The sequence below is a fragment of the Granulicella sp. L60 genome (assembly GCF_009765825.1).
GTDB lineage: Bacteria > Acidobacteriota > Terriglobia > Terriglobales > Acidobacteriaceae > Edaphobacter.
In genome coordinates, this window is sequence record NZ_LMUR01000015.1 from 57,216 (window position 1) to 114,554 (window position 57,339).

51 protein-coding genes and 4 pseudogenes (1 of these 55 cut by a window edge) are annotated in these 57,339 nt (G+C 55.9%); 30 read left to right on the plus strand and 25 right to left on the minus strand.

The features are described 5' to 3' along the window. Positions 1-721: 721 nt before the first annotated feature. Complete coding sequence (locus tag GSQ82_RS07430; protein WP_254061490.1) at positions 722-2,356, plus strand: ABC transporter substrate-binding protein; 1,635 nt, start codon at positions 722-724, stop codon at positions 2,354-2,356. 7 nt (positions 2,357-2,363) lie between these two features. On the opposite strand, the gene GSQ82_RS07435 is transcribed toward GSQ82_RS07430, so the two are convergent. Both GSQ82_RS07435 and GSQ82_RS07440 read right to left on the minus strand, forming a co-directional pair. Further along, positions 2,364-2,996, minus strand: coding sequence for a PEP-CTERM sorting domain-containing protein (locus GSQ82_RS07435; RefSeq protein ID WP_158791668.1), 633 nt, complete (start codon positions 2,994-2,996; stop codon positions 2,364-2,366). A gap of 272 nt (positions 2,997-3,268) precedes the next feature. Further along, entirely contained in the window at positions 3,269-3,859 is a 591-nt protein-coding gene (locus tag GSQ82_RS07440) for a chorismate mutase (RefSeq protein ID WP_158791669.1), read from the minus strand. 209 nt (positions 3,860-4,068) lie between these two features. Here GSQ82_RS07440 and GSQ82_RS07445 point away from each other — a divergent pair, with 209 nt between their 5' ends. From GSQ82_RS07445 to GSQ82_RS07465, 5 genes are all read left to right on the plus strand, one after another. After that, positions 4,069-5,136: a Dyp-type peroxidase gene (locus tag GSQ82_RS07445; protein ID WP_158791670.1), complete on the plus strand. Its 1,068-nt coding sequence runs from the start codon at positions 4,069-4,071 to the stop codon at positions 5,134-5,136. Further along, complete coding sequence (locus tag GSQ82_RS07450) at positions 5,129-5,932, plus strand: family 1 encapsulin nanocompartment shell protein (protein ID WP_158791671.1); 804 nt, start codon at positions 5,129-5,131, stop codon at positions 5,930-5,932. The genes GSQ82_RS07445 and GSQ82_RS07450 overlap by 8 nt, the downstream gene beginning before the upstream one ends. 244 nt (positions 5,933-6,176) lie before the next feature. Then, the gene (locus GSQ82_RS07455) at positions 6,177-7,631 is read left to right on the plus strand and encodes an NAD(P)/FAD-dependent oxidoreductase (protein WP_158791672.1); all 1,455 of its coding nucleotides are present in this window, start codon (positions 6,177-6,179) and stop codon (positions 7,629-7,631) included. A 96-nt stretch (positions 7,632-7,727) separates the two neighbouring features. Next, positions 7,728-8,612: a class II fructose-bisphosphate aldolase gene (locus GSQ82_RS07460; RefSeq protein WP_158791673.1), complete on the plus strand. Its 885-nt coding sequence runs from the start codon at positions 7,728-7,730 to the stop codon at positions 8,610-8,612. Continuing rightward, a complete protein-coding gene (locus GSQ82_RS07465) occupies positions 8,609-9,901 on the plus strand; it encodes an MFS transporter (RefSeq protein ID WP_158791674.1) in 1,293 nt (430 codons plus the stop codon). The genes GSQ82_RS07460 and GSQ82_RS07465 overlap by 4 nt, the downstream gene beginning before the upstream one ends. Before the next feature lie 49 nt (positions 9,902-9,950). Here the strand turns inward: GSQ82_RS07465 and GSQ82_RS07470 are convergent, their stop codons facing one another. The 8 genes from GSQ82_RS07470 to GSQ82_RS07505 all read right to left on the minus strand — a co-directional run bounded on the left by GSQ82_RS07470 (position 9,951) and on the right by GSQ82_RS07505 (position 22,711). Next, positions 9,951-12,098 (minus strand): sigma 54-interacting transcriptional regulator, encoded by a 2,148-nt coding sequence (locus GSQ82_RS07470; RefSeq protein WP_158791675.1) that lies wholly within the window; start codon positions 12,096-12,098, stop codon positions 9,951-9,953. 205 nt (positions 12,099-12,303) lie between these two features. Next, positions 12,304-13,833 (minus strand): GTPase HflX, encoded by a 1,530-nt coding sequence (gene hflX / locus GSQ82_RS07475; RefSeq protein WP_158791676.1) that lies wholly within the window; start codon positions 13,831-13,833, stop codon positions 12,304-12,306. 147 nt (positions 13,834-13,980) lie between these two features. Then, positions 13,981-15,246: an MFS transporter gene (locus tag GSQ82_RS07480; RefSeq protein ID WP_158791677.1), complete on the minus strand. Its 1,266-nt coding sequence runs from the start codon at positions 15,244-15,246 to the stop codon at positions 13,981-13,983. A gap of 243 nt (positions 15,247-15,489) precedes the next feature. Continuing rightward, a complete protein-coding gene (gene katG, locus GSQ82_RS07485; RefSeq protein WP_158791678.1) occupies positions 15,490-17,724 on the minus strand; it encodes a catalase/peroxidase HPI in 2,235 nt (744 codons plus the stop codon). A gap of 173 nt (positions 17,725-17,897) precedes the next feature. Then, positions 17,898-18,344 (minus strand): Fur family transcriptional regulator, encoded by a 447-nt coding sequence (locus GSQ82_RS07490; RefSeq protein WP_158791679.1) that lies wholly within the window; start codon positions 18,342-18,344, stop codon positions 17,898-17,900. A gap of 178 nt (positions 18,345-18,522) precedes the next feature. Then, positions 18,523-19,950: a TolC family protein gene (locus tag GSQ82_RS07495; RefSeq protein ID WP_158791680.1), complete on the minus strand. Its 1,428-nt coding sequence runs from the start codon at positions 19,948-19,950 to the stop codon at positions 18,523-18,525. 4 nt (positions 19,951-19,954) lie between these two features. Beyond that, the gene (locus tag GSQ82_RS07500) at positions 19,955-21,571 is read right to left on the minus strand and encodes an MFS transporter (protein WP_158791681.1); all 1,617 of its coding nucleotides are present in this window, start codon (positions 21,569-21,571) and stop codon (positions 19,955-19,957) included. 9 nt (positions 21,572-21,580) lie between these two features. Continuing rightward, entirely contained in the window at positions 21,581-22,711 is a 1,131-nt protein-coding gene (locus GSQ82_RS07505; protein ID WP_158791682.1) for an HlyD family secretion protein, read from the minus strand. Positions 22,712-23,155: 444 nt separating this feature from the next. Here GSQ82_RS07505 and GSQ82_RS07510 point away from each other — a divergent pair, with 444 nt between their 5' ends. From GSQ82_RS07510 to GSQ82_RS07540, 8 genes are all read left to right on the plus strand, one after another. Next, the gene (locus GSQ82_RS07510) at positions 23,156-23,641 is read left to right on the plus strand and encodes a hypothetical protein (RefSeq protein ID WP_158791683.1); all 486 of its coding nucleotides are present in this window, start codon (positions 23,156-23,158) and stop codon (positions 23,639-23,641) included. Between the two features lie 341 nt (positions 23,642-23,982). Continuing rightward, positions 23,983-27,546: a carboxypeptidase-like regulatory domain-containing protein gene (locus tag GSQ82_RS07515; protein ID WP_158791684.1), complete on the plus strand. Its 3,564-nt coding sequence runs from the start codon at positions 23,983-23,985 to the stop codon at positions 27,544-27,546. Between the two features lie 857 nt (positions 27,547-28,403). Next, positions 28,404-31,568, plus strand: coding sequence for an efflux RND transporter permease subunit (locus GSQ82_RS07520; RefSeq protein ID WP_158791685.1), 3,165 nt, complete (start codon positions 28,404-28,406; stop codon positions 31,566-31,568). An 11-nt stretch (positions 31,569-31,579) separates the two neighbouring features. Beyond that, positions 31,580-31,993, plus strand: coding sequence for a FixH family protein (locus GSQ82_RS07525; RefSeq protein WP_158791686.1), 414 nt, complete (start codon positions 31,580-31,582; stop codon positions 31,991-31,993). 5 nt (positions 31,994-31,998) lie between these two features. After that, entirely contained in the window at positions 31,999-33,342 is a 1,344-nt protein-coding gene (locus GSQ82_RS07530; protein ID WP_158791687.1) for a TolC family protein, read from the plus strand. Between the two features lie 164 nt (positions 33,343-33,506). After that, positions 33,507-34,658: an efflux RND transporter periplasmic adaptor subunit gene (locus GSQ82_RS07535; protein WP_158791688.1), complete on the plus strand. Its 1,152-nt coding sequence runs from the start codon at positions 33,507-33,509 to the stop codon at positions 34,656-34,658. Between the two features lie 432 nt (positions 34,659-35,090). After that, positions 35,091-35,267, plus strand: a complete 177-nt coding sequence (locus GSQ82_RS24705; protein ID WP_216847039.1) for a hypothetical protein — start codon at positions 35,091-35,093, stop codon at positions 35,265-35,267. A gap of 21 nt (positions 35,268-35,288) precedes the next feature. After that, on the plus strand, positions 35,289-35,636 hold the full coding sequence (locus GSQ82_RS07540) for a hypothetical protein (RefSeq protein ID WP_158791689.1): 348 nt from the start codon (positions 35,289-35,291) through the stop codon (positions 35,634-35,636). Between the two features lie 184 nt (positions 35,637-35,820). Here the strand turns inward: GSQ82_RS07540 and GSQ82_RS07545 are convergent, their stop codons facing one another. Further along, complete coding sequence (locus GSQ82_RS07545; protein ID WP_254061492.1) at positions 35,821-37,365, minus strand: hypothetical protein; 1,545 nt, start codon at positions 37,363-37,365, stop codon at positions 35,821-35,823. A gap of 316 nt (positions 37,366-37,681) precedes the next feature. Between GSQ82_RS07545 and GSQ82_RS07550 the strand changes: the two genes are divergently transcribed. Together GSQ82_RS07550 and GSQ82_RS07555 are read left to right on the plus strand one after the other, a co-directional pair. Further along, positions 37,682-38,305 (plus strand): FMN-dependent NADH-azoreductase, encoded by a 624-nt coding sequence (locus GSQ82_RS07550; RefSeq protein WP_158791691.1) that lies wholly within the window; start codon positions 37,682-37,684, stop codon positions 38,303-38,305. A 146-nt stretch (positions 38,306-38,451) separates the two neighbouring features. Then, on the plus strand, positions 38,452-40,368 hold the full coding sequence (locus GSQ82_RS07555) for a CocE/NonD family hydrolase (protein ID WP_158791692.1): 1,917 nt from the start codon (positions 38,452-38,454) through the stop codon (positions 40,366-40,368). A 127-nt stretch (positions 40,369-40,495) separates the two neighbouring features. On the opposite strand, the gene GSQ82_RS07560 is transcribed toward GSQ82_RS07555, so the two are convergent. From GSQ82_RS07560 to GSQ82_RS25635, 3 genes and pseudogenes are all read right to left on the minus strand, one after another. Then, positions 40,496-40,930, minus strand: a complete 435-nt coding sequence (locus GSQ82_RS07560) for an RbsD/FucU family protein (RefSeq protein WP_158791693.1) — start codon at positions 40,928-40,930, stop codon at positions 40,496-40,498. 24 nt (positions 40,931-40,954) lie between these two features. Then, the gene (locus GSQ82_RS07565; protein ID WP_158791694.1) at positions 40,955-41,110 is read right to left on the minus strand and encodes a hypothetical protein; all 156 of its coding nucleotides are present in this window, start codon (positions 41,108-41,110) and stop codon (positions 40,955-40,957) included. A gap of 103 nt (positions 41,111-41,213) precedes the next feature. After that, positions 41,214-41,772, minus strand: a pseudogene (locus tag GSQ82_RS25635) (inositol monophosphatase). Positions 41,773-41,868: 96 nt separating this feature from the next. Between GSQ82_RS25635 and GSQ82_RS25640 the strand changes: the two are divergent. Continuing rightward, positions 41,869-42,126, plus strand: coding sequence for a helix-turn-helix domain-containing protein (locus GSQ82_RS25640; RefSeq protein WP_371417179.1), 258 nt, complete (start codon positions 41,869-41,871; stop codon positions 42,124-42,126). A gap of 25 nt (positions 42,127-42,151) precedes the next feature. Here the strand turns inward: GSQ82_RS25640 and GSQ82_RS07585 are convergent, their stop codons facing one another. The 6 genes from GSQ82_RS07585 to arsM all read right to left on the minus strand — a co-directional run bounded on the left by GSQ82_RS07585 (position 42,152) and on the right by arsM (position 46,379). After that, positions 42,152-43,027: an alpha/beta fold hydrolase gene (locus tag GSQ82_RS07585; protein ID WP_216847040.1), complete on the minus strand. Its 876-nt coding sequence runs from the start codon at positions 43,025-43,027 to the stop codon at positions 42,152-42,154. 1 nt (position 43,028) lies between these two features. Next, positions 43,029-43,784, minus strand: a complete 756-nt coding sequence (locus GSQ82_RS07590) for a nucleotidyl transferase AbiEii/AbiGii toxin family protein (RefSeq protein WP_158791698.1) — start codon at positions 43,782-43,784, stop codon at positions 43,029-43,031. Then, positions 43,748-44,365 carry a type IV toxin-antitoxin system AbiEi family antitoxin domain-containing protein gene (locus GSQ82_RS07595; RefSeq protein ID WP_158791699.1) on the minus strand — a complete coding sequence of 206 codons (618 nt, stop codon included), beginning with the start codon at positions 44,363-44,365 and terminating at the stop codon, positions 43,748-43,750. Before GSQ82_RS07595 ends, GSQ82_RS07590 begins: the two co-directional genes overlap by 37 nt. Positions 44,366-44,447: 82 nt before the next feature. Then, on the minus strand, positions 44,448-44,765 hold the full coding sequence (locus GSQ82_RS07600; RefSeq protein WP_158791700.1) for a single-stranded DNA-binding protein: 318 nt from the start codon (positions 44,763-44,765) through the stop codon (positions 44,448-44,450). A gap of 313 nt (positions 44,766-45,078) precedes the next feature. Next, complete coding sequence (locus GSQ82_RS07605; RefSeq protein ID WP_158791701.1) at positions 45,079-45,480, minus strand: arsenate reductase ArsC; 402 nt, start codon at positions 45,478-45,480, stop codon at positions 45,079-45,081. Positions 45,481-45,488: 8 nt separating this feature from the next. Beyond that, the gene (arsM, locus tag GSQ82_RS07610) at positions 45,489-46,379 is read right to left on the minus strand and encodes an arsenite methyltransferase (RefSeq protein ID WP_158791702.1); all 891 of its coding nucleotides are present in this window, start codon (positions 46,377-46,379) and stop codon (positions 45,489-45,491) included. A gap of 76 nt (positions 46,380-46,455) precedes the next feature. Here arsM and GSQ82_RS07615 point away from each other — a divergent pair, with 76 nt between their 5' ends. From GSQ82_RS07615 to GSQ82_RS07635, 7 genes and pseudogenes are all read left to right on the plus strand, one after another. After that, positions 46,456-46,872 (plus strand): helix-turn-helix transcriptional regulator, encoded by a 417-nt coding sequence (locus tag GSQ82_RS07615; protein WP_158791703.1) that lies wholly within the window; start codon positions 46,456-46,458, stop codon positions 46,870-46,872. Then, on the plus strand, positions 46,872-47,984 hold the full coding sequence (arsB, locus tag GSQ82_RS07620; RefSeq protein ID WP_158791704.1) for an ACR3 family arsenite efflux transporter: 1,113 nt from the start codon (positions 46,872-46,874) through the stop codon (positions 47,982-47,984). Before GSQ82_RS07615 ends, arsB begins: the two co-directional genes overlap by 1 nt. A 157-nt stretch (positions 47,985-48,141) precedes the next feature. Further along, a complete protein-coding gene (locus GSQ82_RS25000; RefSeq protein ID WP_254061493.1) occupies positions 48,142-48,672 on the plus strand; it encodes a hypothetical protein in 531 nt (176 codons plus the stop codon). Next, positions 48,633-48,890, plus strand: a pseudogene (locus tag GSQ82_RS25645) (C4-dicarboxylate ABC transporter); the annotation flags it as partial. The gene GSQ82_RS25000 and the pseudogene GSQ82_RS25645, both read left to right, overlap by 40 nt. Next, positions 48,877-49,308 carry a hypothetical protein gene (locus GSQ82_RS25650; RefSeq protein WP_371417189.1) on the plus strand — a complete coding sequence of 144 codons (432 nt, stop codon included), beginning with the start codon at positions 48,877-48,879 and terminating at the stop codon, positions 49,306-49,308. The pseudogene GSQ82_RS25645 and the gene GSQ82_RS25650, both read left to right, overlap by 14 nt. A 32-nt stretch (positions 49,309-49,340) precedes the next feature. Continuing rightward, a complete protein-coding gene (locus GSQ82_RS07630; protein ID WP_158791705.1) occupies positions 49,341-49,829 on the plus strand; it encodes a ferritin-like domain-containing protein in 489 nt (162 codons plus the stop codon). Beyond that, positions 49,826-50,911, plus strand: a complete 1,086-nt coding sequence (locus tag GSQ82_RS07635; protein WP_158791706.1) for a sulfite oxidase — start codon at positions 49,826-49,828, stop codon at positions 50,909-50,911. The genes GSQ82_RS07630 and GSQ82_RS07635 overlap by 4 nt, the downstream gene beginning before the upstream one ends. Before the next feature lie 213 nt (positions 50,912-51,124). Here the strand turns inward: GSQ82_RS07635 and GSQ82_RS07640 are convergent, their stop codons facing one another. Next, the gene (locus GSQ82_RS07640) at positions 51,125-51,343 is read right to left on the minus strand and encodes a hypothetical protein (protein WP_158791707.1); all 219 of its coding nucleotides are present in this window, start codon (positions 51,341-51,343) and stop codon (positions 51,125-51,127) included. A gap of 14 nt (positions 51,344-51,357) precedes the next feature. Here GSQ82_RS07640 and GSQ82_RS07645 point away from each other — a divergent pair, with 14 nt between their 5' ends. The 4 genes from GSQ82_RS07645 to GSQ82_RS07660 all read left to right on the plus strand — a co-directional run bounded on the left by GSQ82_RS07645 (position 51,358) and on the right by GSQ82_RS07660 (position 52,959). Continuing rightward, the gene (locus GSQ82_RS07645) at positions 51,358-51,936 is read left to right on the plus strand and encodes a hypothetical protein (protein ID WP_158791708.1); all 579 of its coding nucleotides are present in this window, start codon (positions 51,358-51,360) and stop codon (positions 51,934-51,936) included. Positions 51,937-52,253: 317 nt separating this feature from the next. Then, complete coding sequence (locus tag GSQ82_RS07650) at positions 52,254-52,439, plus strand: hypothetical protein (protein ID WP_158791709.1); 186 nt, start codon at positions 52,254-52,256, stop codon at positions 52,437-52,439. A 36-nt stretch (positions 52,440-52,475) separates the two neighbouring features. Then, on the plus strand, positions 52,476-52,655 hold the full coding sequence (locus GSQ82_RS07655; protein ID WP_158791710.1) for a hypothetical protein: 180 nt from the start codon (positions 52,476-52,478) through the stop codon (positions 52,653-52,655). A gap of 55 nt (positions 52,656-52,710) precedes the next feature. After that, positions 52,711-52,959, plus strand: a complete 249-nt coding sequence (locus GSQ82_RS07660; protein ID WP_158791711.1) for an AlpA family transcriptional regulator — start codon at positions 52,711-52,713, stop codon at positions 52,957-52,959. Here GSQ82_RS07660 and GSQ82_RS07665 read toward each other — a convergent pair. Both GSQ82_RS07665 and GSQ82_RS07670 read right to left on the minus strand, forming a co-directional pair. Further along, the gene (locus tag GSQ82_RS07665; protein ID WP_158791712.1) at positions 52,930-54,177 is read right to left on the minus strand and encodes an integrase arm-type DNA-binding domain-containing protein; all 1,248 of its coding nucleotides are present in this window, start codon (positions 54,175-54,177) and stop codon (positions 52,930-52,932) included. The two genes, GSQ82_RS07660 and GSQ82_RS07665, sit on opposite strands and share 30 nt — an antisense overlap. Positions 54,178-54,792: 615 nt before the next feature. Further along, positions 54,793-55,278, minus strand: a pseudogene (locus GSQ82_RS07670) (HAD-IC family P-type ATPase); the annotation flags it as partial. 117 nt (positions 55,279-55,395) lie between these two features. Here GSQ82_RS07670 and GSQ82_RS07675 point away from each other — a divergent pair. Further along, positions 55,396-55,650 carry a hypothetical protein gene (locus GSQ82_RS07675; protein ID WP_158791713.1) on the plus strand — a complete coding sequence of 85 codons (255 nt, stop codon included), beginning with the start codon at positions 55,396-55,398 and terminating at the stop codon, positions 55,648-55,650. Positions 55,651-55,658: 8 nt separating this feature from the next. On the opposite strand, the gene GSQ82_RS24530 is transcribed toward GSQ82_RS07675, so the two are convergent. Both GSQ82_RS24530 and GSQ82_RS25005 read right to left on the minus strand, forming a co-directional pair. Continuing rightward, positions 55,659-56,249, minus strand: coding sequence for an IS5 family transposase (locus GSQ82_RS24530; protein ID WP_371417180.1), 591 nt, complete (start codon positions 56,247-56,249; stop codon positions 55,659-55,661). Continuing rightward, positions 56,237-56,470: pseudogene (locus tag GSQ82_RS25005) on the minus strand (transposase); the annotation flags it as partial. The gene GSQ82_RS24530 and the pseudogene GSQ82_RS25005, both read right to left, overlap by 13 nt. A gap of 119 nt (positions 56,471-56,589) precedes the next feature. On the opposite strand from GSQ82_RS25005, the gene GSQ82_RS07690 reads away from it, so the two are divergent. Next, positions 56,590-57,339, plus strand: the 5' portion of a protein-coding gene (locus GSQ82_RS07690) for a hypothetical protein (RefSeq protein ID WP_158791716.1). The gene runs 24 nt beyond the window's last position; the window shows 750 of its 774 coding nt (coding positions 1-750); it begins with the start codon at positions 56,590-56,592; its stop codon lies off the right edge, out of view.

A 57,339-nucleotide genomic window follows, 5' to 3' on the forward strand; every position in this document is an offset into this window, starting at 1 on the left:
AGCGGCGTTTTTACAGGGGTTTTTGCGAAGATCGTGGTGAAAGTTGTGGTGAGTTGCTGGTGAGTTTTGGTAGTTAGCGTGGTGGGTGTGGTGAGTTCGCGGTCGCTTTTTTCGCTGCGAAAGGTACGCCAGGTTTTTGAAGTTTATTTTTGGGTGGGATTCTGTTTGACGGATTCGATCTGTGGGATCGGAGAGGAATGCATACCCCAGGGGCTAAAGCATCCTTTTTCGGCAGGACTGGTAGAGGCCCAAGGGTGAAGCCTTGGGTTACCTCAGAAGCAAAGGCGCAGATTCGCCAGACGTCTAAAGCCCTGTTTTCGCGAGGCGTGATGGAGGCTTGAGGCTAAAGGCCTGGGTTATCTCAAAAGTAAAAACCTTGAAGACCTAGCTAAAGATTTAGAGACCAAGACTGAAGGCTTGGGTTACCTCAGAAGCAAAGGCGCAGATTCGCCAGACGTCTAACGCCCTGTTTTCGCGGGGCGTGATGAAGGCTTGAGGCTAAAGCCTTGGGTTATCTCAATAGCCAAAAAACCTTGAAGCCTAGCTAAAGATTTAGAGACCTGAGGCTGAAGGCTTGGGTTACCTCAGAAGCAAAGGCGCAGATTCGCCAGACGTCTAACGCCATGTTTTCGCGAGGCGTGATGAAGGCTTGAGGCTAAAGGCTTGGGTTATCTCAACAGCAAAGGCTTAGGGAACGTTCGGTGGATAAGACGATGCATTGGTGGATTTGCGGGCGGCGGTAGGATGGAGGGATGGCGGTGCGATCCTGATTCGAAGTGAGATTCTGACTCGAAGGTTTCTTTGGGTGGTGGTGGTCTGTGGGTTGGGTCTGGCTGCGGGGTGTCGCGGGCGGACGGATGATCCTGCGACGGTCGTGATGGTGATTGAGAGTAGTCCGAATAACCTGGACCTGCGGCAAGGGACGGATGCGCAGTCGGAGCGGGTGGGTGGGCTGATCTTCGATGCGCTGGTGAAGAAGGATGAACACTATGAGATGCAACCTTGGCTGGCTACGAGCTGGGAGCAGCCGGATGCGCTGACGTGGGTGTTTCATCTGCGGGATGGGGTGAGGTTTCATGATGGGCGGCCCCTGGAGGCGGAGGATGTGGTCTACACGATTGAAAGTCTGATCGACAGTTCGGTTGGGGGTTTGGTTTCGGCGAAGAGTGGGAGCTTTGCGTCGGTGGCGCGGGCGGAGGCGAGGGACCGGTTGACGGTGGTGATGCATTTGAAGAGGCCGGATGCGGGGCTGCTGTTCAACCTGAGCGATGGGCTGTTTGGGGTGGTGCCGCGTGGGTCGGGGAGAGAGTTTGGGCTGCATCCGGTGGGGTCGGGGCCGTTTCGGTTTGTGAGCGCGGTGCAGGATAAGGACGTGGTGGTGGAGCGGAACCATGCGTACTGGGCGGGGACGCCGGAGGTGCCGGCGGGTGCGCGGAGGATCGAGCGGGTACGGTTCGAGGTGGCGCCGGATGCGATTACGAGTGCGCTGGAGTTGCAGAAGGGTTCGGCCGATGTTGCGAGCAATGTGGTGACGATGGATATGGTGCATGCGCTGGAGCGTGCTCCGAATCTGAAGGTGGAGTCGGGGCCGGGGTCGCCGGTGGATTATGTGACCTTCAATGTTACAGATCCGATATTGAGGGATAGGCGGGTGCGGCAGGCGATTGCGTGTGCGATCGACCGGGAGGCGATTGTGAATGCGCTATGGCGCGGACAGGCGAGGCTGGCGAGTACGCTGCTGCCTGCGGGGCACTGGGCTGCGGCGGCGGACGGTCAGCTGGCACAGTATCCGCACGACGTGGCACGGGCGCAGAGGCTGCTGGAGGAGGCTGGCTTCCCTGCCAGCAAGGATGGGGTGAGGCTGCGGCTGACGATGAAGACCAGCACGGTGGAGACGACGCGGCTGATGGCGGCGGTGCTGCAGCAGCAGTTGCGGGAGGCAGGGATTCGACTGGAGATTCGGTCGGCGGAGTTTGGAACGTTCTATGCGGATGTAACCAAGGGTGCGTTTCAGATGTATGCGCTGCGGTGGATTGGGAGTAACGAAGACCCGGATATCTTTCGGTATGCGTATGGGTCGGGGAGTTTTCCTCCGAAGGGTGGGAATAGGGGGCGGTACTCGAATGCGCGGGTGGATGCGTTGCTGGCGGAGGCTTCGGCGTCTTCCGACCGTGGGGTGAGGACGAGGGACTATGTGGAGGTGCAGCAGATTCTGGCGGAGGAGTTGCCGGGGATTCCGCTGTGGTTTCAGAACAACGAGGTGGTGCATACGCGGCGGGTTGGTGGGATTCGGCCGAGCGGGGCTGGGAGCTTTGATTTTCTGCGGAGTGCGTGGGTGATGCCGGAGCAGAGGTAGTTCTGCTTTAGGGGCGGACGACTCTGCTCCTTACTACGCCTGTCAGTCCGGCGATGCCAAGGCTGAGGAGGGCGAACGTAGAGGGTTCGGGGGTGATGGCGGTGCCGTCGATTTGGGTGGAGAAGGTGCCGCCGACCTGCTGCCAGAACTCCGAGCCGCAGCTAATGGTTGGATCGCACATCCATGCCGAACCGAAGTTCCCGTCGGCGGTGTCGGAGGCTGAGCTGTGAAGCCATGACACATTTCCGGAAGCTTCGAGGTAATAGGTACCGGCTGCCAGTTGAAGGTCGAGATCACTAAAGGTATAGAGCGTGGGTGAGGCGCTGGTGAGAACGGCGGATCCTATATTGTCGTCGGCTACATCCCCAAGCTGACTGACGAGGCTTAGGCCAAAGCCGCCGCTAGGAAGAGTAATGCCATCAAAGATGACGGATTGCATGGTCACGTCGATCTGGTCGATGGTCGCAGCGCTGGTGAGGGTGAACTGCTGAGCGATTATCTGGCAGTCTGAGAAGCTGGGGCAGAGACTGGGACCACTTTGCGTGGAGCTCATATTTGTTCCGAGCAGGATGGAGTCTGCGCGGGCTGCGGTGGAGGCGGCGAGAAGGACGGCGATGGCGAGCAGATGTTTGGATAGCATGATTAGCCCCACGGTAAAGCTCTGTTGAGCGATCGGACGTGCCCACGCTCTTTATAAGCAATTTGTCTGCCTACTGTACAGGGGTTTAAGTCTTTTGTCTTCGAGCGATTCGTTGATGGTCGCGCAGGGATGATGCAAGACGTTGGAGCTAAAGGACGTGTCGATTGCAACTTTAAATGAGCTTCGATAAGACGGGTGAGCGTGATGGCGTCTGCCAGGCTCCAGCTTTGGAGCCTGGCGCAACGCATGTCGTGCCTTCTCTCTCTAACCGACTAAGGCTTGCGGGACGGTGAATCAGCGCAGCTTTCGCTCAGCGCGCGATCCAGTGCGATCTCGGTGAGCTTCGATGTCTCTTTGCGATGGTCTGCAAGATACTTTCCGACTGCATCCGCCATTGCGACCTGGCAGTTCGCACTGGACCGCATCTCCGTGGTGTCGGCCAGCTCTGCAATAAGTTGCGTCTGCACCTGATCGAGCTCGGGCCGAATGACACCGACGAGGTCGATGTGGGCGTGGGCGGGGGCGCTGCCGCTCCTTCTCCAGTCGGCTAACAGAGAGTATTGAACGACCTTGTTCGCCTCGATCTGCGCCTTGAAGAATTTGGTGGCCAAGGCCGAATCGATGCCCCTGGCTTCACCCGCCTTCACTGAGCCGAGGATGACCTGTGCCTCGCGTGGCGCGTCTTCGACGGCAGCGCCGCTGTCCCATTTAGAGAGAGCGACCTGTTGTGCGATGGCAAGCCTGCGAGCCGAGGTAGTGACAAGAGGGTCAAGCTGACTGACTCCGGTTTGTGCCGCCGCTCCTCCGATAGACACGATCAGTAAGAGAAATACCATTGCTGAACTGATCTGAAATTTACGCATTGTCTACAACCTTTCTATATTCACTTTACCTGTATGGATGGCGAACGAAGGCTTCCTCAACTGGCCTTTCCAGAGAATTGAATGTCGGTGATAACTTAAACTCTGGATAGATGTTTCTTTCTTGATATGGAGCTGCGGCACATGACGAGGGTTGGACTGGCAGGGATCGATTGCGTGAAGCAGAACGGTAGACGATCGAGGCGGCTTGGATGACGATGGTTAGCAAGATTGACGAAGGGCCTCTTCCGCAGCAGGTGCTTGGGCCGCTGACGCGCGCGGCTATCTTTCTTGTCGTCACGGTGAAGCCGGATGCCGAGAGTTATGCAGCCGTGCGCTCGTTCTGCGGAGATATCGCGGGACTGATTCGTGCGGTGGAGTTCCGCGATATCGATGCCGGGCTCACGTGTATTTTGGGATTTGGATCGGATGCGTGGGGGCGGCTGTTCGGCGATCCGCGACCGGCTGAGCTGCATCCGTTTCGGGAGTTTCGTGCGGGCAACCGTCATGCGATGGCGACGCCTGGCGATGTGCTGTTTCACATTCGAGCGGGGCGGATGGATATATGTTTCGAGTTAGCCACGCAGATTATGGAACGCATTGGCGATGCGGTGACGGTCGCCGACGAGGTTCAGGGTTTTCGATACTTTGAGGATCGCGACCTGATCGGATTCGTGGACGGCACGGAGAATCCGAGAGGCGGTGTGGCTCTTGAGGCTGCGCTGGTGGGCGACGAGGACGCTTCGTTTGCGGGTGGAAGCTATGTGATGGTGCAGAAGTATCTGCATGATATGAAGGCGTGGAATGCTCTTTCGACGGAGGCACAGGAGCGCATTATTGGGCGCAAGAAACTGTCGGATATTGAGCTGGATGATGCGGTGAAACCGGCCTCGGCTCATAGTGCGCTAACGGTGATTGTTGAAGATGGGAAAGAGGTAAAGATCCTGCGGGACAACATGCCGTTTGGGCAGCCTGGACGCGGGGAGTTTGGCACCTACTTTATTGGCTACTGCCGTACGCCGCGCATTACAGAGCTAATGCTTGAGAATATGTTTGTGGGTCGGCCGCCGGGAAACTATGACCGGTTGCTGGATTTTAGTAAGGCGGTTACGGGTGGTTTGTTCTTTGCGCCTTCGGCAACTTTTCTGGACGGTGTAGGTGAGGAAGAGCCTACGGCGGCGATCGCTGCGCCTTCTGTGGCGGCGGAGATGGATTCTACAGCGCCAAATCGAGACACATCACTTGGGATAGGATCCCTTAGAGGAGAACGAAATGAATAATCTTCATCGGGAGTTGGCACCAATCTCTGACGCTGCGTGGGCGCAGATCGAGGAGGAGACGACGCGGACGCTCAAGCGCTATCTTGCCGGGCGGCGCGTTGTGGATGTGCCGACACCAAGCGGAGCTGGGTTGCCCGCGGTGGGCACGGGACATCTGGTCTCGATTGAGCCGCCAGCGGGGGATATTATCGCGAGGCAGCGTGAGGTGAAACCGCTTGTGGAGCTGCGGGTGCCGTTCGAGCTGACGCGGGAGGCGATCGACGATGTGGAGCGTGGCTCGGACGACTCGGATTGGCAACCGGCCAAGGATGCGGCGAAGACAATCGCATTTGCCGAAGATCGGGCTATCTTCAATGGGTATCCGGCGGCGAATATTCAGGGTATCCGTGAGGCCACGAGCAATCCGATCATGACGCTGCCGGGCGATGTGAAGTGCTATCCCGACGCGATTGCTAAGGCGTTGAGTCAGCTTCGTCTTGTTGGCGTGAACGGGCCTTACTCGGTACTGCTTGGAGCGAAGGCTTATACGGAGCTTGCGGATACACGCGATCACGGATATCCGGTTCTGGAACACGTGAAACGCATCGTCGACGGCAATATCATCTGGGCTCCGGCAATTGAGGGCGCGTTTGTGATGAGCACGCGAGGGGGCGACTTCGAGCTCAACATCGGACAGGATGTCTCCATCGGCTATCTCAGTCACACGGACACGGTCGTTAGGCTCTATCTTCAGGAGACGTTCACGTTTCGGCCACTGACGAGCGAGGCATCCGTCGTTCTCACTGCTTCCGTTTAGAACCTGCCTCTTTGACCTGCGGCTGTGGCTCCGCAATGTCGCTCTGAGCGACGTGCGTGATTGCGACAGTCGCAGCGTCTAAATTCCGTCAGTGTCGGATTGTAGTCGCGGGTTCGTCACGCAAGATGTGATGTGCGCGGCCGGTTCGATTTCATAAATGACTGTGATGACAGCGCTTAGAACGTAGACTGTGTAGCGCAGCAAAGTTCTGGACGATGGCGCATCGATTGCATTTCGTGCAGGCATGAACATAAACGAAAGCAAGAGACTTCCATCGGATCATGCAACCCTGACTCCCCCTGCGCTGGAAGATTACGACCTGGTCATCCTTGGCGACGGCACAGGAGCGACTCTTGCCGCGTGGACATTTGCCAGTCAAGGACAGCGCGTTGCGGTGATTGAGCGGAAGTACATAGGCGGTTCATGCCCCAACATTGCCTGTCTCCCAAGTAAGAACATTATCCAGAGTGCGAGGGTAGCGTCCTACTTTCGTCGAGGCGCAGAGTTCGGCTCTGTTGCAGATGGCTTTCGCATCCACATGCCTGCGGTGCGATCCCGAAAGCGCACGATGGTAGCGGACTTGAACGATATGTATCTCGATCACTTCAAGCAGACCGGAGCGGAGTTCGTTCTTGGGTCGGGGCGCTTCGTAGGACCGAAGACTCTGGAGGTCGCTCTTGCAGATGGGACGACTCGGAGGCTCCGCGGAACCAATGTAATCATCAGCACGGGTACGCGGGCCGCGTTGGAGCCGACTCCCGGCCTGTCCGATGCGCAACCACTGACGCACATCGAGGCACTCGAACTGGATGAGGTCCCCGGACACCTTATTGTGATCGGTGGCGGCTATGTGGGGCTGGAACTATCGCAGGTGATGCGCCGGTTCGGCAGCAAGGTTACCGTGATCGATCGAAATGACCGTTTATTGCATTTAGAAGACGATGACGTGACGAGCGGCCTCGCCACTTTGTTCAGCGACGAGGGCATCGACACGGTCTTGAATGCGCGTGTGAGACGGATCTCTGGAAGGTCAGGCGATTCAGTGACCATTGTTGTCGAGCAAGACGGAAGAGAAAAGACTCTGGTGGGCACGCATCTGCTTGTAGCGGCGGGCCGACGTCCGAACACGGAAAACATAGGGTTGGAGCTGGCCGGAGTGGAACTGAATAATCGCGGCTACATCAAGGTAAATGAGCGTCTCGAGACGACCGCGGCAGGCGTTTGGGCCATCGGCGAGGTGGCGGGCAGTCCTCAGTTCACGCATGTCAGCGTCGACGACTTCCGCGTTGTGCGTGACAACATGACAGGGGGAAATCACGTTACGACAGGCAGGCAGATCCCCTACACGCTTTTCACAGACCCGGAGCTTGCACGCATCGGTCTGACGGAGAAAGAAGCCAGTGCGCGAAGGATTGGCTATCGCTTGTTCAAAGTTCCTATGGGACATGTACTGCGAGCGCAGACTCTCTCCGAGACACGCGGGTTTTTGAAGGCGCTTGTAGGAGTAGACGACGATCTGATTCTTGGCTTTACAGCCTTTGCTGTCGATGCAGGAGAGATCATGGCTTCGGTGCAGACGGCGATGATGGCCGGACTGCCTTTTACCGCACTCCGCGATGCGATATGGGCCCACCCGACTCTTGTCGAAGGGCTCAGCCCATTATTCTCGTCTGTGCCTTCGCTATCGACAGCGTCTTGATGCGCAAAGCGGTGATCGTATTAAGCACGAGCAAGACTTGTGCAATCGATACGATCGGATTCAACCAGGGATGTATCAACAGGCTAAGGGGGACAAATGTATCAGCTTAGAGGGCTATTAGAAGAAGCGCAGAGCAACGGCGTGGCCATCGGTCACTTCAACATCTCCGATTGGATCTTACTAAAAGCTGTGTTCGCGTCTGCCCAGGAGTTGAAGGTTCCGGTCATCGTCGGCGCATCGGAGGGCGAGCGCGAATTTCTCGGCGTGGCTCAAGTTGCGGCTCTGGTGAAGAGCCTGCGCGAGGAACGGGACTTTCCTATCTTTCTCAACGCCGATCATACGCACTCTCTGGAGAGTGCCATCACAGCGGCCAAAGCCGGATTCGATTCAATCGTGTATGACTTATCCGCATTGCCGTTCGAGGAGAACATTAAGCAGACTAAGCAGGCAGTGGAGGCACTGAAATCAATTAATCCGCTGATCATCGTGGAAGGGGAGATCGGAAATATCGGAACGGGGTCTGAGATTCATGAGTCAGTCCCTGACAGTTCGAAGGAGCTGACCACACCGGAGGAGGCAAGGCAGTTTGTAGAAAGTACCGGGATTGATGTTCTCGCTCCAGCGGTTGGTAATAGTCATGGAATGCTTCAGGCCATGGTGCAAGGAGATGCGAAAAAGCGGCTCAACCTGGCGCGTATCCAGGAGATTAAGAGTGCGTGCAAGTGCCTACTGACCTTGCATGGCGGCTCCGGCACAGAAGACAGCGATTTGCGAGGCGCGATCGCGGCTGGAATAAATATCATTCACATCAATACTGAGCTGCGGATTGCATGGCGGCGTGGATTGGAAGACGCTTTCGCCAAGAAGCCGCTAGAGGTTGTTCCGTATAAGCTGCTGCCTGTCGCGGAGAGATCGGTCAGGCAGGTCGTTACGGCGCGATTGCGGTTATTCAATCAAGAGCGGGATTCTATCGCTCAATGATGATTGGGCCGAGAGATAGTTTTACGACAGGCCCATCGGTTGAGCGGGACCTCCAAACCACCACAGTGGAAACCAAAGCTGAACCTTCTACGACGAACGATGAGGTTCAGCTTTGGGTGATGGCGATTCTTGCATTCACTATCTTCTACAGCAACTACATGGTTGCACCGCTCATTCCTGCATTTTCGAAGGAGTTTTCGGTGCCGGTCTATCAACTGGGCTGGCTTGTTGCAGGCTACCTGATTCCCTATGGACTATCGACGCTCGTGTACGGAGCGTTGTCTGACTGGTGGGGACGCGCTCCCACGCTCGTGGCTCTTTTGTGCTTCGCCACTACGACGATGTTGATGGTTTCCTTTGCGGGATCGTGGCGGACTCTTGTCGTCGCGCGAATACTTTCGGGCGTGGGATGTGGGGGAGTCGTGACAGTTTGTTTAGCGATTGTCGGTGACCACTATCCTTACGCGATTCAGGGACGCCCGATGGGCAGGATGTTTGGAGCGATCGCAGGAGGGATTGGATTTGGCTCAACACTGGGGCCGATTCTGAACCCGCTTATTGGGTGGAGAGATGAATTTCGAGTGCTCGCGTGCGTGTGCTACCTGGGCGCTGTCTTCGTCTTCAAGAACGCTCGCCCCATCCTTCGCGTGCGTAGGAAGCGTAGTTCCTTTGGCGAGGTGATTTGCGAGTATCTCGTTGTCCTGGAGGCTCCGCGGGGCGGCCGAACCATGGCGTTCATCTTCTGCAACGGAGCTTTCCATGGTGGGATCTTTGCATGGCTCGGCGTTCTGCTTACACGCCGGTATCATCTGCATGACGCTGGGATCGGTTTGGCTCTCGCAGGATACGGCCTACCGGGTATTTTTTTCGGGACCATGATTGGGAGATTGGGAGATCGCTATGGAAGGCGTTACGTCGTCCCCTTCGGATTCCTTTGGGCCGCAGGATGTGCTTTCCTGCTGCTTCCTTACATCCCGCGATTGGCCGGCGCACTGGTGATCACAGCTCTGTCGATTGGATTTGATGCGACGCATCCACTGATGTCCAGTATCACGACGTCATTGGATCCCAAGCACAGAGGGCAGATTACCGGATTCGCAACTTTCGCCAACTTCGTCGGGATGGGCACAGGAGCGTTGTGCTTTCAGCATCTGATCGCGTTCGGCTTCAGCACTGCGTTGGCGATATTCGCCTCGGCACAGACCCTATTAGGTTTCGCGGCTCTTTATGCATTTAGAGGAGAGGGCCCTGGTCGGGTACGATCCGTTGAGCTAGCTACAGACCGATAGTTTCATCTCGATAGGGCAGGTCCGAGATGCGCAATGCGGCAAGAGGCAGTTAGAGCTGGGGTATTCCACGCGGCTGGCTGGAGGCGGGACGCATTATCCGAAGCTTCTGCATCTTGTAGACCAGAGAGGTGCGCTTCATTCCTAGTCTCTCCGCAGCGCCGTTTCGACCGCCCACGACCCAATTGCTTGCGTCGAGCGCACGGAGAATGTGATCTCGCTCAACTTCTTCAAGACCGGTCATGGTTAGATTCGGGCTTTTGCAAGCGGCGAAGGGTTCCAGCTCGGAGATTGGCGCTCGCAGCGAGGTGTGGGGAGAGAGGATTACGGCGCGCTCGATGAAGTTCTGCAGTTCGCGGACGTTGCCGGGCCAGCGATATCGCACGAGGGCGTCCATCGTCTCCGAATGGATGGTGTCGATTCTCTTGTTCATGCGTCGCGCGTAAAGCTCTGCGAAATGCCAGACCAGCTTCGGGATGTCCTCCGTACGCTGCCGCAGGGCAGGAACCTTGATTGGAAAGACCTTCAGCCGATAGTAGAGGTCTTCGCGAAACGTCGCCTGCTTTACCATCGCGGTCAGATCACGGTGGGTGGCTGCGATGAGCCGGACGTCCACCTTGTGAGTGCGGTTACTGCCCAGCCTCTCGAACTCCTGCTCCTGCAGGACACGCAGCAATTTTGCTTGAAGCTCCAGTGGAATGTCGCCGACTTCATCTAGAAAGAGCGTGCCCTTGTGCGCCAGGTCAAAGCGTCCCGTCTTCTGTGCAATCGCTCCGGTGAAGGCACCTTTTTCATGTCCGAAGAGTTCACTTTCGAGGAGTCCAAGCGGGATTGCGGCACAGTTCAATTTGACGAAGACCCGCTCCCGACGACTGCTTAGATTGTGAATGGCGCGTGCAATCAGCTCTTTCCCGGTACCGGTCTCACCTTGAATCATCACGCTCGAGTCTGTAGGCGAGACGACGGACACCAGATGCAACGCGCTCTTTAAGGCGGGGCTTTCGCCGACGATTGCTCCAAATTCAGCCCGGATCTCCTCTTCGAGATACAGCCTGCGCTTCGTCTCGCTGGCTCTGTCTTCCGTCGCCTTTTCAAACTCCAATGCGTTCTCAACAGCAATGGCTACCTGGTGGGCAACTTGTTCCAGAAAGGTAAACTCATCTTCGGAGAATGCTCGCTCCGAGCGGCTGAATGCTCCCAAGACGCCGACGACTCCCTTTCGACCGACAAGCGGGAGTTCGCATCCGGACTTCAAACCTTCCGCCAGGACTCGCTCAAAGAAGTGTCGTCCTTCGCGGCTTCCATAAGTCTCGGGGTCATCCTTGAGATCTTCGAGTTTGTTGATATGTTGATTTTTGCCGGTTAGAAAGGCTTTGCCACAGGTCGATCCTTTCAGCGGAACCTTCGTTCCGTCGACGATGAAGCCCAAACCTGCAGGGTTGTAAAGAATGGTTGCGCGTAGTTGCGAAGTATCTTCATCCGGGAGGAGCAGAGCACAAACGTCGCAACGGGTGACTCGCAGCAGATTCGTGGAGAGCGTCTCCACCAGACGACGGAGGTCCAGCTTCGAGGTCATGCTGTTGGTGATTTCAAGAAGAAGGCGTAGTCGATCGCGTTCGAGTCGGAGACTTTCCTCGCTAAGGTGGCGCTCAATTGCGATTCCAGCGATGTGGCTGGCGTTATCGATCAGTTGCAGGTCGGCAGCGTCAGGGCTACGTGGTTCACGATAGTGAATGGCGAACGTTCCGAGGATTCGACCTTCGCTTGTAAATAATGGCTTCGACCACACTGCTCGAATTCCGAAGGGCACGAGGCGGTGACGATAATGATCCCAGACGGGGTCGGTAAGTATGTCCTTTGCATAAACCGGTTCCCTTCGATAGACGGCTGTGCCACAGGATCCGCCCTGTGGACCGATCGTCATCGACCCTGTGCCAGCGATAAATCCTGGAAGGCCAGGTGCTGCTGCACAGTGAAGCTGCGTTCCGTCATCGCTCGGAAGCCAGATGGTACATAATGTCCCGTCACCAGGAGATTCAACCAATTGAGCGATGATTGTGAGGACTTCCGTTAGCGGAGCCCCTGCGAGAATTAACCGCAGGATGTTGAGGACAGATTCGGAGGAAAACAGACCTGAGACGTTCTGCGTCTCTTTCGTACTCAAGACCAGCTCTGGGGCAGATTGTGTCGCAGACTCCATCAGATCTCCTCTTTCAATGCTACTCCGACAGAAGGACTTTCTACTCATGTGGAGGGCCTGATTGTAGTGTGGGATTGGAACATAACACTTGTCACTATCCGGTCCCCTGCTATAGTCCGCTGGTATTAATCAAAAACTAATTCCTATAAAGCACTGTGCAGATTACACATAGACGGTGTGGTTGTTCTTATGTTCGATGACACACTTATGTCTGCTTAACTGGTAAGGGCTCGTTAGTGAGTTCGTGCTTCTCACGGAAGCGGCGGTACCGGTCGAGAAGGGATGCCGGACCGCGGACTCGGAGAAAGACTAGGTTTCCTACGAAGCGTTTTTCGCGGATGATCGCTCCGCCTTCGAGCGAGGCGAGGATGGAGCCTTCTGATTGTGGAAGCCTAAAACCGAATTCGACGACCGGGTCGACGACGAGCGCAGCGTCTATGGCCAACAGGAGTTGTTCAAGGCCGGTGTGTTGAAGTGCGGAGACAGGAATTGCGTTGCGATCGTTGGAGATATGCGCGAGTTCCTGGGGAGGGACGAGATCGATCTTGTTCAGTACCTGTATGACGGGTTTGCTCGAGACTGCGAGTTCGGTCAAAACTTTCTCAACTTGAGTTTTTTGCTCTTCGCGGATAGGGCTGGCGGCGTCCTGGACGTGTATGAGAATTTCGGCTCGCTCGACCTCTTCGAGTGTGGCGCGGAAGCTCGTGACCAAGGTGGGTGGAAGGTTGCGGATGAATCCGACTGTATCGGAGAGCAGGATCTTGCGGCGTGAAGGAAGCTGAAGCTGCCGGAGCTTGGGGTCGAGAGTGGCGAACATGCGGGCCGATTCGAGCACGCCGGCCTCGGTGAGAGCGTTGAAGAGAGTGCTCTTGCCGGCGTTCGTATAGCCCACGAGAGCGACGACCGGGACTGGGACTGCTTCGCGGCGTTGCCGCTGCTGATGGCGGATGCGGCGAACGACGGCGAGCTGAGTTTTGATGTGGTCCAGGCGAGAGTTGATCTTGCGGCGATCGGTCTCGAGCTGGGTCTCGCCCGGGCCACGGGTTCCGATGCCGCCGCCTAGCTGGGACATGGCGCGACCGCGTCCGGCGAGGCGTGGCAACTGGTATTCGAGCTGTGCGAGTTCTACCTGGAGTTTGCCTTCGCTGGTCCTGGCGTGGCGGGCGAAGATGTCGAGGATGAGCTGCGAACGATCGATCACGTGGCAGGGTAGACGGGATTCAATATTGCGGAGCTGCGATGGGGTGAGGTCGTGGTCGAAGAGAACAAGCGATGCGTTGGTGGAGGCGACGACCTCAACGATTTCGTCGAGTTTGCCTTGACCGACGAGGCTAGAAGGATCGGGTTTTTGGCGGCGTTGGACGAGGGTGGCTGCGATGGTCGCACCGGCTGATCGGGCGAGTTCCTCGAACTCTGCGCGGCTGGCATCGAAGTCGAGGGTGGAGGCTGCATATTCGGACAGGTCTTCTTCTCCAGCGACGACGGCGGCGGCGGTGCGGGCGAGTCGAGCGGCGGCGGTGAGTTGCTTGCGCTTGCGGAGTTCTCCGGTGAATTCAACCACGACAAGTACGGCAAGCTCCTGCTGCGTCTGCGAGGTGCGGAGTTCGCGGGCGAGGAGGGCCGCGTCCTGGGCCTCGCTTGCTTCTACGAGACTGCGGCGGACTGTCTTTCCGCGATTTCGGCGTGATTGGGTTTCATCTGTGTTGGCTTCGGACGAAGCCTTCTTGCTGGTCAAAGTTGTCTCAATTCATGGGCCGGGCTTCCGGCTGACTATCTCAATGATACTGAATGATCAGCGTCGGCACGCTGTTTCAGAGCTTCCGTTTGTCGCTGCAAGATGGTTGGACATTGATATGCATCTGCCACTTTTAATGGATGCGCTTTATCCGGTCTGCGCCGTCAGCTCAGGTCCCATTCTCCGAAAGATCGCGCCATACAAGATTGCGACTCCGCACAGTGGGGATAGGGCACCGAGGAAACATATGGCATTGAAGCTATGGTGGTTTACCCAGGAACCGATCAGAGGAGAGATGACTGTCTGCATGAGGCCGTAGCTGGCGGTTAGGAGAGAGAAGACAAAGCTGGCATGGGAGGTGCCAAAGAGATCCAGAGCCATTGCGTAGATGTTGACGCTGATACAGAGAGTGCAGAAGAAGCTCATGCCGATGGCTACGGTTGCCCAGGCTGCGCTTGGCAGTATGGGGATTGTCGCGGTAAGCAGGAGACCAAGGGCGGCCCAGAAACAAACGTTGAAGCGCGCGTTCTGCACGGGGGTTCCGTTGCGCGCGTTATGCATTGCGAACCAGCCACCTGAGATTCCGCCCAGCATAGCTAGGATAGGGGGGATCCATGCGAAGTGCAGGTTAGCTGCAGTTGCAGAGAGGCCACGCTCGCGCACGAGATACACCGTGGTCCAGTTGGTCCAAAGACTATAGAGAGGCATAAGAAGCAGACTGGCGATGATTAGAGCCCAGAGGCCAAGTTCGCGGAGGAGACGTCCAACTTTGATTGGAGTGCGTTCAGAGGGGAATATTTTAACTTTGTTGTGCCGTGTCGTTGACATCAATAGCCAGAGTGGAATCCAGAGCAGTCCTAGTATCCCCGCAACGAGGAAGGTGCTCTGCCAGCCATATCTCGCGGTGAGGCCGCCCGCCATTAGAGTCGCGCCTACGGCACCGATGGTGAGTGCTATCTGTGTAGCCGCAGTTCCCATACTTCTTTCCGGCGGGCTGAGATAGGTGACGTAGGCCTTCGCTACTGCTGGCAGTGACGCTGACTCGGCGCACCCGAGCAAGATCCGGCACAGCAGTAGAGCGTGAAAGCTGGATGCGAATGCAGTTGCGATTCCGCAGATTGACCACAGCGCCAAAGCGATTACAGCGACTCTGGTGAATCCGAATCTATCTACCAAGAGGCCGGAGAGAGGCGCGCAAAGTCCATAGGCGATAGAGAAGCCGGCGACGGTTATCCCATATTGACCGGTTGTGAGATGAAGTTGGGTTTGGAGGATCGGCCAGACTGCGGCGAGTAGGTTGCGGTCAAGTGCCGTGACGCTCAACGATAGAGCAAAGATCGCGACAATTAGAGTGGGGTGGCGACGAATCAAGAGACGGGAGTTCCCTTCGATGATGCGCGATGGATGAGCCATGCGTTACCGCAAGGGACATACCTAGTTTATGGCAGACAACGGTGTTACTCCGCTGACTCCGTAAAGATGGGCGCGGAGCTCGCAAGCGCCGGCATGATAAGTGTCCACTTCGTTATTCGTCTCTGGATTGTCGGCGATGGGGTGTGTCAAAGATAAAGAGATCACTTCCGTTTTGGGAAGTATATGCAGAGGGCTACCTTGCGGTAGCCCTCTTGTTTGCGGAGTTGAGTGACAACAAGCGAACTACGCCTTGCGCACGTCGAAGCGATCGAGGTTCATCACCTTGTTCCATGCACTTACGAAGCCCTTCACAAACGTCTCCTTCGAGTCGGTTGATGCGTAGACTTCTGCGATAGCTCGGAGCTGAGAGTTGGAACCAAAGATCAGGTCCACACGAGTGGCGGTCCACTTGATCTCACCTGTCCCACGATCCAACCCTTCAAACAAGCCTTCCGAAGTAGAAGATGGCTTCCAGTCGGTCGCCATGTCGAGCAGGTTGACGAAGAAGTCATTCGTCAGCGTCTCGGGCTGCGTAGTGAAGACACCGTTCTTCGAGCCATGGAAGTTGGCACCGAGGACGCGCAGACCACCAACGAGCACGGCCATCTCAGGAGCGGTCAGAGTCAGCAACTGCGCACGATCGACCAGCAGCGCTTCCGCTCGTTCGGTGTGCCCGAGACGGAGGTAGTTGCGGAAGCCATCTGCCGTCTGCTCCAGAGGGGCGAAGGACTCAACGTCAGTCTGTTCCTGCGAAGCGTCCGAGCGGCCAGGCGCAAAGGGGACGGTGACGTCGTATCCGGCCTTCTTCGCTGCCGCTTCGACTGCGGCGCAACCGCCGAGGACGATCAGGTCAGCTAAGGAGACCTTCTTACCAAAGTCCTTCTGGATGCCCTCGATGGTACTGAGAACCTTCTCGAGCACGAGGGGGTTGTTCACTTCCCAGTTCTTCTGCGGCTCGAGACGGATGCGTGCGCCGTTGGCTCCGCCGCGCTTGTCAGAGCCGCGGAAGGAAGACGCCGCAGCCCAGGCCGTCGAGACGAGATGAGAGATAGACAGGCCGGAGGCGAGGATCTTCGTCTTCAACGCTGCGATGTCCGCTTCGCCGATGAGTTCGTGGTCGACAGTGGGGACGGGGTCCTGCCAGATCAATCGCTCGTTGGGAACCAGCGGACCGAGGTAGCGGACGATGGGGCCCATATCGCGGTGCGTGAGCTTGAACCATGCGCGGGCGAAGGCGTCGGCGAACTGGGCAGGATTTGCCTGAAAGCGTTTGCCGATCTTTTCGTACTCGGGATCGAACTTAAGTGCGAGGTCCGAGGTGAACATCATGGGCAGATGCTTCTTGTCCTTGACGTGTGCGTCGGGAACGTTGGCTTCCTCGTTCACGGCGTACCACTGCCACCCACCGCCGGGACCTTTCTTCAACGCCCAATCGAAGTTGTAGAGGTTGTCGAGGTATTCGCTGTCCCACTTGATCGGGTTTGATGTCCAGGCGCCTTCGAGGCCGGAAGAGATGGTGTCTTCGGAGTGGCCTTTGCCTTTGGAGTTCTTCCAGCCGAGGCCTTGCTGTTCGACGGGCGCGCCTTCGGGTTCAGGACCGACGTTGGGACCGGGGTCGTATGCGCCGTGCCCCTTGCCGAAGGTGTGGCCGCCGGCGATGAGCGCAAAGGTCTCCTCGTCGTTCATGGCCATGCGGCCGAAGGTCTCGCGGATGTCACGGGCGGACCCGACTGGGTCGGGCTTGCCATCGGGGCCTTCCGGGTTCACGTAGATGAGACCCATCTGCACGGCGGCGAGAGGGTTGTCTAGGTTGCGCTCTCCCTGGTAACGGTCGCTGCCGAGCCACGTGTGCTCCGAGCCCCAGAAGATATCTTCCTGCGGAACCCAGACATCAGCGCGACCGCCACCGAAGCCGAAGGTCTTGAAGCCCATCGATTCGAGCGCGACGTTGCCGGTAAGGATCATGAGATCAGCCCATGAGATCTTCTTGCCGTACTTCTGCTTGATGGGCCATAGCAAGCGGCGGGCCTTGTCGAGGCTAACGTTGTCCGGCCAGCTGTTGAGCGGTGCAAAACGCTGTGTGCCCATGCCTGCGCCGCCACGGCCATCATGGGTGCGGTAGGTGCCGGCGCTGTGCCATGCCATGCGGATGAAGAATGGGCCATAGTGGCCGTAGTCCGCAGGCCACCAGCTCTGCGAGTCGCTCATCAAGGCGTGGAGGTCCTTGATGACGGCGTCGAGATCGAGTGTTTTGAACTCGGCCGCGTAGTCGAAGTCCTGACCCATTGGATCTGCCAGCTTGGTGTTCTGGTGCAGGATGGCGAGGTCGAGGCGGTCGGGCCACCAATGCTCGTTGCGCGTGATCTTGCGTGAGTTGAGCGTGACAGCACCATGCATGGGTGAGGCCGTCTCGGTCGCGGTGGGGGAGGGGGTGTTTCCGCCGCCGTGCGGCACTGGACATTTCATTTCGTTCGACATTTTTGCTCCTTCGTTCTCATTGCCGGGGAAACCTATCCCACGATTGGGCCACGTGGCCAACGGTTAGCGAGTTGTGACTGTCACCTACGGACGGCTGGCGCCGGTCGTTAAATGTTTGCTTTTAGCCTTCGCGGATGTTGCAACTTGTTCAGCATGGTTAGTGAGTGGATGGTTTAGCTACGTTTTGTTTTCTGGCACGCGGCACAGATTCCGATGACGTCGATAGCGTATCGCTCCACCTGAAAGCCTCCTGGCAACCGTTGCAATGCCGGAAGTACACCAAGATCCTTTTCTTCGATGTCGGTGATGGCCTTGCAATGCGAGCAGACCATGTGATGATGGAGGTGGCTGTTCAGCTCGACTCGGAGAGAACCGTGGTGCATGCTGACTTCTTTTAGCACGCCTCTCTCGACGAAGAGATGAATGTTTTTGTAAACCGTCGCGAGGGAGATTGCGGGTATACGCTTCTTGACTCGCGCGTAGACCTCTTCCGGACTGGGGTGGCCAGGCATCGTCTGCATAACCTCGTAGAGAACTTGGCGCTGGTGGGTCGCGGTGAGGCCGTGGTCCGCACAGAGTTCACGGAAGGAACGGGTCTCGACACTGGAAGAGAGATACATCAAGAGCTAGTAAACGATAATTATTATCGTTCGTCAAGGGATAGAGGTTTTAAGGGGAGAAAGATCGGGCAGCAAATGTGACTTATGAAGGAATTAGCCTGAACACTCGTGTCATAGACGCCTTAATCCATCATATGGGAGCTTTGTACCTTTCGAAGCCGGAAGTCACTGACTTAAATCAAGGACGTTGTCCCAGCATCTGTTGGATGTTGTTCTGCGCAAGGAATAGGCCAAGTTGAGTCTCCAAAAGGGAGGCCTTGGTGTCGTAAACGGCGGCGTCGGCTTTTGCGGTGTTCGATGCGAGATCTGCGTTTTGTGCTACACGAAGAGCGCTAACTCGAGCTGCTTCGATTCGTGCTTTGAGGGCCTCGTTCACAACCGCAATAAGTTGCTTTAACTGTTCGGTCTTGTCATAGGCAGCCGAGATCTCGATGGCTACATTGGCTTCGGTCTGCTGCAATTGGGTCTCTGCCATCTGAAGTTCGATTTTGGCTTGTTTGAGCTTCGCCTCTCGAGCGCCGCCGTCGAAGAGGTCGTAGGTGAACACGCCGCCGAATGTGCCGAAGTTGTGTACGAGAAATGGAATTCCGCTCTGATAGCTATATCGTGCCATTCCGCTGATGTCCGGAATATATGCGTCGCGCGCAGCGGCCACTCCAGCTTTCGCCTTCTCTACTGTTTGCATGGCCGCGAGTACTTTGGGGTTGGTCGCTGTTACGGCTGCAATCGCTTCGGATCGAGACGGGAGCACTGGTACCGCTCCCAGAGAATCGCCGTCGAGAATCAGGCGAGTACCGAGCGGTAGTCCGAGGACATCGTCGAACTGGAGCGTCGCATCGTCGATCGCGAGTTGCTGCGTGAGCACGGACTGTTGCTGGTCGAGATATGCGGCGTGGGCCTGTAAGGCGGCGACATCCAAAGATTTGCCTTCTGCTACTGCCCGCGCATCTTCGGATTCGCTGACTGACGCAGCTGACGCAGCCCGCTTCGTGGCTTCCAAATGTGCCTGCGCCGTGAGGATATTGAAGTACATCTGGTGGACCAGCAGGGAGATCGAATTTTCCGCGTCGGCTTCATCGATCTGCGCGCTTCGGACATCTGCTGCCGCGAACCTGTCGCCTGCACGTATTTTAAACATCTGGGTGAGGGGTTGGGTCAGCCCTGTACCGCTTGTGTATGTGTTCAGCGATCCCTGGCCGAGCCGAAGGGAGTTGCCGGGGATGAGTCCGGTTGCAGTGGGGTTTCCGAAGGCACCAGCGGGAATGTCGATGCCCTCAAGTTCAGTGACGTGCAGTACCGTTGACTCGTTTTTGATATGGGGATAATAGTTCGACCGAGCGATGGTTCGCTTTGCTTCGTTGTCTTCCACGGAGAGATGGGCAAGTTTGAGGCGGCGATTGTTTTGCATAGCCAACTCGACCGCTCTGGAGAGGGTAAGCAATCTGGTGGGGCGTGCGTTGTCCGTCGATACTGGGCTTTCTGCCTGTGCGACCGCATGACGAACGGTGAAGAAAGAGGCGACCAGTAGAGCGAGGATCAGGCATCCGCGTGACGGACCGCCGGAGATTCTGTGCTCCACTTTTAACTGTTCGTATGCTTTCCTCATTGCACTATGTCCTCTGAGCCTTTAGGGCAGCCATCATTTGTTTGTATTGAGTCTTTGCCGGTTCCATGGAGGCGATCACAATCAGGCAGGCGATGGACGCGCAGCCGAGCAGGAGAAAACAGTCCGTGACCGCCAGGGTGAACGCCTGCTTTCGCACGGTCAAGGCAAGCAGGGTCGATGCGCGGCCCATTGCAACATCCGAAGTGGCGGCCTGGGCCTGCATGCCAGCCGTGAGAGCAGCGATGCGTTCGTTTGTAGCGAGCGAACCCGATTGGATGTTGAGTCCTAATACATTCGAGTGATACGCCTCGCGGGTTTGAAGGAAGTGCCCCATGAAGGCCGCTCCAATTTCTCCCCCAAAGAGGCGAATCGTCTGGAAGAAACCAGAGAACGTCAGCAGATCGATGCCCCGGCTCATGGCTCCCGAGTTCAGAATGTCCAGGACGAGCGAGCCAACTAATCCGTTGAACGCAATGCCTTCTCCTAACGCAAGGACCAGTTGGCTGGCCATGAAGTTCGTTCCTGACCAATCGGAGGAGAGGTTGGCATTCATCAGACATCCCAGACCCATCAGACCGAAACCGAACCCGAGGATGATGCGACTGTCGATTCGACCCAACAGATAAACCGCGAGCAGACCGGCGAGAATCTGCGGAATGGCCAGCCACAACAAAACCGGACCGACCTCGGCGTTGCTATAGCCCTGAACGCTTGTCAGATAACTTGGGACGACCACTACAGCGGAGAGCAGAAGAAATCGAAAGAAGATAAGAACGAATGCCAGCAGTATGGGAGTGCGGCGTCGGAGAAAGGGAAAGTTGATGAGTGGGTTGGGCTGCGCGAAGTGCCGAACTGCTGAACAAATGACGAGAAAGGAACCACTGACGACCAGTGCGACAAAGGTGCCGGAGCGCCACCAGTCCAGCCGCTGTCCCTGATCGAGGGCGCCATAGAGCATTGCCGCTCCAGCACTGGCATATAGAAACCCGCGCCAGGACGGTCTCGGTTGACCAGGCTTCGGCTGCGGCAGGGGTTGAGGCGGGATGCCGAGGTAGACGAAGAGCATCATCAGCGGAGCCAGTAATGCGTCTGTCCAGAAGATCCAGCGCCATGAAAGTGCGTGGAGGAGCCAACCCTCATAGGAATGGGCGACATGCGTTGTGACAACGATGTCCACCGCATATACGGAGATTCCATAGAGCGCGTAGCGTTGCGGTATGTTGCGAAGGATAAAAGACAGGCTGAGTGGATAGAACGTGCCTGCCGTCAAGCCGCCCAATACCAAGAGACTGATGAGAATGGAGAAGTGAGTGGCGAAGGGCATGACGAGACAAAATATCGAAAAGCTTCCCGCACAGGCCAGCAGCACCCGACGAGGACCGAGCAGACCGCCAAGATAGACAGAGAATGGTCCGACGAACATCATTCCCATGTTGTAAGAGGTTCCTACCCAGGAGGCCTCATCGAAATCAAGATGCAGTGCGCCGCGCAGGTCTGCGATGCCAACGCTGAGCAACCGGCCCAGAAAGGTTGCGAGTGCAGCGCCAAGCAATACTCCCACGATTCCGAATGCAGGATGATAGGTTCTTTTGTGTGCGTTCTCTTGTGGCGCCTCTGGCATGGTTGGGATTTACCTCGCAGCGGGGTTGCCTGATGGACGTATCGCAACCTCCGCGGAGAAGCCCGGACGTAATGCCGCGATTTCAGAGGCTTGGTCGAGAACGATCTTGACCGGAATGCGCTGCACTACTTTGGTGTAGTTGCCCGTTGCATTGTCAGGCGGAAGCAGAGCAAACTGCGAACCGCTTGCCGGTGCTATATCCAGAACATGGCCGTGGAAAGATGAGGATGGGAGAGCATCAATACGCACATCGGCGCTGTCGCCTTGACGCACGCGCCCGAGTTGAGTCTCCCTGTAGTTCGCCTGAATCCAGATTCCGCTTTGTACCAGATTGACCACTTGAACACCGGCTCCAACAAGCTGCCCCGGGTGAACGCGAAACTCTCCGACGGAACCGTCGGCGGGAGCGAAGATTTTGGTGTAGCCGAGGTTGACCTGGGCTACGACAATGGCGGCTTTTTTTGCATCAATCTGAGCAAGCAGCCCTGCGTCCTTGGAGCTCAATACTGATCGTTGCTGTTTCGCACCAGCCAGCGCGGCCTGAGCGCCGGCTACAGAGGCCTGAGCCTTCGCAAGATCTGCCTGATGTGCCTGGAGACCGGCCACGACGCTCAGCTTTGCAGCTTCTGCCGTCTCAAACTGCTGTTTTGTGGCAGCCCTATTGCTCAACAGTGCCTGCTGGCGTGCGAATTCGGATTCGGACTGGGTAACAGTAGCCTGTGTCGCGTCGATCCCTGCGCGTGCCGCAGCTACTGCAGCCTGTGCCTGATCGATGCCTGACTCGGCGGCGGTTATGCTCGCATCTGCGGCTCGCTTTGCATCCTGATTTCCGGCGTATTCGGCTTTCGCACCTTCGAGTGAAGCCTCCGCCTCTTTGAGCATCGCCTGATAGTCCGCATCATCGAGTTCCACCAGTAGTTGGCCTGCCTTAACGGACTGGTAATCACCTACTGTAACCCGTCGCACCGTACCGCTGACGCGTGTGCTCAGAGGCGTTTGATCTGCCCGCACATAGGCATCATCGGTCTTCTGGACTCCCGCTCCGGACTCGTTACTGGTCCAATGGTCTCGAATGATGAAAAAAAGTCCCACAGCGATACCGAGGACAACGATTGGGACAATGACCGCACGTTTCGTCATGACTCAGAAGATCTCCATCGGGTGGTATCCATGGCCAGACCCCATACCCAGAATTTTCATTGTAGGGACAGCATACAGGTCTATTGGAAGCTGTCCACTTGCTGTGTGCCAGGACTGGCAGAGGTTGAGTAAAATCGCCAAATAGCCAAGTGCCTCTCGCGCGACACTTACGCTGGTATTTTCGATGTGATCCAGGATTTCTTTAGTCGGTTCCCTACATGCTGATATCTGAGAGCAGGCAACTGCGAAGACTAGCCGCTAGAGTCGAGTTAGCGCTCCGCTCGGGAATGTGTCACCGACGATTAGGTCAGCAAGTTGTCTAGTGCCAATCCGGGAAGGGACTACTCCAGCGTTCAATTTCTGGTGAAATTTCGAATAGCTCTGCCGACATATCTGATAAGCCTCTGCGGACAGTCCGCGGACCGCAATCCGAAAGGTAATGAAATGAATCTGTCTGCAGTGCTCGCGCAAGATGCCTCTCAAAACTCACTCTTCAACGAACTTGCTTCGATCAACAACAACGCGGCTTCGACCACTGCGGCCAACTCTACCACCCAGACCTCGTCAACTCAGAGTCTCACAGCTGCATCTTCGAGCTCGGACGACTCGTCGTCCACCGATCCGCTCGCAAACGATCTGGCGACGCTTCTCAAGTCTTTAGGTTCGGGCGATGTGAATGCTGCCAAAACCGCTCTGACCAAATTGGAGGCTGATCTCAAGACCGACGCGCCTTCGACCACGTCTCAACCGTCAAACTCTTCAACGAATAGTACCTCCGATGCTCAGGCCTCCAATCCACTATCCAAGCTGCTCCAGCAATTGGGCGCCGCTCTGAAATCTGGAGACACTAATGGCGCTCTACAAGATCTGAGCAGCTTCCTCTTGAGTACCGGTCAGGGGTCTGGCTCTGCGGTTAACGTATCTGCGTGAGGAATCGATAGCCATATGATTGTCCTGGGCTCTCTCATGAAAAGGGTGCGCCAGCTAAGACGCATCCTTATTGAGAGAATCGTCGTCCCCCCAGCGGCATGTGAATCGGACATTCGGGGTCGAACACAGGCCGACTTATCACAACGCGCTCTGCAACTTCAGAAAGCACAGAGAAAGATAGATAGAGCTTAGAGCTTGATGCGCATCCTCAATGCAGTCGCTCCGACGCATCCATGATTCAACGCAGAAAACACGTTGACTTTCCGTTGGCAACTTCGTACAGTCAAACCCTCACTACATCGCAGTTAATCCACCTCAACGAGCATCTATGGGGTTAGACCATGAAGCAGATGAAGTTTTTGGTGGGGCGTTCCCCATCGGCAGAAGCCACTACCGGTACAAATCTGCACAAAGCATTTCTTCTCGTTATCCTCTGCTTCATCGGGCTAGTGAGTTCTTCACCGTTGTATGGTCAGGCCGCTGGAAGTTTCTCCGGGAATGTCCTCGACAAATCCGGATCGAGTGTCCCTGGGGCTGACGTCACCGTGGTCTCTCAGACTACCGGCCTCACACGTGCAAGTAAGACGGATAGTGCGGGACACTATCTGATCCCCCTGCTCCCCGTTGGAACCTATACCGTACGCGTCGACGCGGGCGGCTTCCAAAGCGCTGCCTCAAAAGACTTGGTGCTCGAGGTGCAGGAAGCTCGTGAACTCGATTTTTCGCTCTTCCCCGCTACGGTAAGCACCACTGTGGTCGTCAGCGGCGACGCCCTCGCTGTCGAGACCGGCAATTCCTCTCTTGGCCAGGTCATTACCTCGCAGCAGGTATCGCAGCTACCCTTGAATGGCCGCGATTTCGTTCAACTCGCCACGCTGACCGCCGGCGCTACGGCAGAGACGAACCCCAACAGCTTCTTCACCTCCGGCGCTGATAGTGAAGTGGCAGCACGTGGTTCTTTCTCTCTATCGGTGGGCGGCTCGCGCCCCAACAGCGCGGACTGGCTACTAGATGGCGTCGACAATAACGAACTCACCTCAGGTGGTATCGGCATCTTCTCCTCGATCGACGACATCCAGGAGTTCAAGGTTCTGACCTACACCTACTCAGCCGAGTACGGCACCCGAGCGGGCCCAACCGTGCTGGTCACCACAAAGTCCGGCACCAACGGCTTTCACGGGTCACTCTTTGAATTTGTGCGCAATACTGACCTCAACGCCATTAACTACTTTTCAACCACTTCCACTAAGTTCAATCTGAATCAATTCGGCGGCGCAATCGGTGGCCCCATTCACAAGGACAAGACTTTTTTCTTCGTCGATGCCGAACAGAAATATCAACGCCAGGGCATAACCTTTACGGGCTTGGTGCCTTCGCTGGCTATGCGCTCAGGCGATTTCTCCGCCGACCCTTTTGGCAATCCGATCTCTGGACTCGCAATTATCAATCCAAATACACTTGGTCCGTTCCAGTGTAGTAGCGCGGGGAATCCCACACCTGCAAACGCCGATGGAAGCCAGACACACGGCACCCCCTGTAACAAAATTCCATCTAATCTGTTCAACAACATTGGACAGGCCATGATCAACCTGTACCCGGCGCCGAACGCCAACAACCCCGGTGGAAACTACAACTATGTCAACTCACCTGTGCGCAGCCTAAACGAAACCAAGTTCGATGCGCGTCTGGACCAGACCTTTTCCAGCAAAGACAACGCCTTCGCTCGTTTCAGCTACGATCAGGCGACCTCGTATGTGCCGGGCGGCGGTCCGGGATTTGCTGAAGCCAGCGCCTTCGGCAGCAATCAGCGGATCGCCAACCATGCTCGGAACATCGCCCTCAGCGAAACCCATGTGTTCTCGTCCACGATGCTTAACCAAGCCAGTTTTGGTTATAACCGCATCTTCGACTACATCTTGTCCCAAGGCACGGGTACCTGCGCCTCGGCAACAATTGTGCCAGGCGGAATTCCCGGAGCAAACCTTGGATGCGGTGGCGGCGCGACGCCCACCTGCGCTGCTGGCGCCTATAGCTGCGGGCTGGTCTCAACGGAGATAACAAACGGAGGTTACTGGGCCCTTGGCGATCGCGGCTACTCTCCGTTCCAGGGTGGGACGAACATCTTCTCTTTCAAAGATTCGTTCGACCTCATCCTTCACAAACATGACTTGAGAATGGGTCTCGACTTCCGCGCCAACCAGATGAACGTAGGCTCTGAGGCCTTCGCGGACGGTTTCTGGCTTATCGGCAATGGTGGTAACTTTACCGCGGGTGCTGGCGCCCTTGGCAATCCGGAGGCCGATCTGCTGCTTGGTCTGACGGGTGGAGGCATTCACGATCAGACCTACGATGGCGCCGTCACAGGACGCCGCTGGAAGATTTATCGCCCGTTCGTCGCGGACGATTGGAGAGTCGTACCCTCACTCACACTTAATCTCAGCCTTGCCTGGGATATGACCACTCCGATCTCGGAAGTGCATGGACGCATGGCCGACTACATTGCTTCCACTGGCCAACTGCTCATCGCCAATCAGAATGGCGTGAGCTCGTCGGCAGGCATCAACATGGATTGGACGGCGCTCGAACCCCGTGTCGGCGGCGCCTGGAAAGTCTTTGGCAGCGAGAAAACTGTACTACGCGCTGGCTACTCGCTCTACCACGACTCCGCTTGGAGCCAGGGTGCACAAGGCCTATGGCAGAACCCGCCCTTCCTGGGTGAATCCGACAGGTTCACTGGCGCCGGCTGCGCTTTTGCAACCTCCTTCTGCGCCTCTGCGGCAGGCGGAAGCAATGCGCCCACTGGATATAGTCTCTCCGACGGATTTCAACTCCTTCCGACGCCGCCCACCGTCGCTAACTATCAGGGTTCGTTCACCTACGAGCCCACGAATCTCAAACTCGGCCGTGTCCAGCAGTACAACGTGAACGTCGAACGCCAGTTGTTCGGCAACCTCGTGCTGACCGCAGGCTATGCCGGCTCCCAAGGGAGTCACATCCTGATGCTCGGCAACGACCTCAACACGTCGAGTCCGTCCGCGTGCGGCACGGTGCCCGGCTACACGCTCGGTTGCCTTCCCGGTGGAGCACCTTACATACCGCCCTACAAAACGGGCAATGCTATTTTGTTGATAGGCGATGTAGGCAAGACCAGTTATAACTCGCTTCAGATCAAGGCGGAGACCAAGTCACCGGCGCACGGTCTCTATGCCTTGGTCGCCTATACCTACTCCCGCACTTATGACAACGGGCTAAGCGACGGCCTAGGTTCTGTGTTGAGCGCACCCTTCTTTCCTCTTCCGAACTGGCAGAATCTGGATTGGTCCTTGTCTCAGATCAATCTCAATAACAGCTTTACAGGCAGTGTCATCTACGATCTGCCTTTCGGCCGCGGAAAGCAGTTCGGCAGCGATTGGAATCCCGTAACCAATAGTCTTCTTGGCGGTTTCCAAGTCACTCTCATCGAGAGGATTTTGTCTGGGTTCCCAGTACCCTTGATCGACAGCAATAATCAATCTGGCGTTTACTTCGATAATGGCGGTAATAGTAATAACTGGAACCGTCCAAACCAGGTCCCTGGCTGCAACGTCTACGCTGCGAGCCACGCCGCTCACCAATGGATCAACTCATCCTGCTTTGTGGCTGCGCCCGTTGGAGAGTTGGGCAACGCTGCACGTGTCCCGGTCGTTGGCCCGGACTTCGTCAACAGCGATTTCTCGGTCATCAAGCAGTTCGCTCTGCCGCGCAAAGACATGGGTCTGAACTTCCGCGCTGAGTTCTTCAACCTCTTCAATCATCCGCAATATGGCATGCCGGTGAGTGACATAAACGAGGCGGGTTTCGGAGCTGTGAACTCTACGGTCAATAACCCTCGCCTCGTGCAACTTGCGTTGAAGCTAACGTTCTAAGCAATAGGAATGTCAATGCAATTGCCAGAGAGGGTGCGATAGACGGTCGGGCTCCAACCCTGTTAATCGGGCTTTCGCGTTATTTTTGCGCAATTGCGAACGTAACGAACCGCCGATACACTCTCAATTCTTTGCGGAAGATAATCTCAACAACGCGCCTGCCCTCAAAGATCGCTCATTGTGTCATGCGCAAAGTGCCGATGCGTGCGACGGATATATATAACTGCTTACGCTTGTGGTAAGTCACCTTGGCCACCGAGAGCGTATATCATTACCCCATGAAGCCGTTTTTCCAAATCGTTGCTGTAACCGTACTCCTGTTGTTCCTTGGAGTGTCGGGGGCGGACTGTTTGGTTCCGAACGCGCGGATGACTGACACAGAGAGGGCGTGCTGCCAACAGATGGCAGGTCAGTGCAATATGAGCATGGCGGCCAAGCATCCGTGCTGCCAGAAGAACGTGCAACGTCATGATGACGTGAACACGAGCGATCTGTCGCACTTCACTCCTCCTCTGTTCTCTCAGGTAGCAATTCCCGGATCGGGTCTTTCTCTTGACGTGTCAGTTTTGCATGCTGCCCTCCCCGATCTACTGAGAAAGCTGCCGCATGACCCACCAATCCCTTCTGTTGAAATCCTAAGAATCTGATTTAGCTCTCGTTTCCTTATGAAGACGCATACGTGTGTCTTCATGTTTCCAGCTTGGACCTGTGTGGAAGAGACGAGAGTTGCGCTTTTCGCGGTTAGCGTTTGCTTACTGCGGCACTCCCGACTTCGGGAATAAATGGGCGACGAGCCTAATCTTCCTGTCCATGGCCAAACTGCAGGTTCCACCAAAGCGCTGAGGGAGAGGCTTGCCATGATTGATCGCCTTATCGAATTTTCTCTAAAAAATAAGTTTATCGTTGTCATGCTCTGGATCGGAATCGCGGGCTGGGGCCTGTGGGCGATGCTTCGCGCACCCATCGATGCTATTCCAGATCTGAGCGATAACCAGGTGATCGTATTCACCGATTGGCAGGGACGCAGCCCGCAGGAGGTGGAAGACCAGATTACATATCCGCTCACCGTCAATCTGCAAGGACTGCCGGGAGTTAAGGTAGTGCGCTCCTCGTCGGCATTCGGCTTCTCGATGATCTTCGTTATCTTCAACGATGATGTCGATCTTTACTTCGCGCGCACGCGCGTGCTGGAGCGTCTCAATCTTGTCACGAAGCAGCTTCCCACGGGCGTCGTTCCAACGCTTGGACCGGATGCGACGGGTGTGGGACATGTCTTCTGGTACACGGTGGAGGGCGGAGGGAAGAATCTACGGGACCTGCGCTCGCTGCAAGACTGGTATGTGCGCTACCAACTTAACTCTGTCCCAGGCGTCGCCGAAGTAGCAAGCATCGGCGGTACGGTGCAGCAGTATCAGATTGATGTGGATCCCAACCGGCTACGCACTTACGGGATTCCACTCAGTTTGGTGATGCGTGCTGTGATGGCGAGCAACTCGAACGTGGGCGGCAATGTCATCTCCGAAAACGGTTCCTGGTCGATCGTGCGCGGACTTGGACTGATCGAAAATCTCGACGACATCCGCAACATTGTTGTCGGCTCTCACAATGGCACTCCCGTATTCGTGAAGGATCTGGGCGATGTCAAAATCGGCGACGCATTCCGCACCGCCGCCCTTGTTAAGAACAGCTCCGAGGCGGTCGGCGGAGTGATCGTGGCGCGAACGGGCGAGAACACCGAAGATGTCATCGACCGCGTAAAACAAAAGATCAAGGAGATCGAACCCGGGTTGCCGCCGGGCGTGCATATCGTTCCGTTCTATGACCGATCGCAGTTGATCGAGGCCACCGTCGATACACTCCGTCACTCGTTGATCGAAGAGGTCATTCTAGTCACGCTCGCGCACGTCATTTTCCTGATGCACTTCCGCAGCATTCTGGTTGTCACCGTACCGTTGCCGCTTGCCGTGCTCTGCTCCTTCCTGCTGATGCACTACGCGCATGTGACCTCGAATGTAATGTCGCTTGCGGGCATAGCCATCGCAATTGGAGTATTGGTCGATGCAGGCATCGTTGTGACTGAAAATGCATTCCGGCACCTGGAAGGCGTAGATACGAACGATAGGAAGCTTGTCTTTGCAACCGTCATGAAGGCCACAAAGCTGGTTGGCCGTCCGACGTTCTTCTCAATGGCGATTATCATCCTTGCGTTTGTCCCGGTGTTCGCGCTTACCGGACAGGAAGGAAAGCTCTTTCATCCACTTGCATTCGCAAAGACTTTTGCCATGGTGAGCGCGACAGCGATTGCGCTGACGCTGGTGCCTATTCTTTGCATACTCCTGCTCCGCGGCAAGTTTCATTCGGAAGACCAGAACCCTGTCATGCGGTTTTTGCAGCATCTCTATCGGCCAGCCCTGTCCTGGGCTTTGGATCACCGCGCCATCACACTTGGCATAGCTGTTGTCTTCCTCAGCGGTGCCATAGTTCTGGCTTCCGGCATAGGCAGCGAATTCATGCCACCACTCAATGAAGGCGACATTATGTTTATGCCTATCGCAGACGCGAGCATCTCGCTTTCGCAAAACATTGACTACGCGAAGCGGCAGGACAAAGTGCTGGAGAGTTTTCCCGAAGTCGCCTATGTCGCAGCCAAAATAGCACGGGCTGACACCTCAACCGATCCAGCTGGGCTGAACATGACGGAGACCATCGTGCATCTCAAGCCACACGAACAGTGGCGACCCGGCATGACGCTTCCGAAGCTCAAGAGCGAGATGGATCGCGCCGTCTCTTTACCCGGTGTGGCCAACGTCTGGACTCAGCCGATCATCAACCGCATCGACATGCTGACGACCGGTATCCGGTCGGAGATTGGTATCAAGGTATTCGGGGCAGATCTGACAGAACTTGAAGCAAAGGCCCGTGAGATTGCTGACGCCGTACGCACGGTGAAGGGCGCGAGTGATATCTACCCGGAGCAGGTCACGGGTGGCCTCTATCTCGACATTAAATCGAATCGCGAGGCAGCGGCCCGCTACGGCATTGATGTTGGCGAGATTCAGAACGTCATCGAGACGGCCATCGGTGAAAACAATCTAACCACAACTATTCAAGGGCGGCAGCGCTTCCCAGTGCGCGTTCGCTATGCACCCGAGTTCCGGGACAATCCTGCAGATATTGCCAACGTTTTCGTGACAGGGGCAAATGGGGCACAGATTCCACTGGGACAAGTTGCAGATATCCATCAGGTAGCCGGACCAGCCCAGATCAATAGCGAAAATGGCCTGCTGGAAGTTTCAGTTCTAATGAATACGCGCGGCCGGGACGCCGGCAGCGTCATCGCGGATGCGGAGAAAGCCATCCGCGCAAAAGTGAAGATGCCCACTGGTTACTACTACAGCTGGAGCGGGCAGTTTGAGAATGAAGTCCGGGCAAAGAAGACATTGCAGCTTGTAGTGCCGATCGCTATTGGCATCATCTACATCCTTCTTTATCTGACCTACCGCTCTTTCCTCGAAGCGGCGCACGTTTTGCTTGCCGTGCCGTTTGCTCTCAGTGGAGGACTCTACCTGCTCTGGCTGTTGCACTATAACTTCTCGGTCGCAGTCTGGGTCGGGTTTATCGCACTCTTCGGTACAGCGGTGCAGACAACGGTTGTCATGGTGATCTACCTCGAAGAGGCCGTGGGGAGAGCAAAACTCAAGCACGGCATGCTGACCATCGCTCATTTGCGCGATGCAGTCATGGAAGGAGCGCTTCTTCGCCTTCGTCCGAAGTTCATGACGGTGTCGACCATCGTTGCGGGCTTGCTCCCGATCTTCTGGAGTACGCGCGTCGGCTCTGAGGTGGTCCGTCCTCTGGCAACGCCTGTTCTTGGCGGCATGGTTAGCTCTCTCGTCCATGTACTGATCGTCACTCCGGTCATCTTCTTGTCGCTGCGGGAGCGCGAACTGCGTCGTGGCCAACTTCAGACTGAAGAGATGCAACCAGCACAAGCCAGTCCGGCATTTCCAACCTCACTCTAAGGAGAACTTTTGTGAAGACCTTCTATGCGATCTTATTGACGTTCATCGTTGCTCTATCTGGGTGCAACGGTAACAAAGTTAACCTTTCATCTCTGAAGCCAGCCGCGACCCGGACCGTCGGGAAGCTCACCATCGTGTTCCTGAACAAGAGCGGTGAGCTGATGCAGGGGCAGAATGAATTCGTCATCCAGTTCAAGGATGACCAGGGACAGCCTGTTGATGTCGGTGATATGCAGCTTGGCTCGAACATGTCGATGCCCGGCATGAGTCCGATGTCGGGCGACGCCGAGATTACGCCGGTCGGCCAAACGGGGGTTTATAAGGTGACCTCGAACTTCGCGATGAGCGGAGCCTGGCACTTCACCCTCTCCTGGAGTGGGCCATACGGACAGGGCCACGCAACCTTTAACAATAACGTTAGGTAGGGAACATGAAACGGATGCTATTTGCTTATCGACCGTGGTTATTGATGACGGTGGTGTTGGCAGGTTCTGTATTACTCTCTGCGCAGAGCGTTCCGCCTCCAGACATCACGTCTCATTCCGCGAGTGATTTTATTGACATCAAGCAAGGAGTTACCGAGGCAGAACTTGTAACCCGAGCTCTGGCTTCCAATCCTATGGAACTGGCGCAACGTCAACAGATTGCGATGACCGAAGGTGACATTACACAGGCAAACTTGCGTAAAAACCCCTCGCTTACGCTTGGTGGACTTAAGGAAGTGAATGGCGGAGATAACAGCTTTAACGCCGGTGGCATGTTGCCGTTGGAACTATACGGACGCCGTGCCCGCCGCACTGAAGTGGCCCAGAGTAAGGAGGGGGCGACGCAGCAGAGCGTGGCCGATCAGGAACGCTTACTCGCAGGAGAAGTGCGCACTCGTTTTGGAGAAGCACTCGCTTCCATACGCAATCTGATGTTTACCGAGCAGCTTCTTCAGGTGAACTGGGACTTCCTGAAGCTCATGGAAGATCGCGTACGTGAAGGAGCCACGCCTCCACTTGATGCGAACGAAACGCGTGTCGAAGTCAACCGCATCGAAGCCATGCGCATCGACTATCAGGCGAAAGCAGAGGTTGCGCTGCTTGCTCTCAAGGAAGCTGTAGGCATAGACCCGGAGGAATTCATCCGGCTGAGAGGAGCGCTAGAACTCGCACCCCTCGCCTATGACCAGAAGCAGCTTCTACAACTGGCGGTGGAGCATCGGCCCGACTTGGCATTTCAGCGAGCGAACGAGGCTTTGGCTAACGCAGAACTTCGTTTAGATAAGGCAACGGCAAGGCCGGACGCCAGCGTATTCGGTGGCTATCAACGCCCGGATGTCGGATTTTCGCAGCAAGGATTCGATGCAGCGGGGAATCTTGCTCCGATACGTCAGACGTTCAACTACGCTATCTTCGGGCTCAACATCGATCTGCCACTCTTCAATCGTAATCAAGGTGCTATCGTTGCGGACACTGCAGCTATCCAGGCAACACGAAGCCAGGTCGCAGCGGTCAACCTGACGCTTCGCCATGAGGTTGCACAAAATCTGGTCCGGTTCAGCGGCGCACAGGCGCGGGTCGCGCTCTATCGAGCCGGTGTACGTGATCAGGCAAACCACAACCTAGACGTCGTCCGCCAGACCTATAGCTATGGTCGCACTACCCTACTCGATGTCATCGCCGAACAGCGTCGTTACATCGATATCGAAACCGGATATACGGACATATTGCTCGATGCGTATACGGCTCGTATTGCTCTCGAACAAGCAGTCGGAACCAACCTGCCCTGAAAGGTGAAGCGATGCAGAATATAGATAAGACGGAAGCGACCTCCACCCCGCGTCGCCGCATGATATGGACTGGCCTCGGCGCAATTGCAATCCTCGCTATCGGAGTCGGGATTTGGTTCAGCACACAACACACTTCCAAACGAAAGGCAAAGCAGGAAGCGCCTATGTCCAGCATGTCCGATGTGGCATCGATGTCATCCATGTCGTCTAAGCCATCTCCCGCCAACAACGATGCCACGGACTCAAACGCAACCAACGCTGGAGTACAGGTAGATCTTGGACCGGACGATCTGAAGAACGCGCAGATTCAAACCGTCCATGTAGACATACAGGAAACTATCAGCACACTTCGTGTTCCTGGGGTCGTCAACGTGGATGAGTACAAAGAAGTGCATGTCACGCCGCTGGTTAGCGGAGTCATCAAACAGGTTCCTGTAGTGCTTGGCGATCATGTGCGGCGCGACCAGGCGATGGCGGTGATCTTCAGCAGCGACCTCGCGGAAGCCGAGACAGAGTATCTTGCGATGATGGCTGCGCTGGAGGCAGATCACAAAAAGCTGCTACGCACCCAGAACCTCGTCAAGCTGGGAGCCGCCAGCCAGCAGGAAGAGGAGGAAGTGACAGCAGATCACCTTGCACACGAAGCTCATGTGCGGGCTGCGCTGGAGAAGCTGCATCTGCTGGGTGCGAGCGATCGTCAGATAAGCGCTTTGAAAGAAGCCGAACAGATTGACGCAAACTTCTCCGTGCCGGCACCCATCAATGGTATTGTGCTCACACGCACTGCGAACCTGGGGCTGGTTACGAACATAGCGCAGGAGCTGTTTACGGTGGCGGACCTGTCAACGGTATGGGTGATGGCAAGTATCAACGAGAAGGATTTCTCGACGATTCGTGTCGGAACAACCGCTGAAGTAACCGCCCCGGCCTATCCAGGCCGAGTCTGGAAGGGTTGTGTTGTCTACATCCAGCCTCAGGTAGATCCCAGCACTCGCACGGCGCAGGCTCGCATTGAGGTTGCGAATCCCGATGAGAGCTTGCGGCTTGCTATGTATATGGATGTCACGTTCATGTCCGCGGGCGGCAAAGGTCTTACGGTTCCCGAATCGGCGGTGCAGGCGATCGGCGAGAAACGTTATGTCTTCCTTCCAGTCACTGATAGCGAAGGTAGTTTTGCCTTCCGGCAAGTCAAACTGGGTCCTGCGTCAAACGGTTTTTATCCCGTTCTGGACGGGCTGAAGCTCAATGACGAAGTAGTCAAGGAAGGCAGCTTCATCCTTAAAGCCGAAGCGATACGTCAGCATCCCGAACTGTAGAGGGTGATAAGCCCATGGACGAGAGCAACGGGATACGACCAGACAATTCATCGAATCCGCAGCCAGAGAAATTTTCTCTGCCTCGGGCAGCGTCAGTCTATTGAGACTGACGCTCTTGCCCTTGGTACGGAGGCAGAAGAATCGAACGCTGACCTCGAACCTAAGCCTGCTGAGCGAAAGCGGACGACGGTTAGGGTTGATACGCTGCGCTTATGCAAGAATTCAATCGTCTTGCAAATTGTGTCGAGCAAACCGCGGAACCTGAAGTCAGCTAAGGCCTACTCGGTCGGTATATGTGATTGGCCTAGGTGTGATCGCCGCTAAGTGCGCGTCAAAACTACTTGATCCAATCACTCCTTTCGAGTTAGCACCGCCGGCAACCGACACTCCATTGCAAGGCGCGTTTACGGCCGCAGACCTCAAGGGTGCCCCATGATGGGTCTTAAGAAGATGGTTACGGTAGCAATCAAAGGATTACAAAAAGATCAGCCAGAAATCCTTCCGGGCCTAAGCAAGGTCTTGCGGGTAGGTTCGCGGATAGCGCCCGACATGATGGTCAAGGCGGCAAGTGGTCCCGTCAACGCAATGCTGGCAGAGACGAACCTCTAGCATAACGAAGAAAGACTTCTCATGGCAATCAAAGCTCTAAGCGCCGCATTGATTACTTTGACATTGATTCTCGCTTTTAGGCACGGCGTGGGAATGTTGCGTTCCTCCCCAGATGAAAAGGCGTTGGCGGAAAAGCTAAAACTTAGTCGGCCGGGACAACTAGCCATTGCCTGGCTCATATTGACGTCCGGTGTACTGATTCTTTTCCCCTCCACGTTTGTAGCTGGCAATCTGCTTGGAGCAACCCTCATTCTGATCGTAGCGGTACTGCAATTACGGGTCGGCGATATTAAGAGAGCGTTTGTCGAAGTCCCGTTTTTACCACTGCCACTGCTAATGATTTACTTGCATCATCCACTAAGAAAATAGATCAGCTTCACAACTGCATCAATTGCATTGAATGTAAGACCTGGTTTAAACCTTTATTAGCGAAAAAGAAAGCACTTCGACTGGAAGCAGATTCCTAGTTGAAGGCTCCCCCATCAAGACAATCGATTACCCTCCTATCATCGCGCTAATATATAGAATGCTCCGCGAGTGGCCGGGGCGATAGCTAACTAACCTTATCGGCATTCTTCTGCAGAAACGCACGCGCATGGGCCACCTCTGGCCGCTTTGTGTGCGCACCACCCTTCGTCACCTTCAGAAGTTGTTTGTAATAACCCGCAGCCTCTTTCGGTTGACCCGATGCTTCGGCCGCACGTCCCGCGTTGTACAGTCCGTTGAAGCGGTTCGGACTGAGCTTCAATGCAGTGCGGTACTGTACCAGAGCATCAGCAGGACGATTGTCAATCATCAACATATCGGCATACATCTCTCGCGCCGGTATATCCACCTCGGCCTGTCCAACCCGGTCCTGAATATCAGCCGCTGCACTGAGCTCCCGTAACGCCTGCTCATCTTTCTTATGCGCGAAGCTCTGCCACGCCTTGATCGTCCCCTGCGTCGTAGGGATCTCCGCGCCAATAGGACTCCCCTCCTTCGCTGTAGCATCCGCAATCAACCCGGCCGCCTCAGCCGCCTTATCGGCATCCACTGCATCGCGCAGATGTCCAGCAGCAATGGCCTGCACCCAGTCACGCATGTACTTCGTCGAGGCGATCGAGTTCGCAGGCTCTCGGATTGCCAGCACAGACTTCCAGTCATGCAGTTCCAACCCGTAGATGCCGGGAAACTCAACCTCAACATAGCTGATGAACGGAGCCATCCCATCGTTCGCAAGATCAGGCTGCGAACGCAGATGTGCCGCCATAGGCTCTGTATAGTCGAACACCCGCTTGGCGTTGGCATCATCCCCTTGTTGCAGGTAGGCATACAGCAGGAACTCGTACGCATGCAGCTCATGCGTCACGCCGCTCTGGTGATTCTTCGCGGCCTGCTCCGAAGTGCGCACCGAGGCTTCGTCGGAATCGATGTCCTCCTGCCACATGCCAAGCCGTGCGAAGATGTGCCCCGGCATATGCAGCGCGTGAGCCGAAGAAGGTGCCATCGCAGCATACTTCTCCGCCGCAGGCAGCCCCTCACGAGCGAGCTGCGGAGAGTCGCACGTATGAATGATGTAGTGCGCAAACCCAGGATGATCCGGATGCGCCTCAAACCCAGGCTCGAGTACTGCAAGCGCCCGACGGGCATCGCCCACCGGGTCCTGCGTTCCAATGCTCGCCGCAAGCGCAAGCCCATAGAACGCTGTCGCCTCTACGTCATCGGGATAAGCCGTATGCAAAGCGCTCATCGCAGCGTTATAGGCATGCAATGCCTTTTCATTCTGCGTAGCATCAGCATGCAGATACCCGCTCAATGCCGCAATATATCTGCGCTCGCGGTCAGTCTTCGCATTCAAAGCTGTAGCCTTATCGATCTCAACAATGCCAGACTTGCGCCGATCCTCCGGCATCCCATCCCAGAACGGACGCCACTCCGTCATCGCCAGCCCCCACTGCGCCATGGCACACTGCGGATCGGCAACAGCAACCGCCTGAAACTGCTTCTGCGCCTCTTCATACCAAAATGAGTGCATCAGGGCGATGCCGCGCTCAAAAGAAGCCTGAACCGTAGCCGCGCAGGAGATCGGCATGTGCACCGACCCAAATTTTTCCATGGCCGCGTTCGCGTCGCCACCTTCTGCGCCGTGATGATGATGTTGGGCAAGGAGACTTGAAGACGAAACAAGAAGGGAGAAAATATAAAACGTACGAGAAAACCTCATCCTTTAAACATGGCAGACACACTTTCTTTCAGCAAATCGTCCAGCCAGCTTTAATTTCGAACAATCGACTCAAGAATTGGATGACGACTCTGGTGTGTCCGGCAGTCCACTCTGGGCGATTCGTGGGTCGAACCGCCTTAATAAATGCGTCGAGATAACAGATAACGGAATCATTTATATATCATCGAGTCTGGAAAGGTCCCCATTTATGAACTTGTTTCATGTTGTTTCCTCGCCGCGTAAAGAGCGGTCAGCATCGATCGAAGTAGCGAACGCGTTCATTGACGTATGGCTCGGGAAGAATCCGAGTGGCGTGGTAGAAACCCTCAACGTTTGGGATGCGCAGCTTCCTGACTTCGACGGGGAAGCCCTCGCCGCAAAGTACGCCGGCCTCGAAGGGAAACAACTCACACCCGGACAAGAGAGAGCATGGAGTGAGATCAAGCGTCTGGCGAATCTTTTTATTCGGGCGGATTTGATCCTGTTTAGCGTGCCAATGTGGAACTTTGGCATTCCCTATAGATTGAAGCATCTGATCGACACTGTTTCACATAAAGACATCCTCTTCACATTCGATGAACGAGGATTACTTGGTTTACTTGGTGGGAAGACCGTTGTCGTTATTGCCGCACGAGGTGCGCAGCTTGGCGGTGATTTTCCGGAGCGTGACTTTGATCACCAAATCGCTTACCTGAAGACATGGTCACATATGGTTGGAATCCAGAATGTTCACGCTGTAGCTATCGAGAAGACACTCTTCGGTCCAGAGGTGGATAGGGCCGCGCGTGCAGCCGCTAGATCTACCGCTGAAGCTCTCGCACACGCTCTTTAAGGAGCTTTAACGACCATCAAATCGTATGTGTAGGAAAGAACCGAATGGTCGAGATCCGACCCCATCCCAACAGGCATCTTTGTCCTGAAATTCGTCGCCTGACTGGATTTCAGACTTGAATGTCTCTGCTCCGAAAGGATTTATAGATGAAGTTTAGTAAGCGAGTCGCATTAGTTGCTCTCTTTGTCTCAATAGCAGGCACGGCTGCATGGCCACAGAATGGCGATATGGTCCAGAACGGCAGCGATATCCCTGCAAAATGGCAAAAGCCTGAAGCGGACTATGACTACGTCAAACGCGAGGTGATGATTCCGATGCGAGATGGCGTCAAGCTGCACACCGTAATCGCCATTCCGAGAGGGGCGCACGACTTCCCCATGTTGCTTGAGCGAACCCCATACGACGCGACCTTCTTTGCGGGAAAAGACAGTCCCCATCTAAGAGACATCGTATGGCCAGCGAACCGGGAATGGGTCGACGACGGTTACATCTTCGTCTATCAGGACATTCGCGGGAAATATGGCTCCCAGGGCGACTATGTGATGACACGTCCTCCGATGGGCCCCATGAACCCGACCAAGACGGACGACACGACAGATGCATGGGACACGGTAGATTGGCTTGTGAAGAACATTTCCGAATCTAACCAGCGGGTCGGAATGATCGGCTCATCATACGACGGGTGGACGGTGACAATGGCACTTCTGGGCCCCCACCCGGCTCTCAAGGTTGCAGCACCCGAAAGTCCGATGATTGATGGCTGGATGGGAGACGACTGGTTTCACTATGGTGCGTTCCGTCAGGTGAACCTCGACTATTTCACTGAACAGACAAGCAACACTGGTAAGGGAGATCCCGTTCCGCGCTGGAGTGCGGACGATTATCAGGATTTTCTGGATGCGGGGTCAGCTGGCAATTGGGCCAATAAGAATGGTTTTCAGCAGCTTGGGTTTTGGAACCGGCTCTCGGCGCACCCGGCATACGATGCCTTCTGGCAAGAGCAAGCTCTCGACAAGTTGGTAATTACCCATCCATCTTCGGTTCCGACCATGTGGCTTCAGGGGTTATGGGATCAGGAAGATATGTACGGGGCTATTCACACCTGGGAGGCTCTGAAAGCTAAAGGCATGGCCGCCAACAACCACCTGGTGATGGGCCCCTGGTATCACAGCCAGGTCAACGGCGCAGCAGAGAATCTCGGTCCCCTCAAGTGGAAGGGAGACACCGCTGCCGACTTTCGCAAGAACGTTCTTATTCCATTCTTCGACACATACCTAAAGGATAGTAAGGCCGCCGAACCCATCTCACAGGTGATGATTTATAATCCTGCGGAGAACCATTGGGATAAGTTTTCTGACTGGCCGGGCGTGACGGAGCGGCATCTCACGCCGCTGTTTCTCCAGTCCAATAGCGGTTTGGCCTTCCATGCAGCGTCAGCAGGTGAAGACAGCTACATCTCTGACCCGGCCAAGCCAGTACCATTCATCGAGGTTCCGTTGCAGTTCAATACTCATTCACGTTGGGCTACCTGGTTAGTTCAGGATCAACGCTTCGCCTCCACTCGTCCGGACGTCATCTCGTATCAAACTCCGATTCTGACTGAGCCTGTTCGAGTTGAGGGAGCGCCCTTTGCGGATATCTTTGCGAAAACGACCGGCACCGACGGAGACTTCGTTGTTAAGATCATCGATGTGTATCCACCAACCGTCGCGGAGCAGCCCGAGATGGGCGGCTATCAGCTGGCCGTTAGCATGGATATCTTTCGTGGCCGCTATCGGAAGAGTTTTGCGGAACCCAGCGCCATCCCTTCAGGAAAGGTACAGGAGTACAAATTCCGGCTGCCAACGGTGAACTATGTGTTCAAACCCGGGCATCGGATCATGGTGCAGATCCAGTCGACACTCTTTCCTCTGTACGATCGCAACCCGCAGACCTATGTGTCGAATATTTTCTTCGCACAGCCCCCGGATTACCAAAAGGCTACGGTCTCCATCGAACGTGGTTCTTCTGGATCCAGTGCCGTTTTGCTGCCGGTGGTGCCAGCCACCACTGCGGTTCAGTAGTTTGTTTAGCAGATGATTGGATCGGGCTCGTGTCATTCAAGAGATAAGAATCTCTTGAATGACACGAGCCCGGTGGCAATTCTGAGTCCGCGTTACTGCTTGCGCAAATTAGAAATCGGGGTGCAGTTCACTCCGCTCGAACTACGCCCTTTCGTACGAGCACATTCCCGTATGGCCTTCTTTCTCCAGTTACAATCACGGCATAGGCCTTCCCTGCTCGCTCTTTGCAGTCTGCAGATGACACCGGGAAAAGCTCAAGATCCGCACCTTCCCGCTTGGATATAACCCTTCGAAACTCTTCGAAGATAGGTGTCTCGTTGTCGGGATTGCCATTCGCAACCATTCGCCAACATGCCTGGGCATCCTTTCGTTCCAGAGGAAGCACCGAAAGCACCGCGTCGAGGATATCTGTGGCGGAGATTCCGTCGAGCCTCGCGATGCGAGGGCCGCCTGCTTCACACGCAAAGTTCGCATCTACTATCGCCAATTCGTGTCTGTGCCCCATAGAGCTCAGAATGTGAAGGACTTCAGGCGAGAGTAATAAACTAATTCCTTTAAGCACGTTGCCTCCTTGACCTACGGGTTCTCAGCCCGATAGCGAATCTAGTTGCTGATAGACGGCAGGGCCGCCTGCGACTACGCGATTTCCCTTGAGCAAAGCATCGCCCACAAAAAACTTGTTCACCCGACCGCCGGCAGCTTCAATGATGGCGATTGCACCGAGGCAGTCCCAGGAGTGCATGTGCGGCTCAACGTGCCTAGAAGTCGTCCTGCGGCAACGTAGGCGAGCGACAATGCGCCAGTGCCATTGCGGAAGAACATTCCCTTTTGATCGAGAAGTTTGGTCAGTGAATCGAACAGGAACGAATGTGGCGAGAGACCAATACTGAACAGGCCTGCTGAAAGATCCGTTCCCGGATGGGCGGCGATGGTATTCCCGTTGACGGTCGCGGGAAATGCCCTTCCCCAGCAAACAGTTCATCACATGGCGGATTGTAGACGAGACCAAATTGGAGCTGTCTATCGAGCACGAACGCGATCGAAATGCACCAATTAGGCATTCCACTTAGGAAAGGTTGGGTCCCGTCGATAGGGTCTACAAATACCGTGCCCTGCTGAGAACTCGGTATGTCCGCTCTCTTCTCCGAAAAACGAATCATCTGGAAAGTGCTCTTTGAAACTGCTACTAATTAGCAATTCCGTATTGACGTCAGCTTCACTAACCAGATCGTGAGATCCTTTGCTCTTGATCGTCAAACTACCAAGCCGTCTGAAGTATTCGTTGGCAAGCGATCCAGCTTTTCGGATGACCGACTGAGCGACTTTGAATCGTGCCAGAATGGGATCTTCCTGCAGATCTACTTCGTGTGAAGATGGATTCATGATTTTGCATTCCCTAAACATTCAGCCGCTAAGAGCGCCACTTATCTGCTGGCTGCAAAGGAATGGCTGCCGCAATGCCGATCTGGCAAAGATGTCCAAGATCTCGGTACTTGAAGTGTGCACTTTTTGCGGAGGTTTAGAAAGGCGACAGCGGTCAAGCCAACGGACTATTGCCAGCGGTTGCGCGTCGGTATAGCTCGCGAACTGCTTGAGTCTGGCAAACAGTCCATCGAGAAGATTTCCCGGACGGTTGGCTACGAAAATCCGGCCTCGTTTCGCAGAATCTTTTGCAGAATAATGGGCCTTTCTCCAAGTGCATATCGGAACCTCCTCGCTGGGGTACCAGCAATCAAGAGGGAGCCACCACCATGGTGACGGAAGCTCCGCAGTCGGGCAATCTCTACAATACGTCGTCAGGGATAGCTTTTGAATGATTCTTCTCGAGGCTCTCCGTCTCATTGAGAAAACGGTCCAGCAAAGGGTTGAAGGCATCCGGCCCCTGCCAGAATGGAACATGCCCCAATCCCGGGAGCCGATAAGAAACCCCATCCCATAGGTGGCGGAAATTAACCGTATCAAAGTAGTCGAGTTTGATCAAATGGTCACTAGCACCGTTGATCACGCCGATTGGTAGGGTAGCTTTTTCGACAGCTTGCCGCTGGTCTGTACCTGCGCCCTCGCGCGCGGCCTCGAAGAGTCGCTTGCGAAAGCGGCCGTCCGCACGTGCCGCAGCCTTGAAGAGAAATGGCTCGGCAGAGTCGCCGAAAAGACTTCCAATGAAGGACTGAATCTCCGACTCGGAGAGCATCTCCCTCCCTGCCACGCTACCATTCGGCGAGCTATTGAAGCCCTGCATCATGTTGTGTACGCCGTTTACCTTCGCGATCGGGGGAGAGCCGGAAAGCAGTAAGCCCCGCAGTCCAGAAAATCGCGAGAGCATCTCAATCGCGATGTGACCGCCAAGCGACCAGCCAAACACAATCGCTTCGGAGATATCCAGGTTGCCGAGCAACTCCACGGAAGCATCCGCAAACCCAGCCAGTGTGTAAGTCCGCTGAGGATTAGGTGCGTCGCTCGACTCACCATGGCCTGGAAGGTCGAAAGCTATGAATCGATGTCTCTGCGGAAGCGACGAGTCCAGTTGACGGCGGAAGACGCCGCGGCATGAGGAATTGCCGTGGATCAACAGGACGGGAATCTCGCCTTCGCCTCGCTCTTCGACTGCAATGGTGCCGTGTGACGTATCGATACGGTGCTGTTGAATCAAAACACTCACGCTAAGACCCTTCCATTTGCAATTTCTGCGAGCCGTCCCGGTGCTTGTTCATTTGATGTCTCGAATCGGCAGAAGTCGCATTGAGACGGGTAGCGCGTTCCTCGAAGACCTGTTCCGCCGCCGCTCGTACTTTCTTCGCGTCCACCTTGCCGAGCATGTCGATCAACAGAATGTCGAGAACGTCGCGGGCGCGTCCCGCCGAGTACGGCCCGGTGCAGTCGTGCAGCTTTTCGGCAGCCTGTTCGCTCAGATTCAGGCAACGAACCGGTGACGGTACGCGCAATCCCATCGCGGCAAGTCCTCGAATTGTTGGCACTACAAGTTCAACCGCACCCTTGCCAGAGGGTCCGAGGTCAACGTCGATGGTTTGCCATGCACGGGTTCTGTATCGGATGGCGAGTTCCAGTCGAACCGCGTCCACCTTGTCCATGTTCAAGGGCTTCCCTTTCAAGAGAAAGGTGAAGTCATCGAAGCCGAGCGCGACGGCATCCTGAAATGCCCGTAGCCGCTTAGTCCGTTCGACCGGTACACCGATGTCGATGTCCTTTGTCGCTCGTGCTCCCTCGGCGAATCTCAGTTCAAGAGCGACGCCGCCTTTCAGGTCGTAGCTGTCGAGAATACCCTCGCTCACCGCTCGTTCAAGAACGCCGCATAGCGCCAGGAACGAAACCCAGCGCCGAAGACGCTCCTGCGCCACGCCCTGCTCTTTGGCGACTCGGGCTAGTGTATTTTCGAGGCGTTCAACTGGTTGCGGCATCTCGCATCTTCACTCGGTTTCCGGGTAATGGATCTCCGAAGGCTGCTTGCTTCGGCGTTGTTGAGTAGCCCCTCGCGGAGAGCGTCGCTAATCGACTGCCGAGCAACATCGGTTCGGTGTGTCGCCGAGAGTACGTCCATGATGCTGCGTCTCACAGTGGTAACGGGGAGACCTTCATGTTGCCCGATATCCTCGGGAGATAGATTGGCTCGATGGATTGCTACCCAATCCGGGCACTTCCGACGCAATCTTGCTGAGGCGGGCACCGTTAGATTTACGCGCGATGGGTTCGCATCGGAGATACCGTAGAGTAGCAACGCTGTCTCATGCGAGAGGGCGATGTCTTCTGGCCCCTGGCTGGCCTTCGCCCACAGCACTGCCTCGCGGTATTGAGCGAGACGGTCTGCCGGGTAATGAGCAATTCGATAGACCCCCCTAGTCATGCGCTCCAATCGGCCACGCTGGACCAGACGAACCAAAACTGAATCCTGTATGCCGGCGGCGCGGGCCTCCTTCGACGTGAGCAGACCATCATGCTCTTCGGCGAGTGCAAACAGTTCGTCCATGCGGGTGCGCGGCATTTATTGATTTTGCTCCAACATAACTAGCCTGTCAATATAGTTCCATTATTGAATGATATTGACATCCTACAAGGTCGGCAAACTACACCTCTGTCGAGGGTGCCACTACGACCGGGTTTACCGGTCGCACGAAGGTTGCGGTGAGGAGAGGGATGCTGGCGATGTTGTCTGGCTGAGACTGCGCCTGGACGACCAACTTGATGCGAGTGCCTGCCTGGAGCTGCTTGGCGAAGTGGCCCTGTTTGCCGAAGGCAACGACGTTGCAGTGAAAGGCCTGCAGATTGCGGTCGGAGATGATGGAGACTCCGAAGGCGCTGTACTTGCGTCCGGTCTTAGAAGTGCGGCTGGTGGCTGAGTTGCTGACGGTGCCGAAGAGGGTGATGGTCTGTTGAGTCTGCATGGTGTTTCTCCTTTTTGCCCGGTCAATCGGGACACATCCCAAAGGGCGCGAAGGTGCGCTGCTCCCAAGTCGCGGCAGGGCCGCGTTGCCAAGAGAAGAAGTTTCTGGAAAGGGACCCGGAGCTTTGCGAGGGGGGAGGAGTCCAACACCCGAAGGGCGCGGTACGCGAGTTCTGAACGCAGAGCCGAAGGGCGCAGCTCCTGCACCGAAGCGGTGGCCGAGTGAACGCGCAAACAGGAGACCGTGCAGCCAGAACGTCAGCCTATCCGACCCAACTTAATCGCATGAGTAGATCAGGATAGAAGCGGGTTGATTAAAAGTTGAGAGTTTCACTTTGCAGCAGACCTTGCACCCGTCCTTTGATGTCGTCGCGAATAAGCCGCACTTCGTCCACCGGTAGGCCCTTCGGATCACGCAACGGCCAGTCGTCCCGCCGTAGCCCTGGAACGTAAGGACACTTGTCACCGCAGCCCATCGTGATGAGCAGTGATGCTCCCTTAGCAAGTTCCTCGGTCAACTTCTGAGGCTTGGCATTGCTGAGGTCTACGCCAACCTCCTGCATAGCGGCCAGAACCTCTGGATGCACCCGCAAGCCTGGTTCCGTACCCGCAGAAATGGCCTCCGCCTTTGACTTATCGGCGAGCAGATTGAAGAAGGCTGCGGCCATTTGCGAGCGTCTGGCGTTATGAACGCAAGCGAAGATAACTCTTTTCATCGGTGTTCTCAAGCTGCCGTCACAGGCTTTATCGCGTACACCTTCACGCTGGCCGCTGCTGCGTTGATGTCATACTGCGAAAGCAGGGTCGACAGTTCATCATGGAATGAGGGCACTGCCTCCTTAGTGGGGGCACAGCAAGGCTCAGACACCACTTGGAATGGGCTTCCTGTCTCCATGCTGGGTGAGCAGCATCCGGCCTGATTCTCTACCTTTGCGTAGGCGTTCAAGTCCGCACCGCTATCGACGATCTGGACGTGTTCGAGCCCGGCAGCAATCAGGCCGGAACGGTATTCGTCTATCGATATAGCCCCAGCGATACAGCCGACATACGCGGCCATGCTCCTCGCTACGGCCTCGGGCAGCTCGTGCTTGAGTGCTATGTCACTCACGGCAACTCGCCCACCGGGCTTAAGTACTCGGGCGATTTCACCGAAGACGGCGCGCTTGTCGGGGGCGAGATTCAGAACGCAGTTCGAGATGACGCAATCGACGGAAGAGTCAGGCAACGGAATCTGGTCAATCGTAGATTGGTAAAACTCCACATTGGAATACCCGCCCGCGTGAGCATTCGTCCTCGCTCGGTCAATCATGGCCGGGGTCATATCGATGCCGATAGCTCGACCGGAGGGGCCAACCATTTTCGACGCCAGAAATACATCAAGTCCGCCGCCTGAGCCTAGATCGACTACAACTTCGCCAGCCCGAATGTGAGCTGTGGCAGTGGGGTTACCACAGGACAGCCCCATGTTGGCCCCAGCGGGAATCGAAGTCAGTTCTTCTGCGGAGTAGCCGAAGGCTTCCGCAACGGCCTTCACACCCGCATGGTCGTTGGAAAGACTGCTCTCCGCCATTGACCCGTACTTTGATCGAACTGAATCCAATACCTGTTCTGCCATGACTGCCTCCAGAAACATATCTGCTTTGGCGACTATATCCATTGCCAACACATTCGTCAATGCGTATAAGTAAGGAATGGCAACAAGAACACCACCGTTCGATATGGAGCGCTTCTTTCAGGCCCTCGGAGACAATACACGGCTTCGGCTCCTCAACCTCATGGGCGACCAAGAGATATGTGTCTGCTATTTCGTGGAGATTCTTGGAGGGCCTCAGCCGAAGATTTCCCGGCATCTGGCCTATCTACGCACTGCCGGTATCGTTGCGGCGCGACGGGAGGGAAAGTGGATGCACTACAGGATTGTCATGCCTCCGAACATTGGGGCAACGCAGGTCCTCAAACAGACGCTCAACTGGTTGCGTGAAGAAAAGACGATGCAGGCTGACAAGGCACGGCTTACGAAGGCCTGCTGCTCCCCGACAAAGTATGCCCTTCTCGATGGCGCACCCTCGCCTGTCACTGTCGGTGATTCGTCCTGCGAGGCTTGCTGATGTCAGTGTCCATCGCCCAGGGCCGCGTATGCGCTCCTACCGCCCGCAAGAAGCTATCGTTTCTCGACCGCTTTCTGACGCTCTGGATCTTCCTCGCAATGGCAATCGGCGTAGCCATCGGTCATTTTGTCCCATCGTCAGCGGGCTTCGTCAATCGCTTTCAAACGGGGACTACAAATATCCCTATCGCTATCGGCCTCATCATCATGATGTTCCCACCGCTGGCAAAGGTACGCTACGAAAAGCTGGGAGAAGTCTTCCGCAACAAGCGTGTCCTCGGTCTTTCCTTGGTACAGAACTGGCTCATTGGCCCGGTCCTGATGTTCCTTTTAGCCATCATCTTTCTGCGCGGTGAGCCTGCCTATATGCGCGGAGTTATCCTGATCGGGATAGCCCGCTGCATAGCGATGGTTCTAGTCTGGAATGAACTAGCCGAAGGCGATACGGATTATGTCGCCGGACTCGTGGCGATCAATAGTGTCTTCCAAGTCCTCTTCTACAGCCTCTACGCCTGGGTGTTCCTGACTGTTCTTCCGAAGTGGTTTGGATTGGAAGGAAGCGTCGTTCAAATCGGGATCGGCCAGATTGCGAAGAGCGTTGGACTTTACCTCGGCGTTCCCTTTGTTGCGGGATTCATCACTCGGTTCCTTCTCCTCCGGCTCAAGGGTGAGGAGTGGTATCGCACCCGCTTTATCCCACGAATCAGCCCTCTCACACTAATAGCTCTGCTCTTCACAATCCTGGTAATGTTCTCACTCAAGGGTGACCTCATCGTGAGACTACCGCTCGATGTAGTGAAGATCGCCGTACCTCTCGTCATCTACTTCCTCATCATGTTTTTGGTGAGCTTCTGGATGGGCAAGAAGCTGGGCGCGAACTACGCTCAATCAGCGACGCTCTCGTTTACTGCCGCTGGCAACAACTTTGAACTAGCGATTGCGGTCGCCGTCGTGGTTTTCGGCCTGAATTCCGGCGAGGCTTTTGTCGGGGTTGTGGGGCCGCTGATCGAGGTGCCAGCCCTCATCGGATTGGTCAATGTGGCCTTCTGGCTGCGGAGGCGCTACTTCGACAGTGCCGTCCAAGGGAGGACACCATGCACAGCAAAGAACTAGAAAGGCATGTAATCGCCGACCTCAAAATTCTAGACAGGGTTTGTACGCCGCTGATGGCATTGCCATCTATTTCTACACTCACCACTAAAACGATTGCTTTTCCGCATCCTACGAAACAACCGACTGTGGCCAACAGATATAGATAGCGAGCCTAACTGTGAATCAAATCAATCGCGGGCAAGAGATGATCCGCCAGTTCACACCGAACTGGTTCACTGCAACGATGGGAACCGGAATCCTCGCACTGGCGCTCAACCAATTTCCCGCACAAATACCCGGCCTTCATGCCGTTGACAGAGGTCTTTGGTTCCTGAACATCGGGCTCTTCCTTCTGTTTAGCATCCTGTACGCGACGTGCTGGATCGTCTATTACGACGAGGCACGCCGCATTCTCGCCCACTCGGTCGTGTCCATGTTCTTCGGCGCAATTCCCATGGGTCTTGCGACAATCATCAATGGATTCATGGTGTTCGGAATTCTGCTGTGGGGCAATGTAGCGCTACAAACGGCGCGCGGGTTGTGGTGGATCGATGTACTGCTCGCTGTTGGTTGTGGGTGTTTTTGTGCCCTTCATGATGTTTACGCGTCAGGAGCACAGTCTGGAAAAGATGACGGGGGGTGTGGCTCTTGCCCATTGTTGCTGCTGAGGTGGCGGCGGTCAGTGGTGCTCAGCTCGTCCCATACATGACCGAACCACACGCCGCCGAGCGAATCGTCGTGATCTCCTACATGCTCTGGGCATTGTCCGTTCCATTAGCAATGAGCTTTCTTGTCATCCTCCTCATGAGGCTAGTTCTGCATAAACTTCCACCAACTGACATGGTCGCCACGAGTTGGCTAGCGCTGGGACCGATTGGGACAGGCGCTCTTGGCTTGATGCTCTTGGGGACGGATGCGGCCAAAGTCTTCCCGGCCGCAGGCCTGCCGTGGATTGGAGAAGTTGCCTTCGGCATCGGAGCCATTGGCGGATCGATGCCTATGGGGATATGGCATTTGGTGGTTCTGCATAGCGCTGCTCACGACGGCACGCTCGATCCGAACCGGAATGTCCTTCAATTTAGGATGGTGGGGATTTACATTCCCCATCGGCGTCTATTCCGTTGCAACGCTTGCGCTAGCCCGAATTACACATATCGACAGCCTTACTGTGGTGGGCGTAATCCTCATCACAGGGTTGGTGGGGCTCTGGGTGTTGATCTCAGCACGGACATTGCACGGAGCTTGGAAAGGCTACCTGTTTGTGTCTCCATGCCTCGTCCCCGGAGCGATACCTGGGGACCGAATGAAGGCCGAGAGTTCTGCAATCGAAGTTGGTTCTCGGTAATCCGCATCTAAGAATCGCGGAGTGTCGAATCTATGAATTTGCACAAACTGTTTTTAGAGCAGCTTCAAGAGCTTGCCGGAATCGAAGAAGTCTTGATTGCCGGTCTACCCGCTCTGATAGAGGCTTCGTCGAACGCCGAACTCCAAGCCGCCTTCGCGGGGCACCTCAAGCAGACAGAAATGCAAGCCGCTCGACTTGACGACGCGAGCACCTCGCTGAGGCTAGAATTCAAGGCCGGCGAGTGCCAGCCAATGATCGCGATGGTTGCCGACGCGGCCAAGGCCGCAGCGAGACCTGCGGGCGTGATCTGCGATCTCGCGATGCTGGGTGCCGCTGAACGAATCGAGCATTTCGAGATCGCGGCTTATTCCTCGACGATTTCGCTCGCGAAGACTCTTGGCTATGGAGATGCCGCCAATCTGCTCGTTGAAAGTCTTCTGGAGGAACAGAAAGCGGCGGAGCATCTGAAGAAGATCAGCAAAACGCTTCTCAAGCAAGCCCAGGACGAGGTTGCCAAATGACGAATCCCACGGCTCTGAGCGAATCGTCACCCAAGCTCAAGGTAAGAATTCACAAGCCACTCAACGTTGAGGCTTCATTTCTGAACCCTCACTCACCGATCACCGCGGCGGAACACTTCTTCGTGCGTAATCATTTCCCTATACCTGAGATCGATGCCGCCTCGTGGCGTCTCGAAATCGGTGGCGCGGTAAACAATCCGATTAGCTTGTCTCTCGAAGACCTCAAAGCCATGCCAGCGACAACGCATCAATGTGTCCTGGAGTGTGCCGGGAATGGTCGGCTTTTCCTCCCCAACGTCCCGGAAGGTGTGCAGTGGGGCCTCGGGGCTGCGGGCTGTGCAGCGTGGACGGGAGTTCCCTTGCGCGATGTCCTGGCACGCGCCGGACTTAAGCCTGACGCAACCGAATTGGTATTCGAGGGAGCCGACCACGGAATCCCGGAAAAGCAGCTTAAGCCGAAGAACGAAATCAGCTACGCGCGCAGCGTGCCGCTCGAAGTCACGCTAAAACCAGAAGTGCTGGTCGCGTGGCAAATGAATGGTGAAGATCTTTCTCCCGAACATGGTTCGCCAGTGCGTCTTATCGTTCCTGGATGGTACAGCGTTGCCTCGGTGAAGTGGTTAACGAAGATAACGGCGATCACACGCCCGTTCCTCGGCTACTTCCAGACCGTCGAGTACACGTACTGGGCACATCGCGGGGGCCTGCAACCGGAACGGATTCCGATCACGGAAATCTTTCTGAAATCGCAGATCGCACACCCCGTTCTTCATCAGCAAATCCGAGCTGGAGAGGCCTGTCGCGTGTATGGTGCGGCCTGGACCGCAGGAGTTCCCCTCGCGGGGGTCGAGGTGAGCACCGACAAAGGCGTAACCTGGCATCATGCCGAGTTCGATAGCCCCGCTGAAGATCACGCATGGCGGCTTTGGCATTGGGATTGGAAACCAGTCGACATCGGCAACCATAGCCTCATGTCAAGAGCCTCAGACATCGAAGGCAGGACGCAGCCCGCGCAGCATAACGAGGATTACGAGAGCTACCTCATAGACCATACAATCTCGATTCCAGTAGAAGTGGTCTAGCAGGCATACGCACCGAGAGTTGCGAACATACATTTACAAGTTGACCTCCGATCGCGGTGGCGCGCCATGCGCTCCGCCGCCCACCTCTGGAGGACCACTGCTCACCTTGTCCATCTGCAAACTCGCCGCGTTCACGCTCTTGCACGTTGAAGAAGAGGCTTACGGCCATAGGCTGAGAAGGCCCCTTACCGCGAAGACCTCCTGCGAGGAATGTTAGCCCCGAATTGAGTAGATCGAGTGAACTTCCAGTCTCCTCGCCATCGCTATCCCGGTTCCGGCGGCGACACCCGCAAGCGTCTTCTTCGCACCTGGCTCTCCGTGGGCGAACGTGTAGCCGCCGATCACGATGGCGATCAGGCTTGCTGCCTTTGCAATCGTTCCGGTAAACAATGTTTGGATCGAGCTGATGCCCGTACCTGTCGCAGGGTGCATACATTAGCCCGAACATGCAGGCCCGGCGTAATGCGATGTGGAACGAGCTGATCCCTGACCTTGCACGCTGCATCATCGCGCTGGCCAACACGCCCGCCGACACTAAGACCGTGTTCTCCATGGCCGACTTCGGTTCCTTCTGTCAGCGCTGTGCGAACCACGAGGGCTGGGGTGACGAAGCTCGCGAACTCTTCCGCTGGGTGAGCAAGCAGCAGGAAGGCCAGCAGGCTGACACCCGCGTCGTCCTTAAGCTGATGACCGAGATCCTCGCGGAGAATCCTCGGCTTGTGGGTCAGGAGATGACCGCTAAGCAGTGGGCCTCGTCCCTGCAGGACACCATCCCCGAGCACGAGGGGGATCTGAAGCAGAAAGTCCAGCGTAACTACTTTTCTTGGGAGACGAAGACCTTCTCCAGCCTCTTCGTCACGCGCTTGGGGATGAAGTTGGGCTGGAACAAGCACCTCAAGGTGGCCACCTACTCCTTCACTCCGCCCGGGACGATCATCCCGATCGGAATGGACATCTTCGATCCCGACGACGACGATGCCTACGAGAACATCTTCATGCCCCAGGCTGAAACGGCGGTGCAGTAATGGTACGGCTTACCGTCAACCGCCGCGTGAACAACTACCAGCCGGAGGAGTGGGTCGCCCGGATCACCGGTCCCGACCCCACCTTCCGGCTGGCCCGGGATTTCACAAGGTCGTAAGGGTCTTCAGACACACGTTCGCGCGTCTACGACCTCTCCGACGGCGACGACCCAGCAGACGGTAGGTACTTCGTCAGCGTGCGCGGCAAGAAAAAATATCTGCTGAGTTACCAGGAAGTGATCGACTCCGTGTGTCAAGGCTGGTAGATCCCACCATCAACAGCACCGCAACCTCACCCTCAACCACCGAAGGAGCACACCATGTCAACGCCATCACCAGACCGCAAGCCCATCGAGATCCCCATGGATCTCAGCATGACCGTCGAGTCGCTCAAGTATCGGATCTCTCGCAGGAGCAAGCGTCGGCTCGACAACCTCACACCGCCACCGCCTCAGCCTGCAGCAATCCCCGCCTGTGGCTACATCACGGACAGCCACGATCTGTAGCGGTGTCGCGTACACTACGTGACGACGGAGGATCTGATGGCAAGCAACGGATACGTCGCATTCCTGATGGGCCTAACGGGTGCCGGACTCTTCACTCGGCTCCGTCGGCCTGGCGCTGCCACCGAGTTCATCGACAGTCGCACCGTCGATGAGTACCTGGAGAGTGGAGAGTGGAGAGTTCGAAGCTACCCTAGAGCGCTTCCGCAACACCGCTGAAAAATAATTTTAAAACTTATTCACTGTAGGGCCCCGCGTTTGGGTATTGAGTAGCATGTGCACGTCGACTACTACCCTCCCGCAACCAGTTCCTTCCCCCAACGGTAAGAAGTTCCTCCGCCTGCCTCAGGTGAAAGAGTCCACCGGACTCTCGCGCACGACGATCTACCGCCAGATCACTGCCTGCGAGTTTCCACGTCCCATAAATATCGGGCCGCGTGCCGTTGCCTGGGTCGAGGCCGACATCCTCCAGTGGATGGAGCAGCGGGAGCAGTTATCCCGCGGCGGCGAACAGGCCGCCTAAGCGTCGCTTCTGCCGGGCCCCATCCAAGTAGTCTGCCCACCACTGCATCATCTCCGTGCGATCTTCGAGGTAGACGGCTGCATTGTAGGCAGCGGTCACCTTGTTGCGCTCGACGTGTGCAAGCTGCACCTCGATGTGCTTCGGGTCGAAGCGCGGATCGCGAGACTCATTCAGGATCGTCGATGCGAGGCCCCGGAAGCCATGGCCGGTCATCTCGCCCTTGTAGCCCATCCTCTCAAGCGCATAAAGGATGGTGTTGTTACTCATCGTCTTCGTACCCCCACGCTCACAGGGGAACAGAAGGTCTGCATTGTCGGCTGCCTCGCGCAACTGTGCGAGCACGTCCAAGGCTTGCTTTGAGAGCGGCACGATGTGTGGTGTCACGTTCTTCACCTGCTTCATCCGGTGGGCCGGTATCGTCCACAGGTTCTTCTGGAAGTCGAACTCACTCCACCTCGCCTTGATCAGCTCCTGCGTGCGCACAAAGGTCAGCGCCATCAACTTGATCGCCAGCCGGGTGAGCGAAGCACCTCGATAGACCTCGATCTTTCGTAGCAGCCCTGGCAGTTCGTCTACATCGACGCGGGCGAAGTGCTCGACTGGTGCGCCAACCAGGATGGTGCCCGGTTTCAGATCAGCGACAGGGTTGCGTTCAGCGAGATCATGCGCACTCGCGTACCTGTAGATCTTGTTGATAGTGCCAAGCGTGCGACGCGCCACCTCAGGCGCTCCCCGGTTCTCGATCTGCTTAAGGGCGACAACGAACAACGAAGTCTTGATCTCTGTAACGGGAAGCGAACCCAGCGTTGGAAACAGGTTCGTCTCCATCGCCCGCAGGCAGCGCCCTACGTTGGCGGCGTCCTTGCCCTTGGACCAATGCGTGTGCCACGCCCTCGCGACCGACTCGAAGGAATTATCCTTTGCGGTATTTGCCGCGATCACCGCCGCGATCTTTTCGTTCTTGCGCTCGCGCATCGGGTCGGTGCCTGCGTCCAGTGCCTTGCGTGCTCTGGTGTGCAAGTCTCGTGCTTTGGCTATCGTGACCTCGGGATAGGGCCCGAAAGCCATCAGCTTCTCCTTACCCTCCACTCTGTACTTCCAGTGCCACAGCTTGCTACCGTTCGGTGACACGAGCAGGTAAAGACCGCCTCCGTCGGCGAGCTTGTACTTCTTGTCCGTTGGCTTTGCGGACCTCACTTGTAAGTCTGTCAGCTTCATGTTTTTCCTCTACCCCCATTTTCCAGTTGACCGCCTCCCTCTACCCCCAACTTTCTACCCCCAAATGGTCGGGCTGTTATGGGACGTAATGGGACGTAATGCAACGGCACTAGCCGAAGACTACAGGAAATACAGCACTTTGTGGGGGTAGAAGGGATGTTATGGGACTTGCCGGGACATGAACTGGTTGCCCCCCCAGGGAATAGCATCCACTGAATCTAAATACCTTAGATAGCGTTGTTGCTGCCGCTACCCACATCGTTACCCACATCCAGTTGTGGCTCAAACAGGCCCGTAAAGCACCAATTTGGACTTTCAAAACAACTAACCGAAGTTCGAATCCCCAGTCGGACTCACATGCATTGCAACTATTGAAGATCCGCGATTCAAACGTGGCGGATACCCCGTTTGTCGCTTTTCTCCAAGACCATTTTACCGCGAATCGCAATTAATCTTCCTTCCCTCTTGATCGAAGGAGCTGGGCCCAAAGGAAACTGACATTAGCAGTGATCGAGGCAAGACATCCCCCACGTTCTCGATATATCTTGAAACTCTTCTAATCAAATCCCTCCGCTTAGGCCGCTTCGAAGGCTAAGCTGATCTACTCATGCGGAGTCAGAGCTTCGCAGTCCGCAACCTAAGCGCATTGGCAATCACCGAAACCGAGCTGAGGCTCATGGCGGCGGCGGCGATCATCGGATTTAAAAGCAGACCAAACGCAGGGTAAAGAACGCCCGCTGCCAGCGGGACACCGAGGGCGTTGTAGAAAAAGGCAAAGAAGAGGTTCTCGCGAATGTTATTCATCGTGCGATGACTCAATCTTCGAGCCTTCACAATGCCCCGGAGGTCGCCTTTTACCAGGGTGATCCCACCCGTCTTCATCGTAACGTCCGTTCCTGTTCCCATCGCGATACCGATATGAGCCTGTGCCAAGGCTGGGGCGTCGTTGACTCCGTCGCCATCCATCGCGACAATTGCGCCATCATCCTGCAGCCTTTTCACGACCGCAGCTTTTTTGTCAGGCAGCACATCGGCTTCGAAGTCAATGCCAAGCTTCCGTGCAACTGCCTCGGCGGTCGCGTGGTTGTCGCCTGTGACCATTGTTCTCCCGTCCCGACGCAATAGCTCCGTCCCCTGTGTGACAGGTTCTGGATGATGTCTATTTCAGTCGCGACATAAACTTCACGGCGACGACAGAAAGTCGGATGTGCATCGAGGATGCCCGCATCAGCCGATGTGGCGCCAAACAAGTTTCTTGCAAAGATTACTTCGGACTGGAAGAAGCCGAATGGTCACTTTGTGATCGAGCCTCATGAGGTACAAGATTTGTTTCTGACTCCTCCGGTTCGTCGCATCCGCTGCGTCGGTAAGGTAATGGAGGCTCGCATGGGACAAGTCGGCATCGCCGCGGTTGAGGGAGCCGTTCATGATGTCGTCAACCGGATGAGCAATGCCATGACGCTATTAGCCTAGAGCGTGTTTCATAAACACCTGCGCATTGTGATCCAGAGGCAAGCGAGATAGAAGAAGGCTCTGTAAGTCGAGAGGAGGTTCTCATGGCGGACGAGGAGTCTGCGGAACTGCCCGAGCCATGCGTTGGTCCGTTCGATGATCCATCGGCGTTTGTAGCGCCTGAGCTTTCTGCCATCTTCATATTTTCTCTTCTTGTTGTTTTCGCGATACGGAACGATGAGGTCGATGCCTCGCTTTTTGAGCCGCTCACGCAGCGGGTCGGAGTCGTAGGCGCGGTCGGCGATCACCCGTTTCGGCTTCTGCCGCGGCCTGCCTTTGGGGCGAGGGACTTTGACTTCGGCGAGCGTGGCTTCCGCAAGCGTAACTTCTCCCGGAGAGGCACTTTCCAGCCGAACTCCCAGCGGAAGACCGCCACCGTCGACCAGTACCATCCACTTCGTGCCCTTGCCGCGCTTGGTTTTACCGACTGCGGAGCCCCCTTTTTGGCCGGAGCGAAGCTGCCGTCCAGGAATGTCTCCTCCCACTTCAGCAGGCCTTCGCCATCGAGCGCACCCAGCAGTGTTCGCCACGCATCGAGCCACACATCCTGCTCTTCCCATTGCTTCAGACGTCGCCAGCAGGTCGCTGGGGAAGGATACTTGTCAGGAAGAAATCGCCACGCAGCGCCCGTCTGCAGCACCCACAGAATGCCCTCCAGGCACGCCCGGTTGGAAGCCCACGGACGGCCGCGCTTGTCCTTGCGAAGCTTCGGCTCAGGCAGAAGAGGCGCAATCAGATCCCACTGCCTCTCGCTCAACAACTCAAAACGCTTCTTGCTCATGCAAAAAGTTCAACAAGCCACCCACCTCATGCAGAAGTCCACAGCTTGAGGCCGAATCTATTTATGAAACATGCTCTAAGGAATGAAGGTCTCTCCACCGCAAGTGATAGGAGTTACAAATGAGCCAAGCTAACGTCAACAGCTATTCCATCCAACCTGCGATATCGGCATTCAAAAATACTAAAACTCGTACAGCTCTGATCGCCACCGTAATTTTGACAGCTACCCTCCCTGCAACCGCCCAGACAGGTGTTCAGGCGGGAAGAGATTTACAACAGAAATTATCGGCAATAAAACAATCAGCCGCCGAAAACCAACAAAAGCTGCATAAGTATCAATGGATAGAGACGACGCAACTTACGCTCAAGGGCGACACCAAGCCTGCCTCGCAATCCATGTGCGTGTATGGCCCGGATGGGAAGGTGCAAAAGACCCCCATAAGCGCTTCGCCCCAGGCCCCTAGCGGAGGAAGACTCAAGCAGAGGATCATCGCGAAGAAGAAAGAAGAGATGAAGGATTACATGGGAGGGGTGAAAAAGGTAATCGCCATGTACATACCACCCGACCCACAGCGCATGCAACAGGCCTTCCAGGCAGGTAATGCTTCTTTGAGCGCGGCAGGGGACACCGGCCTCGCACAGATTGTATTCAAGAACTACGCGCAGCCTGGCGACGAGATGACCATCGCTTTCAACACTGCCGCCAGGAAGATCAGCTCGCTAAATGTAAAGACATGGATGGACGATCCAAAAGATACGGTGACTCTGTCTGTGCAGTTTGCGAGCCTACCGGACGGAACCAACTACGTGCAGCAGAGCGTTCTTAGTGCGACTGCAAAACAACTGCAGGTGACAACTACAAACTCTGAC

Bases quoted from the DNA above. Each gene is read 5' to 3' on its own strand.
- GSQ82_RS07510 (WP_158791683.1), top strand. From the start codon at position 23,156: ATGAATCTGTCTGCAGTGCTCGCGCAAGATGCCTCTCAAAACTCACTC.
- GSQ82_RS24530 (WP_371417180.1), bottom strand. From the start codon at position 56,249: ATGGGAAGAGCAGGATGTGTGGCTCGATGCGTGGCGAACACTGCTGGG.
- GSQ82_RS07520 (WP_158791685.1), top strand. From the start codon at position 28,404: ATGATTGATCGCCTTATCGAATTTTCTCTAAAAAATAAGTTTATCGTT.
- GSQ82_RS07640 (WP_158791707.1), bottom strand. From the start codon at position 51,343: ATGCACCCTGCGACAGGTACGGGCATCAGCTCGATCCAAACATTGTTT.
- GSQ82_RS07465 (WP_158791674.1), top strand. From the start codon at position 8,609: ATGATGATTGGGCCGAGAGATAGTTTTACGACAGGCCCATCGGTTGAG.
- GSQ82_RS07455 (WP_158791672.1), top strand. From the start codon at position 6,177: ATGAACATAAACGAAAGCAAGAGACTTCCATCGGATCATGCAACCCTG.
- GSQ82_RS07645 (WP_158791708.1), top strand. From the start codon at position 51,358: ATGCAGGCCCGGCGTAATGCGATGTGGAACGAGCTGATCCCTGACCTT.
- GSQ82_RS07600 (WP_158791700.1), bottom strand. From the start codon at position 44,765: ATGCAGACTCAACAGACCATCACCCTCTTCGGCACCGTCAGCAACTCA.
- GSQ82_RS07550 (WP_158791691.1), top strand. From the start codon at position 37,682: ATGAACTTGTTTCATGTTGTTTCCTCGCCGCGTAAAGAGCGGTCAGCA.
- GSQ82_RS07505 (WP_158791682.1), bottom strand. From the start codon at position 22,711: ATGACGAAACGTGCGGTCATTGTCCCAATCGTTGTCCTCGGTATCGCT.
- GSQ82_RS07445 (WP_158791670.1), top strand. From the start codon at position 4,069: ATGACGATGGTTAGCAAGATTGACGAAGGGCCTCTTCCGCAGCAGGTG.
- GSQ82_RS07490 (WP_158791679.1), bottom strand. From the start codon at position 18,344: ATGTATCTCTCTTCCAGTGTCGAGACCCGTTCCTTCCGTGAACTCTGT.
- GSQ82_RS07500 (WP_158791681.1), bottom strand. From the start codon at position 21,571: ATGCCAGAGGCGCCACAAGAGAACGCACACAAAAGAACCTATCATCCT.
- GSQ82_RS07460 (WP_158791673.1), top strand. From the start codon at position 7,728: ATGTATCAGCTTAGAGGGCTATTAGAAGAAGCGCAGAGCAACGGCGTG.
- GSQ82_RS07530 (WP_158791687.1), top strand. From the start codon at position 31,999: ATGAAACGGATGCTATTTGCTTATCGACCGTGGTTATTGATGACGGTG.
- GSQ82_RS25650 (WP_371417189.1), top strand. From the start codon at position 48,877: ATGCGGCCAAAGTCTTCCCGGCCGCAGGCCTGCCGTGGATTGGAGAAG.
- GSQ82_RS07515 (WP_158791684.1), top strand. From the start codon at position 23,983: ATGAAGCAGATGAAGTTTTTGGTGGGGCGTTCCCCATCGGCAGAAGCC.
- GSQ82_RS07440 (WP_158791669.1), bottom strand. From the start codon at position 3,859: ATGCGTAAATTTCAGATCAGTTCAGCAATGGTATTTCTCTTACTGATC.
- GSQ82_RS24705 (WP_216847039.1), top strand. From the start codon at position 35,091: ATGATGGGTCTTAAGAAGATGGTTACGGTAGCAATCAAAGGATTACAA.
- GSQ82_RS07615 (WP_158791703.1), top strand. From the start codon at position 46,456: ATGGCAACAAGAACACCACCGTTCGATATGGAGCGCTTCTTTCAGGCC.
- GSQ82_RS07495 (WP_158791680.1), bottom strand. From the start codon at position 19,950: ATGAGGAAAGCATACGAACAGTTAAAAGTGGAGCACAGAATCTCCGGC.
- GSQ82_RS07470 (WP_158791675.1), bottom strand. From the start codon at position 12,098: ATGGAGTCTGCGACACAATCTGCCCCAGAGCTGGTCTTGAGTACGAAA.
- GSQ82_RS07555 (WP_158791692.1), top strand. From the start codon at position 38,452: ATGAAGTTTAGTAAGCGAGTCGCATTAGTTGCTCTCTTTGTCTCAATA.
- GSQ82_RS07630 (WP_158791705.1), top strand. From the start codon at position 49,341: ATGAATTTGCACAAACTGTTTTTAGAGCAGCTTCAAGAGCTTGCCGGA.
- GSQ82_RS07660 (WP_158791711.1), top strand. From the start codon at position 52,711: ATGTGCACGTCGACTACTACCCTCCCGCAACCAGTTCCTTCCCCCAAC.
- GSQ82_RS07655 (WP_158791710.1), top strand. From the start codon at position 52,476: ATGGCAAGCAACGGATACGTCGCATTCCTGATGGGCCTAACGGGTGCC.
- GSQ82_RS07480 (WP_158791677.1), bottom strand. From the start codon at position 15,246: ATGGCTCATCCATCGCGCATCATCGAAGGGAACTCCCGTCTCTTGATT.
- GSQ82_RS07435 (WP_158791668.1), bottom strand. From the start codon at position 2,996: ATGCTATCCAAACATCTGCTCGCCATCGCCGTCCTTCTCGCCGCCTCC.
- GSQ82_RS07450 (WP_158791671.1), top strand. From the start codon at position 5,129: ATGAATAATCTTCATCGGGAGTTGGCACCAATCTCTGACGCTGCGTGG.
- arsM (WP_158791702.1), bottom strand. From the start codon at position 46,379: ATGGCAGAACAGGTATTGGATTCAGTTCGATCAAAGTACGGGTCAATG.
- arsB (WP_158791704.1), top strand. From the start codon at position 46,872: ATGTCAGTGTCCATCGCCCAGGGCCGCGTATGCGCTCCTACCGCCCGC.
- GSQ82_RS07605 (WP_158791701.1), bottom strand. From the start codon at position 45,480: ATGAAAAGAGTTATCTTCGCTTGCGTTCATAACGCCAGACGCTCGCAA.
- GSQ82_RS07675 (WP_158791713.1), top strand. From the start codon at position 55,396: ATGCCCGCATCAGCCGATGTGGCGCCAAACAAGTTTCTTGCAAAGATT.
- GSQ82_RS07650 (WP_158791709.1), top strand. From the start codon at position 52,254: ATGTCAACGCCATCACCAGACCGCAAGCCCATCGAGATCCCCATGGAT.
- GSQ82_RS07540 (WP_158791689.1), top strand. From the start codon at position 35,289: ATGGCAATCAAAGCTCTAAGCGCCGCATTGATTACTTTGACATTGATT.
- GSQ82_RS07665 (WP_158791712.1), bottom strand. From the start codon at position 54,177: ATGAAGCTGACAGACTTACAAGTGAGGTCCGCAAAGCCAACGGACAAG.
- GSQ82_RS07590 (WP_158791698.1), bottom strand. From the start codon at position 43,784: ATGCCGCAACCAGTTGAACGCCTCGAAAATACACTAGCCCGAGTCGCC.
- katG (WP_158791678.1), bottom strand. From the start codon at position 17,724: ATGTCGAACGAAATGAAATGTCCAGTGCCGCACGGCGGCGGAAACACC.
- GSQ82_RS07545 (WP_254061492.1), bottom strand. From the start codon at position 37,365: ATGGAAAAATTTGGGTCGGTGCACATGCCGATCTCCTGCGCGGCTACG.
- GSQ82_RS07635 (WP_158791706.1), top strand. From the start codon at position 49,826: ATGACGAATCCCACGGCTCTGAGCGAATCGTCACCCAAGCTCAAGGTA.
- GSQ82_RS07565 (WP_158791694.1), bottom strand. From the start codon at position 41,110: ATGCACTCCTGGGACTGCCTCGGTGCAATCGCCATCATTGAAGCTGCC.
- GSQ82_RS07595 (WP_158791699.1), bottom strand. From the start codon at position 44,365: ATGCCGCGCACCCGCATGGACGAACTGTTTGCACTCGCCGAAGAGCAT.
- GSQ82_RS07535 (WP_158791688.1), top strand. From the start codon at position 33,507: ATGTCCAGCATGTCCGATGTGGCATCGATGTCATCCATGTCGTCTAAG.